38 protein-coding genes and 2 pseudogenes (2 of these 40 cut by a window edge) are annotated in these 57671 nt (G+C 64.8%); 17 read left to right on the top strand and 23 right to left on the bottom strand.

Annotation, left to right across the window (positions count from 1 at the left end; translation table 11 throughout):
• From BSIN_RS10475 to mqo, 3 genes are all read left to right on the top strand, one after another.
• Positions 1-817, top strand: partial view of a GMC family oxidoreductase gene (locus BSIN_RS10475; protein WP_089340437.1) — the 3' portion only. 797 nt of this gene lie to the left of the window's left edge; the window shows 817 of its 1614 coding nt (coding positions 798-1614); the start codon falls outside the window, past its left edge; the stop codon is at positions 815-817.
• 1 nt (position 818) lies between these two features.
• A complete protein-coding gene (locus BSIN_RS10470; protein WP_089340436.1) occupies positions 819-2165 on the top strand; it encodes a cytochrome c in 1347 nt (448 codons plus the stop codon).
• Positions 2166-2734: 569 nt separating this feature from the next.
• Complete coding sequence (mqo, locus tag BSIN_RS10460; RefSeq protein WP_089340434.1) at positions 2735-4381, top strand: malate dehydrogenase (quinone); 1647 nt, start codon at positions 2735-2737, stop codon at positions 4379-4381.
• A 280-nt stretch (positions 4382-4661) separates the two neighbouring features.
• Here mqo and BSIN_RS10450 read toward each other — a convergent pair whose 3' ends face one another.
• The 4 genes from BSIN_RS10450 to BSIN_RS10435 form a co-directional block, all read right to left on the bottom strand.
• A complete protein-coding gene (locus tag BSIN_RS10450; RefSeq protein ID WP_143757405.1) occupies positions 4662-5441 on the bottom strand; it encodes a hypothetical protein in 780 nt (259 codons plus the stop codon).
• A gap of 58 nt (positions 5442-5499) precedes the next feature.
• Complete coding sequence (locus BSIN_RS10445; protein WP_089340431.1) at positions 5500-6624, bottom strand: DUF1700 domain-containing protein; 1125 nt, start codon at positions 6622-6624, stop codon at positions 5500-5502.
• Positions 6621-6962: a PadR family transcriptional regulator gene (locus tag BSIN_RS10440; protein WP_069235781.1), complete on the bottom strand. Its 342-nt coding sequence runs from the start codon at positions 6960-6962 to the stop codon at positions 6621-6623. Before BSIN_RS10440 ends, BSIN_RS10445 begins: the two co-directional genes overlap by 4 nt.
• A gap of 210 nt (positions 6963-7172) precedes the next feature.
• A complete protein-coding gene (locus tag BSIN_RS10435; RefSeq protein WP_089340430.1) occupies positions 7173-8474 on the bottom strand; it encodes a UDP-N-acetylglucosamine 1-carboxyvinyltransferase in 1302 nt (433 codons plus the stop codon).
• Positions 8475-8696: 222 nt separating this feature from the next.
• Between BSIN_RS10435 and BSIN_RS26470 the strand changes: the two are divergent.
• Positions 8697-8813, top strand: a pseudogene (locus tag BSIN_RS26470) (GFA family protein); the annotation flags it as partial.
• A gap of 239 nt (positions 8814-9052) precedes the next feature.
• Here BSIN_RS26470 and BSIN_RS10425 read toward each other — a convergent pair.
• Positions 9053-9397 carry a hypothetical protein gene (locus BSIN_RS10425; protein ID WP_059514357.1) on the bottom strand — a complete coding sequence of 115 codons (345 nt, stop codon included), beginning with the start codon at positions 9395-9397 and terminating at the stop codon, positions 9053-9055.
• An 873-nt stretch (positions 9398-10270) separates the two neighbouring features.
• On the opposite strand from BSIN_RS10425, the gene BSIN_RS26195 reads away from it, so the two are divergent.
• Both BSIN_RS26195 and BSIN_RS10420 read left to right on the top strand, forming a co-directional pair.
• Positions 10271-10420: a hypothetical protein gene (locus tag BSIN_RS26195; protein ID WP_218192413.1), complete on the top strand. Its 150-nt coding sequence runs from the start codon at positions 10271-10273 to the stop codon at positions 10418-10420.
• A 473-nt stretch (positions 10421-10893) separates the two neighbouring features.
• The gene (locus BSIN_RS10420; RefSeq protein WP_089340428.1) at positions 10894-11871 is read left to right on the top strand and encodes a LysR family transcriptional regulator; all 978 of its coding nucleotides are present in this window, start codon (positions 10894-10896) and stop codon (positions 11869-11871) included.
• 96 nt (positions 11872-11967) lie between these two features.
• On the opposite strand, the gene BSIN_RS10415 is transcribed toward BSIN_RS10420, so the two are convergent.
• From BSIN_RS10415 to BSIN_RS10390, 5 genes and pseudogenes are all read right to left on the bottom strand, one after another.
• Positions 11968-13053, bottom strand: coding sequence for a calcium:cation antiporter (locus tag BSIN_RS10415; protein WP_089340427.1), 1086 nt, complete (start codon positions 13051-13053; stop codon positions 11968-11970).
• 451 nt (positions 13054-13504) lie between these two features.
• Positions 13505-14380 carry a hypothetical protein gene (locus tag BSIN_RS10405; protein WP_143757404.1) on the bottom strand — a complete coding sequence of 292 codons (876 nt, stop codon included), beginning with the start codon at positions 14378-14380 and terminating at the stop codon, positions 13505-13507.
• 129 nt (positions 14381-14509) lie between these two features.
• Positions 14510-15385 (bottom strand): CPBP family intramembrane glutamic endopeptidase, encoded by an 876-nt coding sequence (locus tag BSIN_RS10400; protein ID WP_089340424.1) that lies wholly within the window; start codon positions 15383-15385, stop codon positions 14510-14512.
• 164 nt (positions 15386-15549) lie between these two features.
• Positions 15550-16254, bottom strand: coding sequence for a fumarylacetoacetate hydrolase family protein (locus BSIN_RS10395; RefSeq protein ID WP_089340423.1), 705 nt, complete (start codon positions 16252-16254; stop codon positions 15550-15552).
• A 531-nt stretch (positions 16255-16785) separates the two neighbouring features.
• A pseudogene (locus BSIN_RS10390) lies at positions 16786-17650 on the bottom strand (helix-turn-helix transcriptional regulator); the annotation flags it as partial.
• 285 nt (positions 17651-17935) lie between these two features.
• Here BSIN_RS10390 and BSIN_RS10385 point away from each other — a divergent pair.
• Positions 17936-18445: a sigma-70 family RNA polymerase sigma factor gene (locus tag BSIN_RS10385; RefSeq protein WP_059514335.1), complete on the top strand. Its 510-nt coding sequence runs from the start codon at positions 17936-17938 to the stop codon at positions 18443-18445.
• Positions 18442-19440, top strand: a complete 999-nt coding sequence (locus BSIN_RS10380) for a FecR domain-containing protein (RefSeq protein ID WP_089340422.1) — start codon at positions 18442-18444, stop codon at positions 19438-19440. Before BSIN_RS10385 ends, BSIN_RS10380 begins: the two co-directional genes overlap by 4 nt.
• Positions 19441-19765: 325 nt before the next feature.
• Here BSIN_RS10380 and BSIN_RS25300 read toward each other — a convergent pair whose 3' ends face one another.
• Positions 19766-20302, bottom strand: coding sequence for a hypothetical protein (locus BSIN_RS25300; RefSeq protein WP_143757403.1), 537 nt, complete (start codon positions 20300-20302; stop codon positions 19766-19768).
• Positions 20303-21130: 828 nt separating this feature from the next.
• On the opposite strand from BSIN_RS25300, the gene BSIN_RS10375 reads away from it, so the two are divergent.
• Together BSIN_RS10375 and BSIN_RS10370 are read left to right on the top strand one after the other, a co-directional pair.
• Positions 21131-23749 carry a TonB-dependent siderophore receptor gene (locus tag BSIN_RS10375; RefSeq protein WP_143757401.1) on the top strand — a complete coding sequence of 873 codons (2619 nt, stop codon included), beginning with the start codon at positions 21131-21133 and terminating at the stop codon, positions 23747-23749.
• A gap of 97 nt (positions 23750-23846) precedes the next feature.
• Positions 23847-24638: a hypothetical protein gene (locus BSIN_RS10370; protein WP_089340464.1), complete on the top strand. Its 792-nt coding sequence runs from the start codon at positions 23847-23849 to the stop codon at positions 24636-24638.
• A 249-nt stretch (positions 24639-24887) separates the two neighbouring features.
• Here the strand turns inward: BSIN_RS10370 and BSIN_RS10360 are convergent, their stop codons facing one another.
• The 5 genes from BSIN_RS10360 to BSIN_RS10340 form a co-directional block, all read right to left on the bottom strand.
• A complete protein-coding gene (locus BSIN_RS10360) occupies positions 24888-25859 on the bottom strand; it encodes an ABC transporter permease (protein ID WP_089340420.1) in 972 nt (323 codons plus the stop codon).
• Positions 25852-26883 (bottom strand): ABC transporter permease, encoded by a 1032-nt coding sequence (locus BSIN_RS10355; protein ID WP_089340419.1) that lies wholly within the window; start codon positions 26881-26883, stop codon positions 25852-25854. The genes BSIN_RS10360 and BSIN_RS10355 overlap by 8 nt, the downstream gene beginning before the upstream one ends.
• A complete protein-coding gene (locus tag BSIN_RS10350) occupies positions 26880-28544 on the bottom strand; it encodes a sugar ABC transporter ATP-binding protein (protein WP_089340418.1) in 1665 nt (554 codons plus the stop codon). The genes BSIN_RS10355 and BSIN_RS10350 overlap by 4 nt, the downstream gene beginning before the upstream one ends.
• Positions 28541-29578 carry a sugar ABC transporter substrate-binding protein gene (locus tag BSIN_RS10345; RefSeq protein ID WP_089340417.1) on the bottom strand — a complete coding sequence of 346 codons (1038 nt, stop codon included), beginning with the start codon at positions 29576-29578 and terminating at the stop codon, positions 28541-28543. The genes BSIN_RS10350 and BSIN_RS10345 overlap by 4 nt, the downstream gene beginning before the upstream one ends.
• 286 nt (positions 29579-29864) lie before the next feature.
• The gene (locus BSIN_RS10340) at positions 29865-30062 is read right to left on the bottom strand and encodes a hypothetical protein (protein ID WP_059514314.1); all 198 of its coding nucleotides are present in this window, start codon (positions 30060-30062) and stop codon (positions 29865-29867) included.
• 476 nt (positions 30063-30538) lie between these two features.
• Between BSIN_RS10340 and BSIN_RS10335 the strand changes: the two genes are divergently transcribed.
• A complete protein-coding gene (locus tag BSIN_RS10335) occupies positions 30539-30814 on the top strand; it encodes a DUF4148 domain-containing protein (RefSeq protein WP_089340416.1) in 276 nt (91 codons plus the stop codon).
• Between the two features lie 120 nt (positions 30815-30934).
• Here BSIN_RS10335 and BSIN_RS10330 read toward each other — a convergent pair whose 3' ends face one another.
• The 6 genes from BSIN_RS10330 to BSIN_RS25815 form a co-directional block, all read right to left on the bottom strand.
• Positions 30935-32335: a heavy metal sensor histidine kinase gene (locus tag BSIN_RS10330; RefSeq protein WP_089340415.1), complete on the bottom strand. Its 1401-nt coding sequence runs from the start codon at positions 32333-32335 to the stop codon at positions 30935-30937.
• Positions 32332-33015, bottom strand: coding sequence for a heavy metal response regulator transcription factor IrlR (gene irlR / locus BSIN_RS10325; protein WP_059514306.1), 684 nt, complete (start codon positions 33013-33015; stop codon positions 32332-32334). The genes BSIN_RS10330 and irlR overlap by 4 nt, the downstream gene beginning before the upstream one ends.
• A 4-nt stretch (positions 33016-33019) precedes the next feature.
• A complete protein-coding gene (locus BSIN_RS10320; protein ID WP_089340414.1) occupies positions 33020-36277 on the bottom strand; it encodes an efflux RND transporter permease subunit in 3258 nt (1085 codons plus the stop codon).
• A gap of 53 nt (positions 36278-36330) precedes the next feature.
• On the bottom strand, positions 36331-37788 hold the full coding sequence (locus BSIN_RS10315) for an efflux RND transporter periplasmic adaptor subunit (protein ID WP_089340413.1): 1458 nt from the start codon (positions 37786-37788) through the stop codon (positions 36331-36333).
• A 10-nt stretch (positions 37789-37798) separates the two neighbouring features.
• Complete coding sequence (locus BSIN_RS10310; RefSeq protein WP_089340412.1) at positions 37799-39145, bottom strand: TolC family protein; 1347 nt, start codon at positions 39143-39145, stop codon at positions 37799-37801.
• 191 nt (positions 39146-39336) lie between these two features.
• Positions 39337-39543 carry a hypothetical protein gene (locus BSIN_RS25815; protein WP_089340411.1) on the bottom strand — a complete coding sequence of 69 codons (207 nt, stop codon included), beginning with the start codon at positions 39541-39543 and terminating at the stop codon, positions 39337-39339.
• A 321-nt stretch (positions 39544-39864) separates the two neighbouring features.
• On the opposite strand from BSIN_RS25815, the gene BSIN_RS10300 reads away from it, so the two are divergent.
• Both BSIN_RS10300 and BSIN_RS10295 read left to right on the top strand, forming a co-directional pair.
• Positions 39865-40350 carry an aminoacyl-tRNA deacylase gene (locus BSIN_RS10300; protein ID WP_059514291.1) on the top strand — a complete coding sequence of 162 codons (486 nt, stop codon included), beginning with the start codon at positions 39865-39867 and terminating at the stop codon, positions 40348-40350.
• A 380-nt stretch (positions 40351-40730) separates the two neighbouring features.
• A complete protein-coding gene (locus BSIN_RS10295; RefSeq protein WP_089340410.1) occupies positions 40731-42122 on the top strand; it encodes a sensor histidine kinase in 1392 nt (463 codons plus the stop codon).
• A gap of 74 nt (positions 42123-42196) precedes the next feature.
• Here BSIN_RS10295 and BSIN_RS10290 read toward each other — a convergent pair whose 3' ends face one another.
• Positions 42197-42691 (bottom strand): acyl-CoA thioesterase, encoded by a 495-nt coding sequence (locus BSIN_RS10290; protein ID WP_059514284.1) that lies wholly within the window; start codon positions 42689-42691, stop codon positions 42197-42199.
• Here BSIN_RS10290 and BSIN_RS10285 point away from each other — a divergent pair.
• From BSIN_RS10285 to BSIN_RS10270, 4 genes are all read left to right on the top strand, one after another.
• The gene (locus BSIN_RS10285; RefSeq protein WP_256583735.1) at positions 42673-44067 is read left to right on the top strand and encodes a response regulator; all 1395 of its coding nucleotides are present in this window, start codon (positions 42673-42675) and stop codon (positions 44065-44067) included. The genes BSIN_RS10290 and BSIN_RS10285 overlap by 19 nt on opposite strands.
• A gap of 702 nt (positions 44068-44769) precedes the next feature.
• Positions 44770-46224, top strand: a complete 1455-nt coding sequence (locus tag BSIN_RS10280) for a cytochrome P450 (protein ID WP_089340408.1) — start codon at positions 44770-44772, stop codon at positions 46222-46224.
• A gap of 60 nt (positions 46225-46284) precedes the next feature.
• The gene (locus BSIN_RS10275; RefSeq protein WP_143757399.1) at positions 46285-48024 is read left to right on the top strand and encodes a fatty acyl-AMP ligase; all 1740 of its coding nucleotides are present in this window, start codon (positions 46285-46287) and stop codon (positions 48022-48024) included.
• Between the two features lie 146 nt (positions 48025-48170).
• A protein-coding gene (locus BSIN_RS10270) for an SDR family NAD(P)-dependent oxidoreductase (protein WP_089340406.1) crosses the window boundary here: on the top strand, positions 48171-57671 show its 5' portion. It continues 1623 nt past the right edge of the window; only the first 9501 of its 11124 coding nucleotides appear in the window; it begins with the start codon at positions 48171-48173; its stop codon lies off the right edge, out of view.

Raw genomic sequence — 57671 nt, 5'->3', positions numbered from 1 at the left:
TCCGCAGGGTGTCGAGCACCGCGTCGAGGGCAAATACTTCGTGCTGGCGGCCAACGGGATCGAGACGCCGAAGCTGATGCTGATGTCGACGAGCCATGATTTCCCGAGCGGCGTGGGCAACAGCTCCGACATGGTGGGCCGCAATCTGATGGACCACCCCGGCACCGGCGTGTCGTTCTATGCGAGCGAGAAGCTGTGGCCGGGCCGTGGCCCGCAGGAAATGACCTCGCTGATCGGTTTTCGCGACGGCGCGTTCCGTGCGACGCAGGCAGGGAAGAAAATCCATTTGTCGAACCTGTCGCGGATCGATCAGGAAACGCAGAAGATTTTCAAGAGCGGCAAGCTGATCAAACCGGCCGAACTGGATGCGCAGATCCGCGACCGTTCGGCGCGCTACGTGCAGTTCGACTGCTTCCACGAGATCCTGCCGCAGCCGGAGAACCGGATCGTGCCGAGCAGGAGCGCGACGGATGCGATCGGCATCGCGCGCCCGGAGATCACTTACCGGATCGACGATTACGTGAAGCGCGGCGCCGTGCATACGCGCGAGGTATACGCGACGGCGGCCAAGGTGCTGGGCGGCACGGACGTGGTGTTCAACGACGAATTCTCGCCGAACAACCACATCACGGGCGCGACGATCATGGGCGCGGACCCTCGCGATTCGGTGGTCGACAAGGACTGCCGAACGTTTGATCACGCGAACCTGTTCATCTCGAGCAGCGCGACGATGCCGACGGTGGGCACGGTGAACGTGACGCTGACGATCGCGGCATTGGCGCTGCGGATTTCGGACCAGTTGAAGAAGGAAATCTGACGTGCTGAAACATACTCTTTCCTTCGTGCTGGCTGGCTGCTTCGCATGGCCGGGGTTGTCGAGCGCAGCGGGCGCGTCGTCGCCGGCGGCAGCCGCGCCGGCCGCTGCCGCAGTCGCGCCGGCGGCAGCCGCGTCGGGCGACGCGGCGCTCGTCGAGCGGGGCCGCTACCTGGCGGTCGCGGGCGACTGCATGGCTTGTCACACTGCAAAGGGCGGCAAGCCGTTTGCGGGCGGGCTGCCGATGCCGGTGCCGATGCTTGGCAAGATCTATACGAGCAACATCACGCCGGACGCGGACAACGGCATCGGCAAGTGGACGCTCGAGGATTTCGAGCGCGCGGTGCGTCATGGCGTGTCCAAGAACGGCGACAATCTGTATCCGGCAATGCCTTACGTGTCGTATGCGAAGGTCAGTGACGACGACGTGAAGGCGCTGTATGCGTATTTCATGCACGGCGTCGAGCCGGTCAAGCAGGCGCCGCCGAGCAACGAGATTCCGTGGCCGCTCAATATGCGCTGGCCGTTGAAGATCTGGAACGCGCTGTTCCTGAAGGACGGTCCGTATCAGCCCAAGCCGAATCAGAGTGTCGAGTGGAATCGCGGCGCGTACCTGGTGCAGGGGCTCGCGCATTGCGGGACGTGCCACACGGCGCGCGGCGTGACCATGCAGGAGAAGTCGCTGGACGAGACGGGCGGCAGTTTCCTGTCGGGCTCGGTGCTGGCCGGCTGGGAGGGCTACAACATCACGTCGGACCGGAACGCGGGGATCGGCGATTGGACGCAGCCGCAACTCGTCCAGTACCTGCGCACGGGCAGCGTGCCGGGTCTGGCACAGGCAGCGGGCCCGATGGCCGAGGCGATCGAGCACAGCTTCTCGCGAATGACGGACGCGGACCTCGGCGCGATCGCGACGTATATCCGCACGGTGCCGGCGGTGAGCGACGGCAGCAAGCAGTCGCGCTCGTCATGGGGCAAGCCGACGAACGACGGCGTGAAGTTACGCGGCGTCGCGCTGTCGTCGGCGGGTGTCGATCCGGCGCGGCTTTACCTGGGTAACTGCGCGACATGCCACCAGATGCGCGGCAAGGGCACGCCGGACGGTTACTATCCGCCGCTGTTCCACAATTCGGCGGTGGGCGCGTCGAATCCGACGAATCTGGTGCAGGTGATTCTGCACGGCGTGCAGCGCAAGGCGGGCAGCGAGGATGTCGGGATGCCTGCATTCGGCTACGAACTGTCGGATGCGCAGATCGCCGCGCTCACGAACTACGTGACCCAGCAGTTCGGCAATCCGGGCGCGAAGCAGGTGACCGATCAGGATGTCGCGAAGCTGCGCGCCGCGCGGTAACGTTCGCATTCGGCGCGCTGAACCAGCCGCGCGACGAGCCGCCGGGCGCCGGCCCGGCGGCTGGAAGAATCTGGGCAAGGGGGCACGCTTGCGCTGTCAGCGTCGCCGCCCGTGCGAACGGTCAACGTGCCCATGATTCCCCGTTTGCTGCAATGTGCCGCATAGGCCGGCGGTGCCGTCCGGACATATCCGTCGGCACTGGCCCGACTATTGTTGCGATCGCCGGCGGCACGGTAATGCCGATTGGCCGCGAGCCCTTTGCCGACCGGCAGACTCGTCGCGAGCGGCGGTAACGCAAGGTCGTGCGGGCCGTATCCATGCCGATGCCGCCGCATGGACACCGGGCTTCGCATGAGCGAAACCATCAGCGGTTAAACCGTCGGCAGTGGCGAACGACTGCGCGGGACCGCAAAGCCTGTTTTTCACGGGGTTATCGTTGATTTATTGAGTTTTTGACTCTATTCTTCGCCCCTTTCGTCCGGGTTGGGCAGGCGGGCGCGGATGTCGGCGTCTGTCGGCAGACGTGCGTCGGGCGGCGCGTGGTGTGCCATAGAGAAAAGTTTATCGAGATGTTCAGAACAATACGCTGGGTTGTAACGGGTTTGGTGGTTTCGTTGACTGCGCTGTCCGCGCAGGCGGCCGAGACGAAGAAGATGGATGTGCTGCTGGTGGGCGGCGGGATCATGAGTTCGACGCTCGGCGTGTGGTTGCATGAACTGCAGCCCGATTGGTCGATGATGATGGTCGAGCGGCTCGACGGTGTTGCGCAGGAGAGTTCGAACGGCTGGAACAATGCCGGCACCGGCCATTCCGCGCTGGCGGAACTCAACTACACGCCCGAAAAGCCGGACGGCTCGATTGATATTTCGAAGGCGGTCGAAATCAACGAGGCGTTCCAGGTATCGCGCCAGTTCTGGGCGTGGCAGGTGAAGAACGGCGTGCTGAAGAACCCGCGCTCGTTTATCAACTCGACGCCGCATATGAGCTTCGTCTGGGGCGACGACAATGTCCGCTATCTGAAGAAGCGCTACGAAGCATTGCAGGCGAGCCCGCTGTTCCGTGGCATGCAGTATTCCGAGGACTACGAACAGATCAAGAAGTGGGTGCCGCTGATGATGGAGGGTCGCGATCCGAAGCAGAAAATCGCGGCCACCTGGACTCCGATCGGTACCGACGTGAACTTTGGCGAGATCACGCGCCAGTTCGTCGCCTATTTGCAGAGCCAGCCGAATTTCGCGCTGTCGCTGTCGAGCGAGGTGCGCGAGATCAAGCGCAACGTCGACGGCACGTGGCATGTGGCTTACGTAGACACGAAGACGGGCGGCGACGGGCGGAGCGTCGATGCAAAGTTCGTATTCATTGGCGCGGGCGGTGGCGCGCTGCGGCTGCTGCAGGCGTCGGGCATTCCCGAGGCGAAGGATTATGGCGCGTTCCCGGTCGGCGGCTCGTTTCTCGTGACGGACAATCCCGATATCGTGCGCCGGCATCTCGCGAAGGCTTATGGCAAGGCGTCGGTCGGCTCGCCGCCGATGTCGGTGCCGCATCTCGACACGCGGATCATCGACGGTAGGAAAATCATCCTGTTCGGGCCGTTCGCGACATTCTCGACGAAATTTCTGAAGCAGGGCTCATATTTCGACCTGCTCAAGAGCGCCAATATGCACAACGTAATGCCGATGATGCATGTGGGCGTCGACGAGTTCGCGCTCGTCGAATATCTCGCGGGGCAGTTGATGTTATCCGATGACGACCGCTTCAACGCGCTGAAGGAGTATTTCCCGAATGCGAAGAAGGAAGACTGGCGCTTGTGGCAGGCTGGCCAGCGCGTGCAGATCATCAAGCGCGATAGCGGCAAGGGCGGCGTGCTGAAGCTCGGCACCGAGATCGTCAGTGCCAAGGACGGCAGCATCGCGGGTTTGCTCGGAGCATCGCCGGGCGCGTCGACCGCCGCGCCGATCATGCTGAGCCTGTTGCAAAAAGTGTTCAAGGACAGAGTCGCGACGCCGGCATGGCAGGACAAGCTTCGTCAAATCGTGCCCAGCTACGGGACGAAGCTCAACGACGATCCGGCCAAGGTCTACCGGGAGTGGGTCGAAACGAGCGAGGTGCTGCAACTCGTGCCGCCGCCGCAGATCGACTTGAGTGCGCCTTCGCCGCGCGCGGCCGTGCCGGTTGCGCCGCGCCCCGCGAAAGCGGCGCAGGATATGGCGCTGTAACCGCAACGGCGCTCGCGAAGCGCTCAGTTCCGGCCTGCTGGCGAGCGGAGCGTCTTCACCCCGGCACAGCGGCGATCCGGCGAGTTTGGCCGGCCGTGATGCCGGCCGATTGCAGGCGGCGGATGATTCGCGTTGACGCCATGCCGCGCAACGACGCTGAAGCTATGCATCGATCCAGGGGGGCGGTTCGGCGCGCATGCGCCCGCTATCCGGCCGGGCGCGCGCGGATTGCCGGGTGATGTTCGCGCCGCGCCGCCCGCGAGGCAGCGGCCGTTCAGCATCAACGACGTTCGACGAATATGTCGCGGTAGCTGCCGTAGATAGCCAGCAGCGGCAGTGCCGTGACGAGCGGCGTTGCAACGAGCGCGCGCAACATCGCGCTCATCGCCGGCAGCAGCGCGGCGGCGCAAACGAATGCAAGCACGCAGACTAGCGCGATCCGCCAATTGAGTGCGGCGGCCTTCAGGCTTGCCGCCATTGCTTCGAGTGGCGAGGCATCGTGCAATACCACGAGCGCGGGCGCGAACCCACTCGCGGCGAGCGCGATAATCAGCGCCGGCACGCCGGGCGCAATCCCGGTCATGCCGTGCGGTGCGTGCGCGAATGCGCGCACGTCGTTCGACGCGGCAATCGACTGCAAGATGTCTCGCATGCCGATGGCGAACACATAGGCTATCGCCCAGTACGCAAGCATCGCGAATGCCACGACGAGCAGCGCGTCGCGCCGCGCGAGCGCGATCGACTTGATTTCGCTGAACGTGGCGGTGCGCCCGGATTGCGCGCGATGCTGCGCGGCAATCAGGATGCCGACCGCATACGGCACCAGCAACAGTGCGAGCGGGCTCAGCAGCGGGGCGAGTTGCGCGAACGTTGCGATGTCCGCGCACAGCAGCATGACGCTCAGCCACAGCAGCGGTTGTGCGCAGGCGGCCTGCCAGCCGTGCGCAAGCCAGCCGCCGATGCGGGCGATGCGGACCATGCGACCGTCCGGATGCGACAGCGCAGCAAGCGGCGAGGGGCGGGCGTTCCGGTGAACGAGTCTTAAATATTCGGTGCTCATGTTGGTCTCCTTGCTTGAGGCGAAGCGAAGATAGGCTCAGGCTAGGCGCGCCGGCCGCTCAAGCCGATGCGTCGCGCCCCAGGCTGGCGGAAATCGCGCCGATCTGCCGCCTGACGTAGCGGGCGAGCGCGCGCCACGTGATACGGGTAAGCCATATGCAGAACAACAGGCCGGCGATACCGATCGGCAGCATCGCGAGCGACGCGCGCGACGAGTAGCCGGAAAGCGCGTTGATGTCCGACGCGACGATGTGCACATGCTGGTTCGCCGTGTCGATCGCAATCTGTCCGTTCTCGATCGCGACCGATGCCGGTCCGTCATGAACGGCCGCGCCGGTGGTTTTACCGTGCTCGTCCTCGGTGAAGCTCGCCGTCTTGCCGTCGTCGCCGGCAATGCTCCAAATGGTCGATGGATTGTCGCGGCCGGTGCGCGCAAGCGATACGCGGTCGCCGTCGTCGGTGTGAAGCTCGAGTGAGATGACGTCGCGGCGCGCGATCGTGAACGCGGTGTCGCCATCGGGCGTGAGCAGCTTGCGCGCGGCTTCGCTCGGCGTGTCGATCACGGGCTTGTCGTCCTGTACGCGCAGGACGATCGGGCCTGCGGATGTCACGATCGAGATGCGCGTGCCGTCGTCGAGCATTAGCCGGTAGCGATCGCCGACTACCTTCAGCGCGTCGATGTCGTCGAGCGTCAGCGTGCCGTGGCGGGCGTCGCGATGCTTGGCATCGCCGGCACTGCCGTCGAACAAATGAATGCTGAACGGTGCCGTCTCGGCCGGCTTGCCGAGCAGCGCGTGGCTGCCGAACAGCGCGAGCGCGACTAGCCCGGTAACCGTGAGCGCGCCCGAAGCGATATAGCCGGCCGTGAGCACCAGCATGTAGAGCATGAACGGCACGAGCAGCACCAGATGCAGCAGGCCGAGCCCGGCGATCGAGCCGACGACTCGCATCAAGTTGCCGAACGAGCGGCGTTTTTCCCAGCGCCGGTAATTCGCCTGTGCTTTCAGCTCGCGCGCGAGCCTGGCCGGATCGCCGAGCGCGGCGATCACGTCTTCTTCATTGCGCCCGGCCGCGATTGCATCGCCGATGTATTCCCGATAATCGGCGACGATCTCGTCGACCGCCTCTTTGGGCAGACTGCGCAGTTCGTGCCGCAATTGCTGAATGAACGCATCCTGTTTCATCTTGGCTCCTTATCGTCCGCTGTCGGGCCGGGCAAGCCCAATACGCCGTTGACTTCGTCGACGAAGCTGCGCCATTCGTCTTCCATCTCACGCAGCGCGCGCCGTCCTTCGGCCGTGACCGAGTAGTACTTTCGGGGCGGCCCCGAATTCGATTCGACGAGGTAGGTTGACACCCACGATTCGCCCTGCAAGCGCCGCATCAGCGGGTAGATCGTGCCTTCGCTAATTTCCATCGTGGCCGACAGCGTCGATACCAATTCATATGCATAGCTGTCGCCGCGTGCGAGCACCGCGAGAACGCACATGTCGAGCGTGCCTTTCTTCAGTTGGGTCTTCATGCCGATCGGTTTAACCTGCGTTGCAAGGTATTGTGTAAAGCATGATACTGCGTGACAGCACAGACCTTGGAAAACGTGGTTGCACTATAGCAGCCACTATTGTTCTATGCAAGGTACCGTTTTATACAAGCCTTTTCGATACGATGCGAGGCGACGAAGGGCGGGCCGGACGCATGCGCGGGGCCCGCCTGGGCGGCCGTCAGGCGGCCGTCATTCGCTGCTGGTCCATTCGACGTTTGCGCCGACGGAGCGCAGGTTCTCGACAAAATGCGGGTGCGCGCGGCGAATCGGCTGGGCGTTGAGGATTTCCGAGCGTCCGTCGATACTCGATGCGACCATCAGCAGCGCGATCGCGACGCGGATGATGTACGGGCTCTCGACTCGTGCCGGGCCGAGCGGCAGTCCGCCGAACGTGATCAGGCGGTGCGGATCGGACTGGAACACATGCGCGCCGAATTTCGACAGCTCCCCCGTCCAGCCCATCGCGCCGTCGTAGATCTTGTTCCAGAACATCACGCTGCCCTGCGCCTGTACGCCGAGTGCGACGAAGATCGGCAGCAGGTCGACGGGCAGGTACGGCCACGGCGCCGCTTCGACTTTCGTCAGAATGTTGCGGGTAAACGGTTGCTTGACCTTCAGCGGGCCGTCGCGCAGCGCATGCGACCAGCCGTTCTCGTGTTTGACTTGCACGCCGAACTTCGCGAAGGTCCGGTCGATTAGCGGAAACTGCTCGGGGGAGCCGTTGCGCACCGCGATGTCGCCGCCCGTGATCGCGCCGAGCGCAAGGAAGGTGGCGATTTCGTGGAAATCCTCGGCGAAGCGGTGCTCGCCGCCACTGAGCGGGCGGCCGCCCTGCACGCTGAGGTGCGATGTGCCGATGCCGTCGATCGGCACGCCGAGCATCGCGAGAAACCGGCAGAACTCCTGCACGTGCGGCTCAGAGGCGGCGTTGACGAGCGTCGACACGCCGCAGGCCGATGCCGCGCACAGCACGAAGTTCTCGGTGGTCGTCACGGAGGCGTAGTCGAGCCAGTGATGATTCGGCGTGAGCGGGCCGTCGGCGCGCACGATCAGCGAATCGGCGGTGCGCTCGATGCGCGCGCCGAAGCGCTCGAACACTTCGACGTGCGGATCGATTTCGCGCACGCCGAGCGTGCAGCCCTTGACGTCGTTTTCGAGCCGCGCGACGCCGAAGCGCGCGACGAGCGGCGGCACCAGCATGATCGACGAGCGCATCTCTTCGGGCAGCCGGTGCACGGTTGGATCGAACCGCGTTTCGCGATGGTGCAGATCGAGTACGCCCGTTGCATAGTCGATCGATACGTCGCTGCCCAGCGTGCGGAAGATCTCGAGAATCTTGCGGACGTCGGTGATGTCCGGCACGCCGACCAGCCTGAGCGGCTGATCGGTGAGGAGCGTCGCGCATAGGATGGGCAAAACGGCATTCTTGTTGGCGGACGGGGTGATTTCCCCACGAAGCGGGGCGCCGCCGTGGACGATCAGATTCGACATAACTGAGTGCAGGTGGGTAATGACGCGCAAGGTCGTTATCATGCCATCGTTCCGCCGGACTTTCGCGCTTTCGTTGCACGGCGAAGGCGAGGCCGCGTTCGCATCGCAAGCCTATCGCGCGCGTCACCGGGGCCGCGCGAAGCGGGACGATTATTGGCGCGCGCGGCCGCCGATCGTGCCCTTTCAAGCGAGGCGGCACATGTCAGCCGAAAAGCCCTCTTTTACGAAGGCGGCTGCACTTGCCGCGCGGTACGCTGCCCAATGGCCTGCGCGCGGCTCATCGTGCATGGTTGCCATTGCCGCTGGCGTCTGCAGGAGACGGGCGTGTGGTTCGCGCTGCGCGGGAGCGCGGGGCCGGCGCGCTCGTCATGGCCGGGCGATTTCCGGGCGTCGAGCGGCGCAAGCGCGTGTACGAGCAGGGGCGGCAATGGAAGGATGTGAGGGAGCGGCGTAGAGGCCGCTGCGGGAGAAAGCGCGCAATCCATCCGCGGCTTCCCGTCGGTCGACACGCCGGCGCGTGTTGCGGTACGCCCGCGCCGGCGCGTGGTCGATGCCGGCGTGAGCCGGCATCTCAAGCATTACAGACAGCTGTTGATGTCGCTTGTGGCTGCGCCGTCGGCCGAGCCGCTGCCGCTGCGAAAGCCAACCCAGGTCTTCGCGTTGCTGGCGAATGCCGGGCGCACAACGGCGGCTGCGCCATTCGGCGGTTGCTGACCCGGAACGTACACGTCCGTTGCCAGACCGTTCGCGAGTTCATACTGTGAGACGACCTGCTGCTGCGCCTTGTCGGCCCAGGTCTTCGCAATGCAGGTTGCGACTTCTTCGGCCGGCTTCTGGCTTTGTCCGACGTTTTGAACGTCGGCGGCCGGCGCAGCAATGGCGGAAGTTGCCGCAATCAACGCGATCAGCGGTAAGTATTTCATGTTATCTCCTTCTGGTCGTGATTCACGATTCGGTTCTTAACGGGTACTGCGATGAAATGGAGTGCGCAATCGCGCCAATGTTCCGTCGATTCGGAAACAAGTTGTTAAGGCGCTTGCCAAACGATGAAATTTGGCTCTGCGAAGCGAAGGAAACGAAGAGGAATCGGGAGGGCAGAAGGAATGAAAGATGCGATCGAAACCGTCAGCCTACGCCACGGCTCTGATGGCCGCTTGGCGTAGGGTTCGTGCTAACGGTGGCCCCGTCGCTGTTTGAGTTCATCATCGCAAAGTGACGGCGCAATGTCTGTTAAGCACTTTCAAATCGATCGTCCGAATTGTCATAGATTGTTCAGGGTGCCTTATTTGTTTGACGGTCGATGCAGGCTTCCTTACACTGACTAAACGTTCAGATCACGGGCTTACGTTTTGAACAGCGATAGTCGTATTCGCAAGGTTTTCCCGCCTGACATGCAGAACGCCTGCCGGTTTCCCGCTCCATCATTCCAGCCGCCGTTCCGCTAGTAGGCGAACGGCGCGCGTCGTGGCATTGCGCTACGCGTTTCAATGCTTCCGCGCTTCGTGTTGATTGGCCTGTGCGGCATCGGTCATGCCGATGCTGCGCGGACCTTGCCGCACCGCGCATGTTGCGACGGTGCGGGGTTGATGCATGCGCGAGCATGCGACGAAGGAGGATCAATGCCCGACGACAGTGACCCTTACCCTTTATGCCGACACCCCGACGCTTTTCATGGTCGGTTCGTGTGACAAACCGTTTCGCACGCCGCCTTCTCGGCCTGCCTGAGATACTGCGCTGCTTGTCCCGGTTCGTTGCACGAGCACTTCACTTCAACGCAATGAACCAGGACATACACCATGCATTTCGCACTTCTCGTTTCCGATTTGCCCCACCTGAATGAATCGCGGGCGTATTACGATGCGCTGCTTTCCCCCGATATCCGCGAGCCGAAAAAGCGGGGTTGGCTCGGCGCCTGCAAACGCTTGTTCGGCGCGCTGTTTCGATAACGCATTCGCCGCTGGGGGGCAGTTGAGTCGCCGGCGCCCGAATGGGGCGCCGGCGACTTTTTGGTTGACGGCGGCCGTGGCCGCCGCCGCTCGGGCGCTCACTGCGAATCGTTCGAAGGCCGTGACGAGCCTCGGATAATTCCAGTCCGGCGGCGGGCCAACGGAGCGCTCTGCCATATTGCGGGGCGAGGGCGGGCGCTTGGTCGTCATGTCCGTCAGGCTGACGAATCACGCGCTCGATAAGCGATCGGCAGCGCGCGCTCCGATGCATCGGCGTACAATGCGCCGCATCCGATTCTGACGAATTTAAAATAATTGCCGTCCGCGATGCCCGCCTTCAGCTTGCCCAATGGCCCGCGCATCCGTTCGGCCGATTATCGGTCAGCGTATCGACCCAGGGCCGCATTCAGCGGCATGCGCCAACCATTGTCGCCGCCGGCCACCGTTTCCCCGCTACTCGTCATACCCATCCAATGGACATGCTCGAAAACATGCGCCTGTTCGTGCGCGTCGTCGAAGCAGGCAGTTTCACCGCCGTCGCCCGCGAAATCGATGCGACTACGGCCCAGGTTTCGCGCGCCGTGTCGAATCTCGAAGCGCACGTACAAACGCGTTTGCTGCACCGGACGACCCGCCATCTCGGGCTGACCGAAAGCGGGCAGCGTTATTTCGAACGCACGAAATCGATTCTCGCCGAGATCGATCACGCGAACGCGGAGGCGCGCAACGCGCTGCTGCGACCGACCGGCAAGCTGCGGATTCACGCGATGACGGGGCTCGGACAAACCCACGTGGTGGCGTCGACCGTGCGTTATCAGGAGGACAATCCGGACGTGTCGGTCGAGCTGACGCTCGCGCAGCGGGTGCCGAATCTGATCGAGGAGGGGTACGACGTGTCGATCGTGTCGGCCGCTCATCTGCCCGATTCGGGCTATGTCGCGCAGACTTGCGGGGCGAGTTGCAGCGTGCTCGTCGCATCGCGCGAGTATCTTGAGCGGCGCGGCGCGCCCAAGACGCCCGACGAGCTTGCCAGGCACACCTGTCTGCGGCTCGATACGCCTGCGTCGCCGGGCGGTACGTGGCGCCTCGAAGGCGACGATGGCGAGGTGACGACCTACGATCTGCCGCCTGCGACGTTCCAGGTGAACGTGCCGGATGCAATGCGCGCGGTGCTGCGCGCGGGGCGCGGCATCGGCTCGATTTCACTGTACACCGCGCTCGATGATCTTCGCGACGGGCGGCTCGTGCGCGTGCTGCCGAACTATAGGCTCGATACGCTGAGCGTCTATGCGGTATACGCGACGCGCCGCTATCTCGACGCGAAAATCCGCACGTTCCTCGATCATCTGCGCACGACGCTCACGCCGATGCTCGAAAACGATCTGGCGGAACTCGACCGGATGAGCGCGGCGGCGAAGCGGGGCGCGCGGGTCAAGCGCGAAATCGTGTAGCGCGCGTTTCGGCGTGAGCGGTTGCGTCGCGCGCTGCAAGCCGGGCGAGCCCGCCGCCGCGCGGCGGCGGGTAGTGCGATGCGCGGCGCGGTTGCGTCAGTGCGTGATCGACAGGAACAGATACGCGGCAAACAGCGACAGGTGCACGACGCCATGCAGCATGGTCGTGCGCCCGGTGCTCAGCGTGAGTGTGCTGACGAGCAGCGTGAGCGACAGCAGCACGGTTTCCATCGCGCCAATGCCGAGCGTGAGCGGCGCGCCCGTCCAGATGAACACGGCGGCGACGGTCGGGATCGTGAGCCCGATGCTCGCGAGTGCCGAGCCGAGCGCAAGATTCATGCTGGTTTGCAGCCGGTTCGCGCGCGCGGCGCCGACGGCGGCAAGCCCTTCCGGCAGCAGCACGAGCGCGGCGATCACGATGCCGACTGCCGCTTCCGGCGCGCCGAGCCGCATCACTGTGCGCTCGACCGCCGGCGACAGCAGCTTCGCGAGCAGTACGACCGCGACGAGGCTCAACAACAGGAATACGATGCTGACGAGCGCGGTGCGGCCGGATGGCGGCACCGCGTGAACGGATTCGTCGGTGCTGTCGCTGATCAGAAAATAGTCGCGGTGGCGGACCGTCTGAACGAACACGAACATTCCGTAAAGCACCAGCGACGACACGCCCGCGAACGCGAGCTGCGACGTCGAGAAATGCGGGCCGGGCGCGGCGCTCAGATAGTTGGGCATCACGAGCGAGAGTACCGACAGCGACGCCAGCACCGCGAGCGCCTTGGCCGCGCCGCGCCCCTGGAAGTCCTGCTCGCCGTGCTTCCAGCCTCCGACGAGCAGGCACAGCCCGACGATCCCGTTGCTGACGATCATCACCGCGGCGTAGACCGTATCGCGCGCGAGCCCGGATTTTTCCGGGCCGCCCGACAGCATCACCGATACGATCAGCGCGACCTCGATCACCGTCACGGCGATCGCGAGCACGAGCGTGCCAAACGGCTCGCCGACCCGGTGCGCGACGACTTCGGCGTGATGGACTGCGGCGAACACGGCGCCCGCGAGCGCTGCGGCCACGAATGCAATGGCGAAACCCTCGGCGGGCATGACGCGCGACAGCGCGAGTACGAGCCAGGCGGCAAGCGGTGCGGCGAGTGTCCAGCGCGCGAGAGTGGGCGATGAAGCCGGCATATGATGTCCTCGATCGAAGCGGGAAGCGGGCGCAAGCGGGGCATTCTAGCAGGCGGGCCGGCACCGCCATATCGGAGCGCAACGATCGGCGTGCCGCGTCGCGCATGGGTCGGGCGGTCACCGTCGACGCGTTCCGCTGGCCGATCTGGTACGCCGCGCCGGGCCGAGTGGCAGGGGCGTGCCCGCGACGCGGCCGTGGATGACGCCTGCTTCGGCCGTGTCCGATCCGATGCGCGCGGCGCATCGGCATGATCCGGTCGGGCGTTGTGGCGGCCGACGTTGCCGCGCGCAGGGCAGCGATCTCATGCGCCGCCGCCTGCGGTTCGGCGACGTTCGACGCTTGGCGGGAGCATGGACGGCGCGCTGTGCCGAGATGCCCGGTATCCGTCGCGCGGGAGAGGGGCTTTATCGAATCGTTTGGTGAGCTCGGGCTCGCACAAGCCGGTTGGTGTCAGCGTGATTGCGCGAGCGCCGGGAATTGCGTGAATCCATCCGTCGGTACCGATGGGATGGTCGCGTCAAAGGGGGCGCACACTCGTTTCGGCAGACGGATAAACGCTGGGGCCGTTTTGCAGCGCGTGCCCATCGCGGCGGCGAACGTGCTGGCAGACCAACCGGCGGCGGTCTTGAGCATATGATCGGCCGAAGCCGCAGTATCTCCGCGTCCCGATGCGCTTTGGGCGGCGATCAGGTTGAGTCCCGCGAAGCCGTCGCATGCCGCGCTGACCAGCTGGCAGCCTCGGGAGAGCCAGGTTCGATTTTTATCGAACAGCGCGTGGATGCCTTTCGCAATCGCACTGAGTGCCCATAATCCGCCGCTGAGCCGGGACGTATCGTTCGCCGTATCCGGGCGCAGAGTCGATGCGGCCGACGCGGCGGCGGCCAGCGTGGCCAACCCGTCCGATGCGTGCGCGCTGTAATTGGCGAGCTTTTCCGTGGTGCGCCGGGGCGCGTGCGATGGCGTTTGCGCCAGCCGTTGGCCGAGGTTGATGGCCGAGCCCGCGGCCCAAGGCAGGTCGGAGCTGATCAGATTGACGCCGGCGGGCAAGCCGCTGCCCGTGGAATGATTTTTCACTGCGTTGATGGCGTGTGTCGTCGATGCCAACGCATCGAGCATGATCGGCGCGGCGCGGCGCAGTTGAGAGGACCAGCCGGACGTGGCGCTGCGCGGCGGTAGCCCGTCACGAAGCCCGGAAGAGGCGGGGGCAGGCGCCGCAACGCCTGTCGATGGCTTGCGGCTTTTCAGGTTTGAATGAGCATGGGGCTCGGCATTGGCCGCATGGAATGAAAACGAAGGCGTCAGTTCGTTTACGCTGGGGTTGACCATGATTTACCACCTGTCGAATTCGATGACCTAAAGTGGCCAATCTAGTGGAAATCAGCAGCGCGCCGGGCAATGGCGCCGAAATGGCCTGCACGACGGCGAAAGCCCGGCACGGCTCGGCCGCAGGCGGCGTCAAGCCGCCGCGGCGAGCATCGGATAGGTGAACAGTCCGAAATGAACGACGTTCAGGCCGATATGCGCAAGTATCGCGGCCCGCAGTCCACTCGCGCGATAGGCGAGCCCGTAGCCCACGCCTGCCGCAGCGGAGAGCACGATCCATTGCCAGCCGCCGGCGGCATGCGCCGCGCCGAACAGCAGCGCGGCGATCGCGAGCGCCCACACGTGGCCGCCGCGCACGCGATTCGCCAACAGCCGGCTCAGGCCGCCTTGCAGATAGCCGCGAAACAGCGCTTCCTCGGCGAAGCAGACGAGCAGCAGATTATTCGCGAACCATAGCCAGCCCGATGTCGGCCATTTCGGCGACCAGCCGACGAGGCCGACGCCGAGCGCAAACACGAGGCAGGCCGCGGACGTCGCGACCGCCGCGCCGATGCCGACGCGCCATGTGCGTGCGCAGCGTTCGTCTGATCTCAGCCACGGCAGCACCCACAGCAGCCAAAAGCCGACGAGCGGTTTGTCGAGATTCAGATACATCGAGAACGGCACGGCGTCCGGCGTGAAACGGACCGGATCGATGACGCGTGGATTATGGAAGCCGGGCAGCCAGTGCAGCATCAGCGCGACAGCGAGCACGGCGAACAGTGCGTGGCCTGCATAGCGCACCGGTAGACTGCGCTCGGGGGCGACCGCGTAGGCAGCGGCCATGAGTAACGCGATGGGCGCGAGCGCGACGGGTGCCAGCATACCGGTTGCGAGCGCGCCTGCATAAGCCAGTGCGCCGAGACCGATGCTGGCCGAGCGTAGCTTCGGCCCAAGCCAAACGGCCGCGAACGCGGCGGCAAACAGTGCGGCCCACACAGCCGCGAACCAGAAGGGGTTGCCAGTCATCAAGTGATCGTAAGTTTTATGAAAGGCCGCACATCATACCGTCTTCGCGCTTCGCGGGCTCATGCATGGGATTCGGCAGCAGTTCCGGCACCATGCGGTGCACGCGCGGACCCGCGGCTGGCGCAAGGCCGCGGGCCGCTTCGGTGCGCGGCCCGCTCGCGGCTCTAGATCGTGGGCTTTATCCCGATGACGAACTCGAACGACGCAACGCCGTCGACGCCTCCCGTCACGCGGTCGCCGGGTTGCAGCGCGCCGACGCCGGCCGGCGTGCCGCTGAAGATCAAATCGCCCGGCCGAAGTTCGACGGCGTGCGACGCATAGCTGACGATGTCGGCGACGGGCCAGATCATCTCGGCGAGATCGCCTTGCTGGCGCGTGTCGCCGTTGACGGCAAGCCAGATGCGGCCGCGCTGCGGATGGCCGATCGACGCGGCGGGATAGAGCGCCGATACGGGGCCCGACGCGTCGAAGCCCTTCGCCCAGTCCCACGGCCGCGCCAGCTTCTTGGCTTGTGCCTGCAAGTCGCGACGCGTCAGATCGACGCCTGCGCCGTAGCCCCACACATGCTCGAGCGCCGTATCCGCTGCAATCGCGCGGCCGGCCCGGCCGATCGCGATTACGAGCTCGATCTCATGATGCAAATCCGACGTGAGCGGCGGATAGGGAACCGTGCCGCTTGCCGCGACGATCGCGTCGGCTGGCTTCGCGAAAAAGAACGGCGGCTCGCGGGACGGATCGGCGCCCATCTCGCGGGCGTGGTCCGCGTAGTTGCGGCCGACGCAGAACACGCGGCGCACTGGAAAGCGGGCGTCGGTCCCGCCGATTTCGACGCAAGGGGTGGCAGGCGGCGTGAAAACGTATTCGGTCATGGTGGGGTTTCGCAAAGGGGCGATGAAAGTGACGATAAAAGGACGCATTACCGCTGGTGCTGCAGGCAGGCGATGTGTCGCATGTCGACGGTAGCAGCGCGAAGCGGGCGCGGATGCGACGGATGTATCGTCTTCATGGACAAAACTACGCGTGCGGTGTTGCGTTTTTCGATGTGTGTTGGATGAGCGGATCGCACGGGCGGTGGGTTGGCGCAGGCGAGGTGCTCGGGATGTCTGAACATATCGGAGTGTTTGACGCATTGGAATCGCCCGGATGATGCGACGTGTCTGACGGCGGCGACGCGTGTCGGCACTCCGGCGCACTGGGTGGGCACGCGTTGTCCGTGTGGTCCGACGCGTTTGAGCGGGGCGGTGTGCGCGAACGATGCGGCATGCCCGGCGCGGGCGACGGAGCCGAACGATTCGGGCTGCTCGATAATGACGATGTACGCGGCTGGTGCGATGCGCCGGACGCACGCGCATCGCCCGACATAGTCGCGGCAGCGTCAGCCGCGCACCGCGTGCTGTCCGTTGCATTCGCGTCCCGGTAAGCTTTCGGCGATATCCCGACGCATGCGCGAAAGCGCCTCGAAAAATAACCTTCGTCGCGAAACCCGACCGCATGCGCGATATCGGCGATCCGGCGCGTCGTGTGCGCGAGCAACGATTGCGCGAGCGCGATTCGCCGTTCGGTGACGAGATCGGTGAAGGTGCGCCCGGTTTCCTTGCGGATCAGGTGGGCGAGATAGTTCGGTGTCAGGAATGCCGCGCGCGCGGTGCCGGCGAGCGTGAGCCGATCGTCCGTCAGATGGGTGCGCACGTGCCGCAACGCCCGTGCCAGCGCATCGCGGCGGCCCGTGTGTGGCGCGTCCTCGTGCGTGAGTCTTAAGAGTGCGTCTGCATACTGCGCGCAGACGAGCCCGATCAGTTGCAGCAAATAGCCGCGCAACAGCGGCACCGAGCCGAACGTGCGCGTGCGATCGGCTTCCAGCATGCGGTGCGCGAGTTGGCGCGCATGGTCGAACGCGGTGCCCGTCAGAATGAAATCGATGAATTCCTGCAGCCGGAACGGCGCAAGCTCCGGCGTGTGTTGCAGGGGAAGGCTGTCGAGATCGAGCGGATCGATATCGAGATCGGCACGCAGGAAGGGCAGCGAAAAATTGATCACGACGAAATGCGCGCCCGGCGGATGCGCAATCAGATGCTCGCGATACGGCGGCACGAACGCAAGTGCGCCGCGTGGAAACGGCCGTGTGGCGTCGCCGATCCGGTGCTCGGTGTCGCCGCCGAGATTGAACTGGATTTGGAAATAGGCATGCCGATGCGGCTCGGCGATGGCCCGGCGGCCGGTTTCGTCGCGAATATAGAAATCGAGACGGTCGCTTCGCTCGGACATTCCATAGGTGCGCGGCTGGGTGATGGCGGGCATGGGCGCTCAGGCGATTGGACGAGGGGCAAGTCGGGTGGGCGGGGGCACGGATGCGTGCCGGGATCGTCGGATTGTCGCTAAAAATAGGCGGTTCCGGGGAAGGCGGCGCGTTGTTTTCCGCGTTTTCGGGCCGCCGGAAAAAAAAGCGTGCGGCGCAGGCACGGGCTGGTCTCGTGACATGATTGCGATTTCTTATATAATAATCATTCTCATTTACATTTAATATCCCGGCGCGACGCCGGCATCGTGTCCATGGCAGCCAACCCTTTGCAACTGCAGCATGAAATCGCCGCGCTCTACACCGGTCATCGCGGCTGGCTGCACGGCTGGCTGACGAAAAAGCTCGGCTGTAGCGAGCGGGCCGCCGATCTCGTCCACGATACGTTCATGCGCTTGCTCGCGCGCACGGAGCCGATTAATGCGCTCGAACCGCGTGCATTTTTGACGACGGTTGCGCAGCGCGTGCTGTTCAATTATTGGCGGCGCGAGCGGCTCGAGCGCGCGTATCTCGATGCACTTGCGCAATGGCCGCAGGACGTGGCGCCGTCGCCGCAGACGCGGGCGATCCTGTTCGAAACGCTCGTCGAGATCGACCGGATGCTTGACGCACTGCCCGCGGCCGTCCGGCAAGCGTTTCTGCTCGCACAACTCGACGGCATGACGCATGCACAGATCGCGGCCGAATTGAGCGTGTCGCTTGCGACGGTCAAGCGCTACCTCGTCAAGGCCGGTGCGCAGTGCTATTTCGCGGTTGCCGCATGAGCGGGCCGCCCGCCGTACCCGCGCATGTAGCGCGACGCGCGGTCGAATGGTGGGTCGAACTCGGCTCGGGCCGCGTGACCGATGCGATGCGCGCGGATTTTGCACGCTGGCGTGAGCAGGACCCTGTGCACGATGCCGCGTGGCGGCATATCGAGGCGGTCAATGGGCGGCTCGATCGCGTCGCCAGCGGATTGAATGCACAGGCCGTGCGTGCCGCGCTGCTGTCGCCGCCCGCGCAGGCGCGGCGCCGTAGAGCCGCGAAAACGCTGCTCGCGCTGTCGGTCGCGGGCGGTGCGGCTTGGATGGCCGACAGCTACGCGCCGTGGCGCGTGTGGGTGGCGGACGTGCGCACTGCCGTCGGCGAGCGGCGCACGCTTCGTCTTGCCGATGGCACGATCGTCGTCGTCAATACGGATAGCGCGATCGACATTCGTTTCGACGACGCGATGCGCCGCGTGCAACTGGTGCGCGGCGAGATCATGGTGACGAGCGGCCATGACGGCGCCGACGGCGTGCACCTTTCGCCGCGTCCGCTGGTGATTGCGACCGCGCACGGTGACGTGCGCCCGGTCGGCACGCGCTTCGCGGTGCGCGAGCGGGGCGCGACGACGCGCGTCGACGTATTCGAAGGTACGGTGCGAATCGCGCCGGCGCGATTCGCCGGCATGGGCCCGGTGATCGTCGCCGGCCAGCGTGCGGATTTCACGCGCGACGCGCTCGCACGCCCGGCTCAGCCGATCGGCCCGGATGCCGCCGCGTGGGTGAACGGTATGCTCGTCGCGTCGAATCTACGTCTTGCCGATTTGCTCGCCGAGATCGGTCGCTACTATCGCGGGCATGTGCGCTGCGACAGCGCGGTCGCGGAGCTGCGCGTGTCGGGCACGTATCCGCTCGATGATCCCGATCGCATCCTCGCGACGCTGCGTGCGACGTTGCCGATCGATCTCGATTATTTAACCCGCTATTGGGTGACGGTCGTGCCTGCTCGGGGTTAGGCGGCGAGATGCGTTGACCGACGCGCGCCGGAGATGGGCCAGATACAGGTAGGTGTCAGACCGTGCCCCATCAAAAGGAGCCGTTATCGTCGCGGTGAGACGTGGCGGCATCCCCGGTTACGTGTGCGGTTGTTAATGTTTGATATATCCCGGGGCTGAGAGGATCGGTAATATGCCCGCCGGATGTTTCAGGCGCGCGGCTGTCTTGCCCGTTTCACGCAAAGATTACCTGTATCCTTCCCGTATCATTTCCGTCTCGGTCGAGGCTGATTTCCACGATTTGCCTTGCCGCAACAGCATTTCTACCGCCGTTTGAAATGAAAATTCATTTTCCAAAATGAAAAATTTGATTGGTGGTGGCCACCGGCTCTGTGTAAATTTGAACAAGCTTTAGTGCGCCTGTTGATCCAGAGAGGCAATTTGATATACCGGTTTCTTTGGTGCCGCATATGACATGGATTTTCAGCGGAAGGAGATATTTATTTCCGGTGGATCTGGTGTCTACGGCTCTAACGGTAGCCTCGTTTCGGCGGTTATCGATCTGTTGGTATATGACATTGATGCTGGTTATTTTTCCTGATTCGAATGTGCGAGAAATTTTCCATTCGATTTTAAAGGCGCATGAAAGATCGTCTTGAGTAATATAAAAGATTTTTATGAGTCTTTTTGACAATTCGAATTCCATTGGTCCTGAATCGGAAGCGCATGCGGCACTAATGCGTTCGACGTGAACGGAAGCTGGAGAGGGGTTGTTCCAAATTACTTGATATTGATAGGGTGCGGCGTGGGCCGAATTTAGTGTTCCTGCCATCAACGCCGAAAGCATCCATTTGCTGACGTGCGGTGTGGAGATCTTATTCATGTTTTGACCTTGAATCTTGAAAATTGAAGGTGCCTGGCGATGGTTCTTGGTTTTCTCGCACCGCTTTCGCGATAATTTTCGAGTGCATTGGGCGGTTCGATAAATAAATCACAGTAAAAATTATTGCTGAGTGAGATTTGGGCCTATTTTGTTGTGAGTGAAATTGATTTTTTGATAAATGTGCAGTGTAGCTGACGGGGTGATTTTTTGCTTAAAATAAATGTCATTAATAAATTTATGAGCTGTGATAATAATTGTCCTTTGGGGTTGCCGTAATTTCAATGTCTCGATGTGGTTTGTTCAATAGTAAATTTGCTTCAATATTTTTCAAGCTTGTTTTTAGAGTAAGAGGTCTATTAATGCGTGTAATCGGATTTCTGAAATATATGGACTATATTTCTTTGGCTATAACAATGAAATATATGTGCGAAATATTGATGGATAGCTTGTTCTGCCTTATGGGTGTCTGTCGATCAAGTGCCGAGGCCGAAATGACATCATTGAGATTTTAATAAATGGATAATCTTCTCTGAAATTTCGGCTTCCAGTGTGACCCTGAACCGGAATTAGTCCCGATCGGAAGTGGAGATTTCCGGCCGAAAACAGGTATACGCGGCGGAGTGCAAAACGACGGCCGTAACGACGAGGACAAACGCGTGAGCGTGAGGGTTCTCGTTTCAGGGCTTGTATGAACAGACGCTGCGCAACTGAGGAGGCCGGCCGAAGGGTGCCGACACGAAGCCGGAGCAAGCGTGCCTTCGCGCTTGGTGCCGAAGACAAGCGGCTGCAGGCAGCGCCCGACTGAGCTGTTTTCGATTTTCGCGTGACATGGGAAGCGAAGGCTGCATTTCACTCATCGTCAACGAGTCATCGATCATGGATTCATTCTGCAATCGCAACCGGCGGCGCGGTGCCGAGCTCGCGAGCCTGTCACGCTCGCCGGCCGGCCGTGTCGCGCATGCTGGTACGCTTGACTGCCGTCGCGCGGCGCAGGTCGGCGCGGCGGCGCTTACGCCGCGCCGCGCTGTCGCGAATCTGGCTGCCGCCATGCTGTTCTCGGCGCTGGCCGCGTCCGCCGCGACCCATGCGGCCGCGGCGGAGCCGCCGGCCGAGTCGTCGCGCGTCTACGATATTCCGGCCGGCCCGCTCGAAGCGGCGCTGAACCGCTTCGGCAGTGAGGCGGGCATCCTGCTGTCGTTTCCCGGCGAGTTGGTTTCGGGGCTGCATAGCCCGGGCCTGCGCGGCCGCGCGAATACCTGGTCAGCGTTTGACCGGCTGCTGACGGGCACCGGCCTCGTTGCCGTGAAGCAGCCGGGCGGCGGCTACACGCTCGAAAAGCTGCCCGGCGCGGCGGCCTCGCCGTCGGCAGGGGGACTGGCGACCGACACAACGCTGCCGACCGTCTCGGTGCGCGGCAGCCAGCCGCATGCCGACAGCTACCGGCCGCCGCGCGAGGCGGCCGGGCTGCGCAGCGACGTGCCGCTCGCCGACGTGCCGCAGGCCGTCAATATCGTGCCGCAGCAGGTGCTGCGCGACCAGCGCCCGCGCAATCTCGACGATGCGCTCGCGAACGTCAGCGGCATCACGCAGGGCAATACGCTCGGCAGCACGCAGGACACGGTGATGAAGCGCGGTTTCGGCGACAACCGCGACGGCTCGGTGATGCGCAACGGGATGCCGATCGTTCAGGGCCGCTCGCTGAATGCGACGGCGGACAGCGTTGAGGTGCTGAAAGGCCCGGCATCGCTGCTGTACGGGATCATGGACCCCGGCGGCGTGATCAACGTCGTCACCAAGCAGCCGCAGCTCGCGCGCCGTCACGCAGTCTGGGCCGGCGGCTCGACATACGGGCACGGCAAAAACGGCGGCGAGATCGGGCTCGACTCGACCGGCGCACTCGGTGACTCGAAGCTTGCGTACCGGCTGATCGTCGATCAGACCGACGAGTTGTACTGGCGCAACTATGGCGAGCATCGCGAAACGCTCGTCGCGCCTTCGCTCGCCTGGTACGGGCGCGATACGCAGGTCGTGCTGTCATATGAGTACCGGAGATTTCTGATGCCGTTTGACCGCGGCACGGCGCTCGATCCGCGGACCAACGCGCCGCTGGCGATTTCCAGCCGCACCCGGCTAGACGAGCCGTTCAACGATATGCGCGGCGAATCGAATTTGGCGCAGCTCACGGTCGATCACCAGCTCGCCCCGGACTGGAACGCGCATTTCGGATACAGCTACAACCGGGAAGTCTATGACGCCAATCAGATCCGCGTGACCGGAGTGGACCCCGTCAAAGGCACGCTGACGCGCAGCAACGATGCGACGCACGGCGCGCGCAGCGTCGACAGCTATGCGATCGCGTATGTGGATGGGCATTTGACGCTCGCCGGTATGCGACACGACGTGCAGATCGGCGTCGATAGCGAATACCGGCGGATCTATCGCGCCGATCTGCTGCGCCAGCCGATCCAGACACCGTTCAATTACCGCGATCCGGTCTATGGGCGGATTTCGCCGTCGAGCCAGGTGTCCGCATCGGACAGCGATCAGACCGATACACTGCACGACCAGTCGCTGTTTTTTCAGGACAGCGTGCATCTGACCGACAAGTGGATCGTCGTCGTCGGCGCGCGTTTTTTGCGCTACAACCAGGTCGCGGGGCGCGGCCGGCCATTCAACGCGAACACCGACATTTCCGGCACGAAATGGCTGCCGCGGGCAGGCGTCGTCTATAAGTGGAGCGACGCGCTGTCGCTGTACGGCAGCTATACGCAATCGCTGAAGCCCACGTCGAAGATCGCGCCGATGGCGGGCGGCTATGTGATCGGCGCGTCGACGCCGCCTGAGCAGGGCACGTCGTGGGAGCTTGGCGCGAAGCTCGACATGAAGAACGGCATGGCCGGCACGCTGGCGCTATTCGACATCGACAAGAAGAACGTACTCGTTTCGCAATTCAACGACGCGACCGGGCAGACCGACTGGCGCGCGTCGGGCCGCGCGCGCTCGCGCGGCGTCGAGCTGGACGTGTCGGGGCAACTCGGCGCGCGCTGGAACGTGATGGCGAGCTACGCGTATCTCGATGCGAAGACGACGGAAGATCCTCTCTATGCCGGCAACCGGCTATGGAACGTCGCGCGGCATACCGCGTCGATTACGGCGGCCTACGACGTGGGCACGGTGTTCGGCGGGGACGATCTGCGTCTGGGCGCGTCCGGCCGCTACGTCGGCGCCCGGCCGGGCGATTCGGCCAACAGCTTCACGCTGCCCGCCTATGCGACCGCCGACGCGTTTGCGACCTACGACACGCGCATCGGCAAGCAGAAGCTCCAGCTCCAGCTCAACGTGAAGAATCTGTTCAACCGCACCTACTATCCGTCGAGCGTGAACCGATATTTCGTGTCGATCGGCGATGCACGGCAGGTGTCGCTGCTGACGACGTTGGAATTTTGAGCGCGGCTTCGTATCGCCGGCGGATTTATTTCGCGATCCCAATCGATCAATGGCGCGGCGGGTTACGAACGAGCCGCGCGCAGAACAGAGGCAATTCATGAAAAACCGATTCGATCCTCGGAAGAAGGCACGCCGCACGCTGCTGCGTGCGCTGTCGTGCGCGGTGCTTACATGCGCGGTTGCCGCGCCGGGCGGGGCGCGCGCAGCTTCGGCGGCCGCAACCGCGTTGGCTGGAGCGCATTGCGCCGCGCCGGGCGCGGGCAAGCGGGTGACGATGCTCGTGCAGCTCGCCGGGCCCAATCTCGCGACCGATCAGCGCGTGAAAACGCATCTGGAGGCGCGCGGCTATAACGTGCGCCTGGTGGACGAGGCGCAACCCGTCGACGCAGCCGCCGACGCCGATCTCGTGATCATCTCGTCGACGGTGTCGAGCAAACGGGTCGGCAGCGGCTGGCGCACGCTCGCCAAGCCGCTGCTGACGTGGGAAAACGACATGCTCGACAGCCTCGCGATGACGGGCAAGCGACACGATATCGATTTCGGCGCGACAGCCAACGAGCGTTATCTGTGGCTCGTCAACGCGCCGCATCCGATTGCGGCAGGGCTGCCCGCGGGCAAGATCAACGTCTACGGCAAGCGGATGCCGATGAGCTGGGGCAAGCCGGGGCTCGGCGCGACGATCATCGCGACGGTCTACGGCGAGCCGGGCAAGGCCGCGATTTTTGCATACGAGAAGGGCGCGACGATGGACTACGAGTCACTCGCTCCCGAGCGCCGCGTGATGTTTCTGCTGGATAACGACACGTTCGGCAATTTGTCGCCGGAGGGTGTCGCGCTGTTCGATGCCGCGCTCGATTGGGCGGCGAGCGCGCGCTGCTTGATGGAGTGATTCAGCGCTCGGCGGCGTTGGCGGCGATACGGAAAACAGTCGCGCACGCCACTCCGCTTATAAGGTTCGGCGCTTGGATTGAGCTTTCGCGAAATTTTGCGAAAGCGGCACGCAGGTCATCGCCGCGAAGCGGCGCCAGCTTCGTGGTTTGACCGGTACACGGCGCGATGCACGAGCGTTGTTCGACGTGCTTGCCTGCCAGCACGCGGCGCTTGCAGGCAGGCCAATTCCGCGCCGCTGCCGTCCCGGTCACGCCGCTTGCCGCACGTGCCGCCCGCGGCCGAATGCCGAACCCAACGCAAGCACCGCGAATACGAGCACACCGGTTGCGACCTGCTGCCAATAAAAATTCCAGCCGATCAGCAGCAGCCCATTTGCGACAAAGCTCATCAGCAGCACGCCGACCATCGTGCCAGCGACATTCGGCCGATGCGTCGCGGACAATGTCGCGCCGATGAAGCTCGCGCCGATCGCATTCAACAGATATGCATTGCCTGCCTGCGGTGCATACGATTTGACCGTCGACGACAACACGAGCCCCGCAGTCCCATAGATCAGTGCGCTCACGACGAATACGCCGGCCGTCAGGGCACCGATGCGCAATCCTGAATAGCGGGCGACGCCAGGGTGTGCGCCAAGCGTGCGCGCCTGGCGGCCGAACGTCGAGCGTTCGAGCACAAGATGGAGCGCGATCGCAAGCGCCGCGACGATCCACAGCGGCAGCGCGACGCCGGCGAACGCGCCGTGCGCGAGCGCGTCGAACGCGCTCGGCGGCGCGGCGCTCAACAGGTAGATCGGTTGCCCTCCGCCGGTCGCGAGCTGCTGAATCGTCTGGCCGATGAACAGCGTGCCGAGCGTGGCAAGAAACGGCGCGATGCCGAGGCGGGTGACGAGCAGCGCATTGAGCGTGCCGACGGCGAGCGCCGCACCCAGCCCGGCGAACGCGGCGCTCGTGAAACCGGCATGATGCGCGAGCGCCGATACGCACACGAGGCTTGCCACGTCGACCGCCGTGCCGAGCGATAGATCGATCGCGCCGATCGACAACGCGAGCGTCATGCCGAGCGCGGCGATCGCCAGCAATGCGAAATGATTGACGAGCACCCGCTCGACGTTCGCGAGTGTCGCGAATCCGGGCGCCGCGACTGCGAAGAAGACGAGCACCGCGGCGAGTGCGCCGACGGCGGCGAAGCGCTGCAGGCGATCGGCGAGGTCATGCATCGAATGGTCCCTCCGAATGGCGCCGACGCAGCAACGCGACGGCCGCGACGACGCAAAGAATCAGCGCGCCTTCGATGCCGCTGACCCAGTAACTCGAGACGTTGTTCAACTGAAAGCCGTTCGCGAGCATGCCGACGAACAGCACCGCGGCAAGCGTGCCGGGGATCGTCGGCACGAGCCGGCGCGAGAACACGACGCCGAGCAGTACCGCCGCGACGACCGGCAGCAGATTATCGCCTGCGCCGGGGGCGCTGCCGCTCAGCAGCGCGCACGATGCCAGCGCGGCGAATGCGGCCGACAAGCCGCTGGCCAGATAGCTCGATGCCACGTAGCGATCGACGTCGACACCCACGGCGAGTGCTGCCGTGCGGTGCGTGCCGACCGCATGGAGCGTCAATCCGTAACGCGTTCGATGGATGAGAACGGCGAGCGCCGCCGCGCCGGCCATCAGCACATATGCGAGCCACGGCAGGTCAAACGGACCGTTGCCGAGCAGCGCGGCCGCCAGCGGGCTCGTGCTTGGAACCGGCGTGTTTTCGGTCAGAACGAGTTCGAGGCCCGCGCAGATGTTCATGGTCGTCAGCGTCGCGAGCAGCGGCAGGATGCGTAACGATGTGACCGCCCAGGCGTTCAATGCGCCGATCGCCACGCCGGCCGCGCAGGTGGCGGCGAATGCGGCGGCGTCGCCGTAACCGTTGCGCGTGAGCACGGCGAATACGGCCGCGCACCAGCCGAAATTCGCGGCGATCGACAGATCCAGGCCGCCTTTGATCGCATCCGCGCCGCCGCCGATCATCACGATCGTCAGCCCAAATGCAAGCAATCCGGTCACGGCGCTTTGCTGCAACACATTGCCAAGGTTCGCGACGCTCAGGAACAACGGCGAGCTGGCGGTCAAGCCGGCGAAAACCAGTATGAGCGTCAGCCACGCGGCGCCTTGCAACGCGAAGCGGCGGCCCAGGCGGCGATGGCTACGGCGGGGCGCGGCGGCGCGGGACGAGCCGAGCTTGAATGCGCCGCTCATGCCGTTGCACCGCTGGCTGGGGGCGCGGCATCCGAGTGCTGCACCGCTTGCGCCGCCGTTTGCGCGGCTTCATCCGGCCTGCTGCCGGCATCGCGGCGCTCGCCTCGCGCCAGCGTTGCCCATCCGAGTATGTCCTGCGTGGTCGTTTGTAACGACGCGCGCTCGGCAACGATCTGGCCGCGCGCCATCACATAAACGCGATCGGTTACGTCGAGCAACTCGGTCAGATCGGTCGTGAACAGCAGCACCGCCGCGCCCGCACGAGCGAGTTCGTCGATCAGCCGGTAGATCTGCGCTTTCGCGCCGACGTCCACGCCAAGCGTCGGCTCGTCGAGCAGATAGACCGACGAGGCGCGGCCGAGCCATTTCGCGAGCGCGACTTTTTGCTGGTTGCCGCCGGACAGAAAGCGGGCCGGCCAATCGGCGCGAGCCGGACGGATGTCGAGCCGGCGGATCAACGTCTGCGCTACCTGGGCGGCGCGGCGCTCGCGCACGAAGCCGAAACGCGACACGCGCGGCAGGCTGGCGAGCACGATGTTTTCGCGAACCGGCAGCGTGCCCGCGACACCGTGCGCGATGCGGTTCTCCGGCACGAGCGCGATGCCGTGCGCGAGCGCGTCGTGCGGCCGGCGCAGCTTCGCGGGCCGGCCGTCGACCGCGAGTTCGCCGCGCACGCCGCGCTCGAGGCCGAACAGCGCGCGGATCACTTCCTTGCCGCCGGAGCCCAGCACGCCGGTCAGCCCGACGACTTCGCCGCGATGCACGGTGAAAGACAGGGGGCCGAAGCGACCGGGCAGCGTCAGCCCGCGTGCGTCGAGCGCGAGCCCGCTCGGCACGCGCGGCGCGATTGGCTTGCTGGCTGCATCGTGGCGTCGAACGGGGGCTGCCGATGGTGTGCCGAGCATCGCGGCGACAAGTGCGTCGTGCGAGATGGCGCGTGCGTCGAGATGCGCGACGTCGACCCCGTCGCGCAATACGCTCACGTGATCGCAAATGCGGGGGATCTCGTTGAGATAATGCGACACGTAAAGAATCGTGAGGCCGTCGTCGCGCAGCCGCTCGATTGTTTTCAGCAGCCGGTCGATTTCGCCCGATACGAGCGCGGCAGTGGGTTCGTCGAACACGAGAATCTCGCTGCGCCGCAACAGTGCATTCGTGATCTGCACGATTTGCTGCTCGGCGACAGACAGCTCGCCGATCAGGCGATCGGGCGGCAGATCGATGCCGAACTGCTCATGTAATACCGCGCGGCTCTCGCGGCGCATTCTGCGCATGTCGAGCGGCAGCAGCCGGCTAAGCCGCGATCGGCCGCTCAGCATCGTCGGCGGGTGCGGGAAGAACAGTGCCTCGGCGACCGTGAACGTCGCGGGCAGCAACCGTTCCTGATGAATGAAACCGATGCTCGCCGCCTGCGCATGCGCACGCGCGCCACGGCGGGCCGCAAGCGGCGCGCCGCCGACGAGAATGCTGCCTTGGTCCGGCGCGTGAAGGCCGGCGAGGATTTTGATGAGCGTGGATTTGCCCGCGCCGTTCTGGCCGATCAACCCATGCACGGTGCCGCGCCGCACCGCGAGCGATACGCCGCGCAGCGCGGCTACGCCGCCGAAGCTTTTGCTGACGCGCGATACGTCGAGCGCGAGCGGAGCCGATGCCGACGTCATCGCCGGGCAGCCTCGGCGCTGGCCGGCGCCTGCCCGGACGTGCGTTGCACGGCGTTCGCATTGTCCTTGGTCACGAGCACCGACGGCACGAACGTATATGCGGGCAACGACCGGTCACCGGCAAGATAACGCGCGACGTTGCGCACGGCGGTCCGGCCGATCAGCGCCGGCTGCTGCGCGACGACGGCCGCCGCGCTCGATTTCGGATTCCTGACGAGCGTGATCGCATCGGGGCTGCCGTCGACACCATACGTGCGGATTTCATGGCGGCCTGCGGCGTCGACGGCCTGCGTCGCGCCAATCTGCGGAATGTCCCACGCGGCCCAGATCGCCGCGACCGAGCCCTTCGGATATTTCTGCAGCAACTGGCTGATCTGCGCATAGGCGTTTTGCGCGGTATTCGGGATCACGTCGCGCAACTCGGGCTCGATGATCTTCACCTTCGGATACCACTTGAGCACGGCCTTCAATTGATCGTAGCGGATCGCGCATACCGGGACGCCGTAAAAGCCGTTGAAGACGAGAATATTGCCTTCGCCGCGAATGTCGTTGACGAGTTGCAGTGCGAGCTGCGAGCCGATCACGAAGTTATCCGACGTGACGACATTCAAGCTGGACGGCGATGCAGTGTCGATCGTAAAGAGCGGAATGCCGGCCTGCCGGATTTTTTTCAGCCACGGCTCGAGCACCGAGACGGTGCCGAGCTGTTCGATGATCGCATCGGGTTTTTGCGCGATCAACGTTTGAATCTGGGCGATCTGGCGGCTGTCGTTGCGTCCCGCGTCGAGCGCGACGGGCGTGCCGCCGAGACGTTTTACCTCGTCGACCGCGCCTTGATACGCTTGCAGATCCCAATAGTGATCGGTGCCGGCGGCTGTGATGCCGATCCGTTTGCCCGCGAGCGTCAGGCGTGCGGTATCGGGGCTGTCTGGCGCGGCCGCCTGGGCAAAACTGGCGACCAGGCCGGCCGCAAGCGCGGCGGTACGCAGCAACGCGGGCAGCAGGCGGGCGAACGGCGAGGGCGGTTTGGCCATGTTTCGACGAAAATCCGGTAACAGACGTTGAGACGAGCTAAGCATTTTGTGCAAGCGTCTCGCCGAATGGAACGATGGATTCGTGCTTTCTTTATCGATTATCGGCAATTGCGCGGGCGATCCGTTCTTCGCGGATGCGGGCGCGGCCGCTGCGATTGAGTGGCTTGGCCGCTTGTATGCGCGTGTATCGGTTTCTGAATGAGCCGCTGTATCGCCGTGTAGTGGCGTATTGCCGCGCTGCGCGGCGGGTGCCCGGCAGCCGCGCGTGCGATGCGTGCACGTGCCGTCAGCGCCGCTCGCGCGGAAAAATGCACGGCTGCATTTTCACGTACATATTCTGATTGACGCACGCGCGGCCCGCATAGTCGACGGTGACGGGCGTCGACGTGCCGGAGAGCATCGTGCCGTCCCGATGCTTGCCGGAGAGCGGGGCGCAGGCCGTCAACGCGATGCTTGCCGCGATGACGATGATCGACGTTTTCATCGTGGTCTCTTGCTCTGTTTGGATCGATGCGTCGATATTGCGGGCAGGCTCTCTACGCGAGCATGAGCGCAACATGACAAAATTGTCGGCGAGCGGTGATATGCAACGCCGGGATCCAACGTCTGCCTCACATGGCATGCCCGCCATTGCACGACCAGTCAAAAAAAATGCCGGACAGCGTGAAGCTGTCCGGCACAGACGGCGTGCGGCATTTGGGGGAATGCCGCACGCCTCGCGTGTTCCGGGAGAACACAATGACTCGCTTGAATCTCCTCGTCGTCGTGTGTGGTATGGATGGGTAGGACGAATCATAGCGAGCAAACGAAGCGTGAAGCTGACGCGAACATGAAATTTCTGTCACGCATGCCGAATGCTTCATGACGAAATTCTCATCCGGCTTTCATCTTGGCGTGCTGACTGATCTTCATAGTGGAGGCGCTGTCACTTGACAGTTTCTACTCGATGGAGAACGAACGATGAAGACGAAAACGATTGTGGCGGGAAGCGTGGCGATTGCGCTGTCGATGCTGGTGTCCACGCAGGCCGCATGGGCGCAGGGCAAGACGCGGGCCGAGGTCAAACAGGAACTGGTCCAGGCGCAACACGAGGGCATCGTGCCGGCAGGCAAGAACGATTACCCGCCGAGCAAGGCGCTCATCAAGCGAAACCAGGCGACGCATGCGGTTTCCGTTCATGGCGGCAAGTCGAGTGCGACGCTTGATGAGCACGACAAGCAAGCCGCCGCACGCTGAGTCCGGCGCGCCGCTCGTTTGCCTGCGGCTAGCCGGCGCGCGACGCGCGTGTTCCGGATTCGCGGTTGCGATACCGAAGCGCGCGTACCGCGCCGATCTCGCGGCCGGATCGCGCACCGCTCATGCTGAGCGCGGATTGGCCGGAAATTTCAACCAGAAGGTCGTGCGCACGTGCGGTTCGCTGTCGACACCGCACGTGCCGCCGTGGTCCTGCATGATCGAACGGACGATCGCGAGCCCGAGCCCCGTGCCGGAAGCCGAATTGTGCCGGGCGGGATCGACGCGATAGAAGCGCTCGAAGATATGTTCGCGATGCTGCGGTTCGATGCCGCGGCCGGTGTCCGAGACGCTGATCGTCGTGAAGTCGTCCGTCTGCTGGCATTCGATGGTGATCGTCGTGCCATGCGGCGCGTGATTCAGCGCGTTGCTGAGCAGATTGCTGAGCGCGCGGTGATAGAGCAGCGGGTCCGCCTGCACGTGCGCCTGTCCGCGCACCACGATGCTGACCATCGCATCCTCCGCGACCGCCTCGTAATACCCGGCAACGCGCTCGGCCTCCTCGGCCGCATCGAGCGTGCGGATGGCCAGATTGCTTTCGGCATTGTCCGAGCGCGCGAGAAAAAGCATGTCCTCGATCATCCTCGACAGACGGCGATACTCGTCGATGCTCGATTCGATCACGCTGCGGTATTCATCCGCCGTGCGCGGCTTGGACAGCGCGACTTGCGCTTCGGCGAGCAGATTCGTCAGCGGCGTGCGCATGTCGTGCGCGAGGTTCGATGAAAATTGGCTCAGGCGTGCGAACGAATCGTTAAGACGCGCGATCATTTCATTGAACGCGTGCTCCATTTCCTTCAATTCGCCGGACGTATCGAGCGCCGGCAACGGCTGCGCGAGGCGGCTCGTCGACATCTGCTCGGCGCGCGCGGCGAGCTGGCGCAGCGGGCTCAGTCCGAGCATCGCGATGCCGTAGGCGAGCGCGGCGGTCAGCATGACGCCGAGCACTTCGATCAGCACGATGGTATACGCATACGCGCGCAGCAGCGCGCGATCGTTTTTGCCGTCGTATTGGACGACGACGCTGACCGCGCGGTTGTCGGCATGGCGTAGCGGCACACTGGCGCCGAGATAGTGCAACGTCAGGCTGGGCGACGACGATTCGCTCGTCGCCGGCGATGACGGCCAGGCCGTGCGCGGCGAAGCGGCAACGAAGCCGCGCGTGCTGAACAGCTTGCGGCCGTCGGCGTCGATGATCGCCATGTCCAGGTTCTGATGCCCGTGCAATTGATCGGTCCACAGGCCCGCGTTGAGCGCGATGTCGTTGATGTCGCCGATGTCGGCAAGATGCGTGCGAATGGCATCGAGCGTCGCGGCCATCTCATGCGACGACGTGCTTTCGATGCGGTTGCGCAGCGCGCCATACAGGGCGATACCGCTCAGCGCGAGCGTTGCCGATGTCGCGAGGATGATCAGCGCCGTCATCCGGGCGCGCAGCGTGCGAGGCAGGATGCGTCTGATCATCGGCTCGCGGCGCTCCTGTCCTCGAGCACGTAGCCCATTCCGCGCACCGTATGAATCAGCTTGGGTTCGTATGCATCGTCGATTTTCGCGCGCAGCCGGCGGATGGCCGCATCGACGACATTCGTATCGCTGTTGAAATTCATGTCCCAAACCTGCGACGCGATGGTCGCGCGCGGCAGGATTTCGCCTTGGCGCCGCATCAGCAGCCACAGCAGTGCGAATTCCTTCGCCGTCAGCAGTACGACATCGCCCTGGCGGGTTGCTTTGCGCCGCGTAAGGTCGAGTTCGAGATCGGCGATCTTCATGATCGTCGATTCGCGTCCCTGGCCGCGGCGCAGGATCGAGCGCACGCGCGCGACCAGCTCGACGAAATCGAACGGCTTGACGAGATAATCGTCCGCGCCGAGTTCGAGGCCTTTTACGCGGTCGCCGACATCGTCGCGCGCGGTCAGGAACAGCACCGGCGTCGAGCGCTCGCGGCGCAGTTTCTCCAGCACGGTCCAGCCGTCCTGGCCGGGCAGCATCACGTCGAGAATGATGAGATCGTAGTCTTCAGTCTGCGCTTGATGCAGCCCGGTTACGCCGTCGTCTACCCAATCGGCGACGAACCCTGCCTCCGTCAGCCCTTTGCTTAGATAGATGCCGGTTTTCGGCTCGTCTTCGACGATCAGTATTCGCATGATTTCACCTCGATGATTCGCGTTGACGGCGCGGCGACATGGCGGCCGTCAGCCGCCCGGCACGCCCGCCGAGCACCGTGCGCAGCGATAGGGTATGCGCTACGCGATAGAGTACCGGTAAAACGAGCAGCGTTAGCGCGGTCGATGACAAAATACCGCCGATCACGACTGTCGCGAGCGGGCGCTGGACTTCGGCGCCCGTGCCGGTCGCGAACGCCATCGGCAGGAATCCCAACGATGCGACGAGCGCCGTCATCAGCACGGGGCGCAGGCGGGTCAGCGCGCCTTCGCGCACGGCCGCGTCGAGCGGCATGCCTTGTTCGCGCAAATTGCGGATGAACGCGATCATGACGAGCCCGTTGAGCACCGCGACGCCCGACAGAGCGATGAAACCGACGGCCGCCGTGATCGACAGCGGAATGCCGCGCAGCCACAGCGACATGACGCCGCCCGTCAGCGCGAACGGAATGCCGGTGAACACCAGCAACCCGTCCTTGACGTTGTTGAACATCGCGAACAGCAGCACGAACACCATCAGCAGCGCCACTGGCACGACGATCTTCAGCCGCTCGCTCGCGCTTTGCAACTGTTCGAACTGGCCGCCCCACGTCATCCAATAGCCAGACGGAATCGGCACCTCGGTGCGCAGCTTGGCCTGTGCGTCGGCGACGAACGAGCCGACATCGCGGCCTCGCACGTTCGCGCTGACGACGATCCGCCGCTTGCCGTCTTCGCGGCTGATTTGGTTTGGGCCCGGCGCGAGCGTGATCGTCGCGATTTCCGACAGCGGCACGAACCCGGCGCCGGGCGGCGTGTTGGCGGCTGTCGGGCCGCTTGCCTGCGTGAGCGGGAATGCGGTGGGTGCGGCGGCTGCCGCCGGCAGCGCGATCGGCAGCCGCTGGATCGCGTCCAGGTCCGAACGCAGCTCTTCGGGCAGGCGCACGACGATGTCGAAGCGCCGGTCGCCCTGGAACAGCGTGCTCGCGGCCTTGCCGCCGATCGCGGCCGAGATCGTGGCCTGCGCGTCGGCAATGTTGATGCCGTAGCGCGCGAGCTTGCCGCGATCAAGCTGGATCGTCAGCACCGGCAGGCCGGTGGTCTGCTCGACCTTGACCTCGGTCGCGCCTGGCACTTGCTGCAGGGCGTCAGCGATGCGCTTCGCGTTCGCGTCGAGTACGGCCATATCGTCGCCGAACAGCTTTACCGCGACGTCGCTGCGTACGCCGGAGATCAGCTCGTTGAAGCGAAGCTGGATCGGCTGCGAGAATTCGTACACATTGCCTGGAATCTTGTCGAGTTCGGCCTCGATTTGTGCGCGCAGCACGTCACGCGGCTTGGCCGGATCGGGCCAAGCCTGCGTGGGCTTGAGCATGATGTATGCATCGGACTGGTTCGGCGGCATCAAATCGGTCGCGACCTCGGCGGTGCCGGTGCGTGCGAAGATGCGTTCGATTTCGGGGATACGCGCCTTCAGCGTGGCCTCGATCTGCCGCTGCATGTCGAGCGACTGCGTGAGGCTCGTGCCGGGAATGCGCAGCGCGGACACCGAGAAATCCCCTTCGTTCAGGCTTGGAATGAATTCGCTGCCGAGCCTCGAGGCCACCAGCGCGGTTGCGACCACCACGACGCCGGTGCCGATCAGCACGCGCCGGGTATATCGCAGGCAAGAGTCGAGCACGGGGCCATACAGCCGGCGCGCCCAGCTCATCAGCCGGTTTTCCTTTTCCTCGACCTTCTCGCCGATGAACACGGCGACCGCGGCTGGAATGAACGTGACGGTCAGCACCATCGCGGCGGCGAGCGCGAGCACGACGGTCGTCGCCATCGGATGGAACATCTTCCCCTCGACACCCGAGAGCGCGAAGATCGGCAAATAGACGACCATGATGATGATCTGCCCGAAGATGAGCGCGCGGCGCGCTTCCTGCGACGCCGCATAGACCTCGGTGAAACGCTCGTCGCGCGTGAGCGGCCTGCCGAGCGCGGCTTGCGCATGGGACAGGCGCCGCACGCAGTTCTCGACGATCACGACCGCGCCGTCGATGATGATCCCGAAATCGAGCGCGCCCAGGCTCATCAGGTTCGCGCTGACCTTGGCGTTGACCATGCCGGTAAATGTCATCAGCATCGCGAGCGGAATAACGAGCGCGGTGATCAACGCCGCTCGCAGGTTGCCGAGAAACAGAAACAGGATCGCGATCACGAACAGCGCGCCTTCGAGCAGGTTCTTCTTGACGGTCGCGACGGCCTTGTCGACGAGCACCGTGCGGTCGTACACGGCGATCGCGCGCACGCCGGGCGGCAGCGACCGGTTTACGTCCTCCATTCTTTTCGACACCGCTTTCGCCACCGTCCGGCTGTTTTCGCCGATCAGCATGAACACGGTGCCGAGCACGACTTCGCGGCCGTTTTCGGTGGCCGCGCCCGTGCGCAGTTCGCGGCCGATCTCGACGCGCCCGACATCCTGCATGCGCACCGGCACGCCGCCCACATTGGTCAGCACGATGTTCGCGAGATCGTCGAGCGAGCGTGCCTGGCCCGGCACGCGCACCAGGTACTGCTCGCCGCGCTTTTCGATATAACCGGCGCCGACGTTGTCGTTGTTCGCCTGCACCGCACGCATCACGTCCGATAGCGACAATCCATACGACATCAGCTTGGCCGGATCGGGGGCGATCTGATATTCCTTCACGTAGCCGCCGATCGAGTTCACCTCGGTCACGCCGGGCACGTTGCGCAGCTGCATCCGGACCACCCAGTCCTGCAATTCTCGCAGATCGGTCGGCGTATAGCGGGTTCCGTCGGGCTTGCGCGCATTCGCGTCGGCCTCGATCGTCCACATATAGATCTCGCCGAGCCCGGTCGACGTCGGGCCCATGGTCGGCGCGACGCCTTCCGGCAAGCGGTCCTTCGCCTGCTGCAATCGTTCATTGACGAGCTGGCGCGCGAAATAGATGTCGGTGCCGTCCTTGAAGATCACGGTGATCTGCGAGATGCCGTAGCGCGAGATCGAACGCGTTTGCTCGAGATGCGGCAGGCCCGCCATGGCCGTCTCGAGCGGGTAGGTGACGCGTTGCTCGACTTCGAGCGGCGAATAGCCGGCGGCAGGCGTGTTGATTTGCACCTGAACGTTGGTGATGTCGGGCACGGCGTCGATCGGCAGCCGCTGGTAACTGTATGCGCCGAGCGCGGCGAGACCGAGCACCGCCAGCAGAACGAGCCAGCGGTGCGCGATGGAAAAGCGAATCAGGCGTTCGAACATGAGGGGAAATCCAATGCGATGAATTCACGGACGGCCGTGCGGGCGCGCGCGGCTCAGTCGTCGGCCGCGCTTTTTTCGAGATCGGCTTTCAGCACGAAACTGTTCGCCGCCGCGTAACGTTGGCCCGCGGCCAGGCCGCGCACGATTTCGGTGCGTTTGCCGTCGCGGCGGCCGATTTCGACGGGCTGCGCGACGAAGCCGCGCTTCGATTCGACGAATACGGTTGGCTGGCCGTCGACGGTTTGCAGCGCGTCGGTCTCGACCGCGACACTCACCGTTTGCGCGCCCGCATCGACGGTCACGTTGACGAACATGCCGGGACGCCACGCGCTGCCCGGATTCGGCAGCACGACGCGCGCGGGGGCGGTGCGGGTCTGCGCGCCGAGCAGGGCGCCCACGTATGCAATCTGACCACGCGCCTGCGATTCGAACGCGGCTGCACTCACAGTCGCCTGCTTGCCGACGCGCACGTCGCCAAGCCGCTGCGGCGGCACGGCCATCTCGGCCCAAACCGTTGACAGATCGGCCAGCACGAACAGATTGGCGTCGGCGCTCACCGCTTCGCCGGGCGCGACGTGCTTCTCGACGATCGTGCCGGCAAACGGCGCGCGCAATTCATAGCGATTGAGCGCGCCGGACGCCGGCGCATTGATCGCCGACAACTTCTGCTGGGCGTTCTGCACGGCGATTTCCGCCTCGCGCAGCTGTACCTGGGCGGCTTGATAATCCTGTTCGGCCGAGATGCGCTCCTCCCACAGTTTCTTTTCTCGCTCGTAGACCTGCCGTGCGCCGGTCAGACGCTTTTGCGCGGTGAGCAACTCGCTGCGCCGGTCCGACAAATCGGTGCTCGCGATCACCGCCAGCACCTGGCCCTTCGATACCTGCTCGCCGACCGACACCCCGACTCGCTCGACAACGCCCGCCACGCGCGGCACGATATGCGCGGTGCGGTCTTCGTTGAACTTGATTTCTCCGGGAAGCTGGAAACTGTCGACGATCTGCGCGGGACCGGCTTGCGCGACGCCGATCCGGGCCGCGCCGATTTGTTCGCCGGTCAGCGCGATCGCGCCATCGGTTCGTGAGAACGCAAACGTCGCAGCCATGTTTTCGGCTTTCACCTCGATCGCAGCGTCGAAGACGTGCGGTTTGGCGATCGCCGGCTCGGACGTGAAGCGCGCGGCGGACTGCGTGAAGCGCAGCGCGATGCGGCTGCCGTCGTAGCGCGTCAACGTGCCGGAAACGGCGGCGCCTTTTGCGACAGGCTTGCCGTCGACGAGAGGGACGACAATCAGGCGCGCGTCGCCCGGTTTTTCCGACAACTGAATGTTGGCCGCCAGCCGGCCCTGCGTGAGCACCACCCCGCCATCCTGGCCGGGCTGTGCGCCGCGCGCGTCGGGTGCCGTGCCCGGGCCGGGCGCGGCCGGTTGGGACGGAATGCGTGCGATTGCCACGGCGATGGCGAGCGCACAAGCGGCGAGCGCGGCGGAGAGAATCAGGTTCTTGCGTCGCATGGCGAAAGTTTCAAGGAAGTTGGGCGAGAGGGCGGGACGGGGCCGGCTGCGCTGCGCCGACCAGCCGGTCGAGATCCGTGCGGGCTTGTTGAGCGTCGGCGAGCGCCTTCACGTAGCGCGACTGCTCGGCGAACAGTGTGCGCTGGGCGTCGAGCACGTCGAGGAAGCCGAACTTGCCGAGTTGATAGCCGCGCGACATCGCGTCGAGCGCTTGCCGCGCGGCGGGCAATACGTCGTCTTTCAAACGCCGGGCCTGTGCTGTCGCGCGTTCGTAATCCGCATACGCCTGCGTCAGTTCGAGCCGCAGCCGCGCGCGCGCGCTGTCGAAATCGGCATCGGCTTTCTTGGCCAGATGCACTGCTTCGAGCAGCGCGCCCCGGTTGGTGTCGAACAGCGGCAGCGGAATCGACACGCCGACGACGGCCTGGTTATACGGCGAACCGGCCGCGACGACGCGCTTGAACCCCGCGCTGACGGTAATGTCCGGAATGCGCTTGGCCTGCTCGATCGCGATGCGCGCGTTGCTGCGCTGCATGTCGGCTTTTGCCGCGCGCGTGAGGGGCGCGTCGTCGAGCCGGGCGAGCAGCTCGCTCAGCGGCTCGACGTCGGGCACGGCTTCGAGATCGCCGGTTGCGGTGCGGCCGCGCACGTCCGCGCTGCCGGTTACGTTGACGAGCCGGGCAAGCGCTGCTGCCGTTTGCGTTTGTGCGCTCATCAGCTCGATCTGCGCTCCCGCCTGTGCGACGCGCGCCTTGGTTGCCTCGACCGGCGACACCTTGCCCGCGCGGGCGCGCTTGTCGGCCAGCTCGGCGGAGCGGGCGGCGATCGTCGCGGATTCCTCCGCGACTTGCTGTTGCCGCTGCGCCGCCAGGAGTCCGTAGAACGCGCTCGTCACGTCGGCCCGCAGCGCCGCCGTGCGGACGTCGAGCGACGCGAGTGCGAATTCGCGGCCGTATGACGCGGCGTCGAGCCGGGAGCGGCGCTTGCCGCCAAGCTCGATCGTCTGGTTGATCATGCCGGTGGTGGTGCGCTCCCGCGCGCTGAAACCTTCCTGCAGCACCGATACGCTAGGATTCGGCCGGGCGCCGGCCTGGATCAGCGTGCCCACCGATGCATCTGCTTCGGCGCGCGCGCTGCGCAGCAGCGGATTGTTCGCGGCGGCGAGACTGAGTGCGTCGTCAAGCGACAGCGCACGGGGCGCGGCGGCCGATGCGGAGGTGGGCGGCCCTTCGTCGGATGGCGCGGCGGTGGCGGGCAAGACGGGCGCGACCTGGAGCGAAACGGGTTGGGCGAATGCCCGGGCCGTCGGCGCCGCGATCGCGACCGACAAGGCCGCGGCGAGAATACGCTTGAGCATGATCGATCGTGTCCTGGAGAAACGCGATCGATGCTACGGACGTGGTGCGATGCAAACATGAGATGAACATGATATTTCCGTCATGTTTGCCGGAGGCGGGGCGCGCCGTCCATACGAAAAAGGCGGCCGCACGGGCCGCCGTTTGCAAGGCGATGTAGCGACGATACAGGCGCGATCGGTCGATTTGCCGATCAATCCGCTTGCTGCCCGGGCGCATCGTCGGCTGCCTGGCAGCTTGGCGCTTCGCAGTTGGAGGAGGGGGCGTCGCGGCTCGGCGCCGGTTTTTCGCTGCGAACCGATTTGTGCTCCTTGAACACGCGCTCGGGCATGCCGTGCGCAAACGCGGAACCCGATGCTGCCGCGAGCATGGCCGCGGCGGCGAAGGCAAGAGGTTTCATGAGTGTGTCGCTCCTTGGTGACCCTGGTTCAGGGAATGGCCTCAGTTTGGCGCGCGCGCGAAGCGTGGCGATGACCGCAACATGAAAATTTGGACACGAACTGCGCGTGGGGGCACCCAAGCATCCACGAGGCCCGTGCCGGTGTGCGGGCGGGGGAGCCGTTCATCCGCGCACGCGGCCGGCGACCGAAAAAGGGATCGGAGCCGGGTTGATGCCGGCAACGTTGCCGTTATTCATGTTGGCGAATGCGACCTATGCTGGAAATATCGCGTGTATGAGGCCGCCACAAGATGCGGCGCTTTTTTTCAGACGAGGTGTGCGATGTCAATGTCGACCAGGTTGCAGGACTGCTTGCGCGAAAAAGCTTCGCGCTACGAAATCATTTATCACCCGTACAGCTATTCGAATATGGAGGCGGCGTCGGCCGCGCATATTCCCGGCGAGCGTCTCGCGAAGACAGTCCTGCTGGAGGACGAGGACGGCTATGTCGCCGCGGTGCTGCCGGCAACGCATGCGATACGGCTGTCCGAGCTTTGGACCCGCACCGGGCGTCATCTGGTGCTCGCGAAGGAAAGCGAGTTGCGAGTGCTTTTCAACGATTGCGATTGGGGTGCGGTGCCGCCCGTGTGCATGGCATACGGCATGCAGACTTTCCTCGACGAAAGCCTTGCGCGGCAGCCTGATATTTATTTCGAAGCCGGCGATCATCGGGAATTGATCCATATGGAGCGCGACGAATTTCTCGCGTTAATGGACCGGGCCGAGCGTGCGAGCTTCGCGCATAGAATCCGGCACGTGTCGGGATGAGCGTCGCATTCGCGGCGTCAGGCGCTTCGTCATCCGAATGCAATGGCGCGCGCACGGGCCGTCCACGCAGGCGGTTGCGGCAGGTGGCCGTGCCGTGGCACGCCGCGCCTGCGCGTGGTCCGATGCACATCGGTGCCGTCGGGCGTCGAATCCGGATCAGCGAACCGGACGGCGCGGTAATCGCCCAAGCGCGGCCTGTCATATACTCGATCCGATTTGAAATTCGTTTCGGCGCCGGCGCCGCCAACGTTCGCCCGTCAGAGGCTTGTGATCACGCAGGTCAGCGGGGCATGACGGCGTGCATGAGCGCCCAAGGCATCTTTTTGGCCGGATGCGTTTCGACCCACGACGAAAAACCAGCAAAAACGGAGCCGAGCTGCATGTATTCGATCCTGCCAGCGTTTGTGTCTGCGCTCTTTCTCGGATTTGGCGCCTATGTGTGGCTGACCGACGGCATGACACGGCGATCGATACCGTTCGTGCTGATGTGCATGGCGACGTTCGCATGGCAGGGAACCTGGTCGTTTTTGTTCCAGACCACCCAGCCGGCCATTGCCGCCGTGCTGGTGAAGATCGGCTACGTTTTCATTCTGTTTTTGCCGACGACGTTCTATCACTTCATGACGGAAGTGGTCGGCAGGCGCGATGAACGTCCGTTGCTGCTCGCTTCGTATGGCTTGTGCGTGATGCTGGCAGTGTTGCTGCTGACGGGCGACGAAGTCGTCGACGGCTTTCGCCGCTATGCTTTCGGCGATTATCCGAAAGCCGGGCGTTTGCATCCCGTCCATGTCTTGCAAACGATGGCGCTTGCCCTGCGCAGTGCATGGCTGCTGATCGGCGCGCGGCGCGCGGCGCGCACGCGCGACCAGCGCAGGCTCTTCAACCTTTGCTTGCTCAGCTTGAGCCTGTATTCGCTCGCCGCGATCGACTATGCCGTCAACTACGGTTATCCGTTCTATCCGCCGGGCGTCATTTTCATCGCGATCAGCCTCGGCATACTTGCGGTAACGATCGTGCGTTACCGCCTGATGCGTCCGTTTCTGGTGGCGGCAACCGTCGCGCACGAGGTCGCGACGCCGCTTGCGGCGATCGGCATGTACGGCGAGGAACTGGGCAGTGCGCTGCCGGCGTTGCTCAGCGGATATCAGCTTGCGGTGAAGCACCGGCTCGTCGACGGCGATTTCGAACCGGGGCAGCTCGAGCGTCTTCCTTCGCTGGTTGCCGCGATTCGCCGGCAGGTCGACAGCACGCACGCGATGGTGGAAATGTCTCTTGCGATGTTTACGATCAACCGCGTGGACCGTCGCACCTTCGCTTCGCATTCGATCCGACAATGCATCGATACGGCGCTGGCCAGCTACCCGTTTTCCTCCGGCGAGCGCGAGCGCATCCATGTGATGCCGATCGACCCGCAACTGCGCTTCTTCGGCTCGGATTCGTTGATGCTGTTCGTCGTATTCAATCTGCTGAAGAACGCATTGCACGCAACGACGGGCACAAAGGGCAGCCGCGTCGAGATCAGCGCCGAGCGCGCGGGCGGATATTGCGCATTGCGCATCTGCGATACGGGGCCCGGCATCGCGGCCGACGTGCTGCCGCACATCTTCGATCCGTTTTTCTCCACTAAATCGCACGGCCGTGGCGCCGGGCTCGGATTGGCGTTTTGCCGCCGTGTATGCGAAGTGTTCGGCGGCAATATTTCATGCGAATCGATCCCGGGATCGCCGACCACCTTCACGCTCAAATTGCCGGAACCGCAGACGGCTGCATGATCGGGGTCGGTGCGATCCCGCATCGGCATGCCCGGCGCGAGAGCGCCGGGCTGGACGATGCCAGCCGGGGCCGGTTAGTTATCGAATGACGGCAGGCTCAATTCATATTCCTTGACTCGCTCGAGCACGCCCGCCGGGAAGCGCCGAATGCGCTTGTCCGGTCCCGCGAACAGGATCTGCTGGTAGCCGAGCGAAACGGGACGCCCATCCACGTAGAAACGGAACAGCAGGTACGCCGAGCATTGCCTGATTTGAAAGGTATTCAGATAGCAGTCGACGCGCTGAAACGGAAACGTCTCCTGCACGTATTCCTGGTGCGCGCGCTTCGTGATGAATGTGCCGCCGGCGGCCAGCAGATTGCCGTCGACGCATTCGTGAAACCAGCGCTCACGGCATATGCCTTGCCATTCGAAATATCGGGAGAAGTAGGTGTTCATGAACGCATTGGAATCCTTTAGATAAATATCGATAACGTGATGAAACGTCTTGCGCGTCGTCGTTTGGATTTCCGACGACAGCAGCGCGGTGTGACGAAACAGGGCTTGAGGGATTGCGTCTTTGGACAGCATGGAATGCTCCTGAGGAACAGCTGCTTGCGGCAGCGGCGCACGCCTTCGAGATGAGGGCATGTCTTATTTTGGATTCGCGGCACGCAGAGGGGGGCCAGGCCTTTACAGCCGTTGCGGGATTTCGAAGCGCCATATCTGGAGCAATCATGCTGCGCGGTTGGCCTGGACCGTGCTGGCTGGTCGGCGCGTCGGCATTTACCCGGCGCTGTGGCATTGATCCGCTCGTCAGGCGCGCCGCGAACCGCGGCAGATGGCGCGGTTCGGACGTATCCGTGCGCGGGAAGGGGGCGCGTAGTTGCCGGCGGTCGTCGAGATGTTCGATAATTTGCTTTCAGAAAGAGGGTTCTTGCGCGGAATCGCCGCCTGATGACGACATGGGCCTTGTTCTATTCACGTTCTTCGGGCCCGCTATGAGCCGCTTTGCCAAGCAACCGGTGTTCTACCCCGTGTCGGTGGTTTTTCTTGACGACAATCCCGATTTTCTCGACGCGCTGCGCGGAATCCTCCGCAACGAACACCTGCACCATTTTTTTAACGCGCCGGACGAAGCGTTGAATTTCATGTTGAAGCATGGCCGTCGTGTGACGCCACAGCGTTTATCGGGCGCCGAATATTCGGAGTTCGAAAAGAAAGGCCTCAATGCGTTCGGCCAAGATCCGCTGACCGACGCCGCCCGATTCGACGAAGTGGCGGCAATCGTCGTCGATTATCAAATGGGCGAGATCAATGGCGTCGAATTCCTTGCTTCTCTCAGCGACGTTGCCTGCGCGAAAATCCTGCTTACCAGTGTGGCGAGCGAGCGTGAAGCCGTCGATGCATTCAACGACGGGTTGATCGATTTGTATCTGAAGAAATCCGCGCCGGACATGACCCGCAAGCTGACTGCTGCGCTTGCCGACGCAAAGGTGCGGCACTGCGCCGAACGAGGGCACATCGGCGTGCACGGCATTGGATCGGCGTATTGCGACGCCAGGGCGATCGCGGCGATGCGCACGATTGTCGAGCGCGAGCGCATCGTCGAGTATTACTGGCGTCCTGAACAAAATGTCGTTTTGATGTTCGATGCTCATGGCCAACCGAGCGTTTTTCTTGCGTGGGACGACGACGAATGGGCGTTCCAGTGCGACGTTCTGACCGATGAGGGCGGAGATGCCGATATGCGGCGCGAGATGGAGGCGCGCCGTGTGATGCCGCTGTTCTGGCCATTTCAGGCTTACCGCTCCGGAATGATGTCGATTCGATCGACCTCGCCGATCGCCATCCCCGGCTGGGATGGCGCTTTTTATGGCTGGAGCCCGGTGGATGCGCCGGTGCTCGACGTCGACACGTGGACGTTTGCCCGCTGGCGCGCAGCGCATGCCGGGCAACGGCGCTGATCGGGAGTTCGATCGCAGTGTTGCCGGTACGCACGTTGCCGCGACGCTCTGAGAGCGGTTGATAAGAGAAACGCGCCACACCGGCTCTGCGTCGTTGCAATCGCATCGGTTCAACGCGCTTTATTCGGTTTCGTCGACCAGGCATGCATCGGCGTGCTTGTCTCAGGCGCGCCGGAATTTGCCTGATGCCAGACGTGACGTAACACACTGCGGTTTTTTGCCGCTGGCGCTGCTCACATCGCACCCATAGCCGGTGCGGAGCGCCCCTCCTCCCCGGATCCCGTCAGACCCTTTCGAAGATTCGCGACATACGTATAGCCTCGCGGCGATTTTTGAAAATATAAATTTCATAAAAAGAAAAAATCGTGCGCATGGTACATTTTATTAATAAGTAACGGAACACATTCGATAAATTTTGTTTGCGTGTGAAAAAGATAAACTTGGCCATGTCGTTGGTTGTGAAAGTAAAATAGTAAAGGGAATTTAATTTCAATTTTGTTTGAATAATTTTCAAAATTGTACTGATAGCATCGCTTCGAAGGATTTTGGGTGATTGATTGGTAATTAACGGATTTATAATTGAAATGATTGTTGATGAATCGTCGGGGTAAATCGAATGAACGTGCTGGCGAGTTGATGCGTGCGATTCATTGCCTTTTTGCATCTTGTCCCTGGAGTGTCAAGACGTGCGAATGACGAGGCATGCTCGCGGTTGCGTCCGCTGATTTTCGGGTGCAAGTTATAGCTAAGAAGGCTGGTAGTGCAATGAAGACGCTAAAAATACCGGACGGTCCGAGAGATCGATGGCTGGGCGTGCCGCACATTTACGCAATGAGGCGGAATTTCCTGAAATTTTTCTCGAATTTACATCGACGCTACGGTGATGCCGTTCATCTACGAATACTGGGGCGTCGATATTTCAGTTTTTTTCATCCAGATCTGATCCGCGAAGTACTTGTCGACAACGACGATGCATTCATTCGCTGGAAAACCGGAATCCGCATTTTCACCAAGACCCACGGACATGGCGTATTGACGTCGGAAGGCGATGTATGGCGCCGCCAGCGGCGTTTTTTGCAGCCGGTGTTCTCTACGCGGGCGCTGGCTGAATTCGCGAAGCAGGTCGCCGGCGCGGCCGATACCGCGCTGGAAAAGCTGCCTGTCGACGTGCCGTTTCGCTATGGTGCCGCGATGGGCGAGCTGGCCGTCGACGTGATTCTCGGCAGCATGTTTCGCAATGCGGCGCAATTTTCCGGCGGTGATGTCGACCGCGCAGTGACGTCGCTTGCCGAAGCCGCGTATCGCGATATGTTCATGCCGGTTCAGTGGCCCGATTGGCTGCCGTTTCCGACCGAGCGCAGCCGGCATCTTGCGATGCTGCAACGGCTGATCGGTCAATGCATGGCCGACCGCAGGCACCATCCCGGCGGCTATCACGATTGGGTTTCGCTGTTGCTCGAAGGACAGGGCACGCAGGGCGGGCGGCCCGACGAACAGGAAATCTTCGATCAGGCGATCACGCTGTTCCTCACGCGTCACGAAACGACCGTCGCCACGCTCGAATGGATCGGCTGGGTGCTTGCGTCCCGCCCCGAACTCGCCGCGCGTGCGGTGGCCGAGGTTGATGCGGTGTTGGAAGGCCGTATGCCGGGCTACGACGACATCGCGAAACTGCCGATGCTCGGCCAGACGATTCGCGAAACGATGCGTCTTTATCCCGTCGCGCCCGCGCTCTTCATGCGCCAGGCGGTGCGCGACGTCGAAATCGGCGGCTGGGACGTGCCTAAAGGCTCGTTCGTCGCACTGCAAAACTTCGAGGTTCATCGGGATCCGCGCTGGCATCCCGATCCCAATCGATTCGACATCGATCGTTTCGCGCCCGAAAACACGAAGCGCATCGCCCGCGGCGCGTATTTCCCGTTCGGCATGGGGCCGAGAGCTTGCGTCGGGATGAACTTCGCGCTGATGGAACTCACGATTGTCTACGCGATGCTGCTGCAACGCTTCGAATTGCGGCTCGAGCATGCTCAGGCGGACCCCGGCTGGGCGTTCACGGTCGCGTTACGGCCCGAACAGCCGGTGGAAATCGTTCTCACGCGCCGCATCGACGCGCTCAATGTACCAAGGGTCTTCGCCTGCGCGGCGAACGATTCTTAGGACGACCAATGACCGACGGGCGTGATCGCTCCCGCCGGCGGAAACCAAAAGGATTATCAGATGCAACTGATCATCGATACTTTGTGCGCGAGATCCGCGGCGACGCCCGAACAAACGGCGTTCGAATTTCTGTCGACGACGGGTGCGCCGCTCTCGGCGCTGAGCTATCGCGCACTGGAGCGCGCGGCGGCGGGCGTGGCGGCAATGTTGCGCGCGCGCGGCGTGCCAGCGGGCGCGCGCGTGCTGTTGCTGTGTCAGCCGGGGCCGGATTACGTCGCTGCGTTCTTCGGTTGCCTGCATGCCGGCGCGGTCGCGGTGCCGCTTTACCCGCCGAGAAACCGTCTTCACGTCGCTCGGATCGTCAGCGTGCTGCATGACGCGGGCGCGAGCGTCGTATTGTCCAGCCGACAGAGCATCGAGCGGTGCGGCGCGTTCTTTGCCGAGCAAGGCGTATCCGAATCGATGCTCGTCGCCGTCGACGGCGATGCGCTTCGCGATGCCGAGCCAGGCACCCCGGCCGCGCAGCGCGCCGACGCGCTCGCGTTCCTGCAGTACACGTCCGGTACGACAGGCGATCCGAAAGGCGTGATGATCTCGAACGGCAATCTCGCCCATCATCTTGAGATGCTCAACGCGTGGCTGGGCGGCGAGCCCGGCGGCACAATGGTGAGCTGGCTGCCACCGTATCACGACATGGGGCTCATCAGCGGCCTGCTCGCGCCGGTGGCGGGCGGCTATCCGTGCGTGCTGATGCCGCCCGAATCGTTCGCGCAGAATCCGTTCGTGTGGCTCGATGCGGTGAGCCGCCATCGCGCGACGATCAGCGGCGGCCCGAACTTCGCATACGGGATGTGCTGCAAGCGCTTGACCGACGAGCAAATCGCGACGCTCGACCTGAGCCGCTGGCGGCTCGCGTTCAACGGCGCGGAGCCTGTGCGGCAAAAGACGATCGACGCGTTCGCTCAGCGTTTCGCGGCCGCGGGCTTCGAGCCTTTGGCGATGGCGCCGTGCTACGGGCTGGCCGAGGCCACGCTGCTGGTCGCCGGGCATGAGCCGAACACATTGGCGCATGGGCTGGACGTCGATCGGCAAATTCTGCAGGATGAACGCCGCGCGGCGCCCGCGCGTGACGCATCGCCGATGGCGCGCGACGACGCGGCGCGCTGGCGCTCGATTGCATGCATCGGCCGCGTAACGGGCGGCCAGCACGTGTTGATCGTCGATCCGGAGTCGGGCGAGCCTTGCGCGGACGGCCGGGTCGGCGAGATCTGCGTCGCCGGACCGAGCGTCGCGCAGGGCTACTGGCGGCGTCCCGGGCTGAGCGAGGCGGTGTTCCGCACAGTGCGCGACGGCGTTGCCGGCCGCGCCTACATGCGCTCGGGCGATCTCGGCTTTCTGCTGGACGGCGAACTGTACGTGACGGGGCGTCTGAAGGACATGATCGTGATCTCGGGACGGAACTACTACTCGGAAGATCTCGAGCAGACGGTCACGGCGACCCAGGAGAAGGTGGTTCCGAACGGCTGCGCGGCGTTCGTCGCGGACCACGACGAGCGCGAGAACCTCGTCATCGTCGCCGAGATCGAGCGTGTCGAGCGTCACGGCAATCTGAACGATGTCGTGACGGACATCCAAAAAGAAATCTGGCTCAAACACGAAGTCAATCCGCATTCGGTATTCCTCGTCTCGCCGGGGCAATTGCCGAAGACGTCGAGCGGCAAGGTGCGCCGCAAGGCGTGCCGTCGGGCGCTCGAAGCGGGCGAACTCAAGGTGCTCGCCTACTGGAACGGCGCGGGCTGACGCCCGGCGCCGCACGCGCTTTCCCACACGGGCCTTCCTTTTCGCGATTTCGTTTGACTTTGCGCGCCGCCGCGCTCCGGGGCTTACGGCGCGCGGCTGTCGCTGCGTCGTCGCGCAACACCTCTTCCGGACTACTGGTGGACATCATGAACAAGCCGACTCTTCTTCCCGCGATCGACACGATCGATGCAGCGCGGGCGGCCGATCGCGCGCGGCGTGACATCGCGGTCATCGGCCTCGCGGGACGCTACCCGATGGCCGAGCATCTCGACGCCTTTTGGCGCAATCTGGTCGACGGACGCGACTGCGTGTCGCCGCTGCCGCCCGGCCGCTGGTTGGCGGACCACCCGCAACTGAGCGGTTTCGGCGATGTCTGGGGCGGGTTTCTCGACGACGTCGACAGCTTCGATGCGCTGTTCTTCGGCATTACGCCGCGCGAAGCGGCGAAGCTCGACCCGCAGGAGCGCCTGTTCCTGCAATGCGCGTATGCGGCGATCGAGGACGCCGGATACACCTGCGCGACGCTCGGACTGGGCGAGCCCGGCGGCGCGCACGAGCATAACCGTGTCGGCGTGTTCGCCGGCGCGATGTATCAGGAATATCAGCTCTATGGCGTGGAGGCGTCCTTCGCGAGCGAGCCGACGGCCGCGACCGGCATCGCCGCGTCGATCGCGAACCGGGTCAGCTACTTCGGCGGTTTCCAAGGGCCGAGCCTCACGCTCGACACGATGTGCTCGTCGTCGATCACGGCGATCCATCTCGCGTGCCGCAGCCTGATGTTCGACGAATGCGAGGCGGCGCTCGCGGGCGGCGTCAACGTGTCGATCCACCCGAACAAATATCGGCTGCTAAAGGAGAACAAATTTCTCGCCGCGACCGGCCGCTGCCGCAGCTTCGCGGCGGACGGCGACGGTTACGTGCCGGGCGAGGGTGTCGGCATCGTCGTGCTGAAGCGGCTCGACAAGGCGCTGCGCGACGGCGACCGGATTCACGCGGTGATCAAGGCGAGCGCGATCAATCACGGCGGGCACTCGAAGGGCTATTACGTGCCGAATGCGCGGCAGCAGGCGGCACTGATTCACGAAGCGATCGAGCTGGCGGGCGTGGACCCGCGCCACATCCAATACGTCGAGGCGCACGGCACGGGCACGCCTGTCGGCGATCCGGTCGAACTGCAAGGGCTGACCGACGCGTTTTCCGCGTATACGTCCGATAAGCAGTTCTGCGCGCTCGGCTCGGTGAAATCGAACATCGGGCATTCGGAAAGCGCGGCGGGCATCGCCGCGCTGACGAAAGTGATCCTCCAAATGAAAAACGGCATGCTCGTGCCGTCGCTGCATGCGCAGCAGATCAACCCGGCGCTCGATTTCGCCGCGTCGCCGTTCTACTTGCAGCGCTCGCTCGCGCAATGGCCGCGCGCCGTCGACGCGGCGGGCAGGGAATTGCCGCGGCTCGCGAGTCTGTCATCCTACGGCGCGGGCGGCTCCAATGCGCACCTGATCGTTGCCGAGCATGTGCCGCAAACGGCGCATGCGGCATTCCGGACAGCGGCGGCGCTGCCGCCGATTATCGTGTTGTCCGCGCCGAATCCGGCCGCGTTGCGCGCGCGAGCGCAGCAGTTGCTGACGTTTTTGCGCGAAGGGCGCGCGGCCGGCGACGGCGCGCTGCACGATTGCGCCTACACGTTGCAGGTCGGGCGCGACGCGTTTTTGCATCGTGTCGCGTTTGTCGCGCATGACGTTGCACATGCGCAGTCCTGTCTTGACGCATACGTCGCCGGGGACGCGCTGCCGCAGCATGTGCATGCCGGCAAAGCCCGTGCGGAAACGGCTGCGGTGCCCGCCGCCGAGCGGGATGCGCAGCGGATCGCGCGCGCGTGGGTTGACGGTGCGCAGGTCGACTGGGCCGATTTGCATCGCGACGCGCGGCCGCGCCGGATCAGCTTGCCGACTTATCCGTTTGCAAGCGGCAAGATCTGGATGAAGACGGATACGCGTTTGCCGGCCGCCGGGCTTGCACCATCGTCGAGCGAGGCGCGTGACGACGGTCATCCGCTGCTGCATCGGCGCGAGCAGGCCGGCGACGCGTTTGCCTCGCATTTCAGCGTCAGCGAGCCGTTTCTTGCGGATCATCAGGTCGACGGTCGGCCGATGTTGCCCGCCGTCGCCTATCTGGAAATGGCGCGCGCGGCGTTCGCCGCGCGAATGAACGTCGGGCCGGCCGCGCGCGTCGCCGACGTGACGTGGATGCGCCCCGCGCGCGCCGACGGTGCGGCGCTCGCGATGCGCATCGCATTTTCCGCGCAACACGGCGAACGCGGTGCATTCGTCGTCGAACGCATCGGCGACGGCACGCCGTCCGTTTGTGCGACGGGCCGTGTCGACGCGTTGACGCAAGCGGCACCCGAGCGCATCGACGTGAACGCATTCATCGTGCGCCATTGCGACAAAACCTACGACGCCGATGCCTGCTACCGCCGCTTCGCCGCCGTGGGCCTGCAATACGGCCCCGCGCACCAGATCATCGCCGGGCTGCATGCAGGGCCGCGACACGTCGTCGCGCGCTTGTCGCGGCCGCAGACGGACGACAACTACTGGCTGCATCCGTCGATCGGCGACGGCGCGCTGCAGTCGATCATCGGTTTTTATCTCGACGATGCGCGCGACTGGGTGCCAGTGCCTTTCTCGCTCGCGCGCGCCGATCTGCATCGGCGTTGCGGCACCGATATGTGGTGCATCGCGTCGCGCGCGGAAGGCGACGATACGTTCGACATCGCGCTGCTCGACGCGCAAGGCGAGCTGTGCGCGCGCTTCGATACGTTGAAGATCCGGAATTTCGCGCGGGTGCGCGCGGCCGATGCGCCGTCCGGCGCCGCCGACGGCACCGCCGTTCGCGGCGAGCTTAACGTGCCGCTCGCAATGCGCTGGGTGCGCGCCGCATGGCAACCGCAGACGGGCGCGCGTCCGGCCCTCGTCTGGCAGATCGGCGGCGACGACGCGGCGGATCGCGAGCTGGCGCAATACGGAGCGCGTCGGGTGCGCGCCGGGCACGACGCGCTCGGCAGCATCGACGCATGCGCGGCACTGCTCGAGCGCGAAGGGCCTGTCGACGAGATCGTATGGATTGCGCCGTCCGCAGGCGCAAGCGAGGACATCGCACGGATGCAGCAGCACGGCGTAGGCGTGCTGTTCCGGCTCGCGAAGGCGTTGATCGCACAGGGTTATCTCACCAAGCCGCTCGCGTTCACGATCGTCACCCATGGCGCGCAGGCGGTGCTCGATGACGAGCCGCTCGAGCCGACGCATGCGTCGGTGCATGGTTTCGTCGGCGTGCTCGCGAAGGAGATGCGCGCGTGGCGGTTCCGTCTCGTCGATCTCGATCTCTCCGAGCCGCGGCCGATGCACGAGATTCTATCGATGCCGTTCGATCGGGACGGCGAGGCGTGGAGCCGGCGCGCGGGGACGTGGTATCGGCAGCAGCTTCTGCCATGTTGCGAGACGCTGCGTGACGAAGCGCCGTCGAACGCGCCGGTGTTTCGCCAACGCGGCGTGTACGTGATCGTCGGTGGGGCGGGCGGCATCGGCAAGGTGTTGAGCCGCTATCTGATCGACCGTTACGACGCGCAGGTGGTGTGGCTGGGCCGGCGCGGCCTCGCGCAGGGTGTCGAAGCGGATCTCGCCGGGTTCGCGGCCGCGCGCCGCCAGCCCGCCTATTGGCAGGTCGACGCGACCGACGCGCACGCGCTCGCTCGCGTTCGCGACGAGATCGTCGCGCGCTTCGGCGCGGTGCATGGCGTGATCAATTCGGCCATCGTGCTGCGCGACCAGGGCATCATGACGATGGACGAGGCGCAGTTCTCGCAGGTGCTCGACGTGAAGGTGGCGACGAGCGTCAACGTGGCGAGCGCGTTCGGCGGCGATGCACTCGATTTCATGCTGTTTTTCTCGTCGCTTGCCGGTTATCTGAAGATGCCGGGGCAGAGCAACTACGCGGCCGGTTCGGTGTTCCAGGATACGGTCGCGCACTATCTGGGCCGCGCCGGCCGGTTCCCGGTCAAGGTGATGAACTGGGGCTATTGGAGCGAGTTCGGCGCGGGTGCTTCCGAACATTACCGCAGGCGCATGGCGGCGATCGGCGTGGCGTCGGTGCGGATCGCGGACAGCATGGCGGCGCTCGAGCAGCTGCTGCGCGGCTCGCTGCCGCAGATGGGTTTTATCCGGATGTTCGAGCTGGCGCGTGTCGCGATCATTCCGTCGGCACGGCTCGATGAGGCCGTCGAAATCGTGGACGGGCGCGCGCATTCGCGCCGTGACGTCGCGCGTGTGCTGGACGACGCGCAGCGGCAACTCGCGGCGCTGCGCGTCGACGATGGCGGCGTTGCGCGCGCGTTTGGCGAGCGTGGCGTCGCGCTTGCCGCCGTGCAGAACGCGTCGCACGCGCGGGCGCCGCTGCCGGCCGCCGCCGCGCCGTTGGCGAACGCGTCCCCGCCGGCGCGCGGCCCGGCTTCAACCGCGTCTGGCGGCGGCGAGCGTCGCGGCGCCGCGCTCGCGTATATGAAGGCGCTCGTGAGCCGCGCGCTCGAGGTGCCGCTCGACGCGCTGGACGAGAGCACGCCGCTCGTGCGCTATGGCGTCGATTCGATTTCCGCCGTTCACGTCACGAGCGCGCTGAACGAACGGTTCGGCGACGTCGACAGCACGCTGCTGTTCGACCTGCAAACGATCGAGGATCTCGCCGATCATTTTCTTACGACGCATCCGGATGCGTTCCCCGCGCATGAGGCGGCCGAACCCGCGGCGCAATCCGCCGACCCGGCGGCGCTCTCTGCCGTGGACGCCTTCGCGGTACGAAGCAACGAAATTGGCCCGCATGCGCATGTCACCGGTCACGTAGCGGACGCGCCGCGCGCCGCGATGATCGCCTACATGAAGACGCTGGTGGCGAACGCGCTCGAAGTGCCGTTCGACGCGCTGGACGAAAGCACGCCGCTCGTGCACTACGGTGTCGATTCGATTTCCGGCGTTCACATCACGAATGCGCTCGGCGCGGTGTTCGACGGCGTCGACAGCACGCTGTTGTTCGATCTGCAAACCATCGAGGAATTGGCGGATCACTTCCTCGAGCGCGACGCGGCGCGTTGCGCGGTGCTATGCGCCGGCGCCCAGGCCGGTAGCGAAACTGAAGCTCGACGCGATGCGAGGTCCGGGCCGCCGGAAGCTGTGGCCGTCGGCGGCGATTCATCGCCGCCGCTGCTGCCGACGGCAACCCCGGCGCCTTCCCGCCAGGACGCGGCGCCGCCGCTCCTCGCACTCGAGCGCGACGACGACATCGCGATCGTCGGCATGTCCGGGCGTTATCCGGAGGCCTCGGATCTGCGCGCCTTCTGGGCGAATCTGCGCGACGGCGTGCATTGCATTCGCGAGATTCCCGCTAGCCGCTGGGATTGGCGCGCACTACATACGGACGATCCGGAGACAGTCGGCCGTTCCTATTCGCGCTGGGGCGGCTTTATCGACGGGCACGACGAATTCGATCCCGACTTTTTCCATATCGCGCCCGCCGAAGCCGAGCTGATCGACCCGCAGGAACGTCTGTTCCTGCAATACGCGTATGCATGCATCGAGGATGCGGGCCATACGCCCGAGAGCCTCAACGCGGCGGGCGAGGTGGGCGTGTTCGCGGGCGCGATGAACAGCGACTATCCGCTCGCGCCGCGCGCGTGGTCGATCGCGAATCGCGTGTCTTATGTGTTCGACTTCCAAGGGCCGAGCATGACGATCGACACGGCGTGCTCGTCGTCGCTGACGGCGCTGCATCTCGCGACGGAGGCGTTGCACGCCGGCACGTGCGCGAGCGCGCTCGTCGGCGGCGTCAATCTGATTACCGATCCGGCGCATCTGGCCAGCCTGTCGTACATGCAGATGCTGTCGCGCGGCGATGCATGCCGCGCGTTCGGTGACGGCGCGGACGGCTTCGTCGCCAGCGAGGGCGTCGGCGTCGTGCTTCTGAAGCCGCTGCGCGCGGCCAAGCGCGACGGCGATCACGTCTACGGCGTCGTCAAGGGGACGATGGTCGCCGCCGGCGGGCGCACGTCGGGGTATACGGTGCCGAGCCCGCGCGCGCAGAGCGCGGTGATCGAGCGCGCGCTGGCGCGCGCGGGCGTCGACGCGGACAGCATCAGCTACGTCGAGGCGCATGGCACCGGCACCGCGCTGGGCGATCCGATCGAGGTCAAGGGGCTCACCGGTATCTACGGCGGCGTGCGGCGGGACGGTTCGACCTGCGCGCTCGGCTCCGTGAAATCGAACATCGGCCATGCCGAGAGCGCGGCGGGTCTCGCCGGACTGACCAAGATTCTGCTGCAAATGAAGCATGGAACGCTCGTGCCGACGCTGCACGCGCAGCCGGTCAATCCGCGCATCGACTTCGCGCGCACGCCGTTTCGCCTGCCGCTGAACGCGCAGCCGTGGGCGCGGCCGACCGTCGAGCGTGACGGCCGCGCATGGACGCTGCCGAGGATCGCGGGGCTGTCGTCGTTCGGCGCGGGCGGCGCGAACGCGCACGCCGTCATCGCGGAGGCGAATTTGCCGGACGACGCGTCATTGGCGGCGCCCGGTCCTCAGGCGATCGTATTGTCCGCGCAGAGCCGCGAGCAGGTGCGCGAGCGCGCGAGCGCGCTGCTCGCGCAAATTCGCGACGAGGCGCTCGGTGACGACAGGCTGCATGCGATCGCGTTCACGCTGCAAGTCGGCCGGGAGATGCGCGATGTGAGGCTCGGCTTCGTCGTCGACTCGATCGGCGCGCTGGCCACATGGCTCGCGCGCATCGTCGACACCGATTGGGCGACGCTCGATGGGCTCGCGTTCGGCAGCGGGCGGCCGCGCGATCGCGCGTCGACGCAAGCGCGCGTCGTCGCGCCCGGCGATGCGCGCTCGCTGAATGGGCTCGTCGCCGACTGGGCGGCCGGGGAGCGCGTCGACTGGAACGCATGGCATATCCGCCAGCCGCGCCGGATCAGCTTGCCGACCTATCCGTTCAAGCGGGAACGCTATTGGCTCGCGCCGAGCCACGATATCCGCCGCTTGACGGCGCAGGCGCTGGCGCAGGCCGATGGGCCGCGCGATCGCGTCGCGCCGCCGCAGGCAAGCCTGCCGTGCGCCGCGCCGCCGGCCGATGCCGCGCCGGTGTACCTGTACCGGGAAACCTGGCGGCCGCAAGCGCCCGGCGCCGCGTTAGCCGACGCCGCGCGGCGCGTGCTGTGCATCGTCGATACGTCCGCGGCGGCGGATGCGCTGGCGCCCGTCGTCGCGCAAGGGCATCCCGGCGCCGACGTGCTGTTCATCGTCTGCGCGGATGCCGCCGCCGCAAGCCCGGACCGGATCGCGCTGCGCGGCGAGGCCGCCGGCGATTACCGCGACGCATTCGCCGCGGTGCGCGAGCGCTGGCCGGCCGTCGACGTCTGCTATCACGCGCTCGCCGCGTGCGATGTCTACTACTGCGAACGCGATCACGCGCTGCTGTACACGATCCAGGGGATGATCGCGGCCGGCCTGCCCGTTGCGCGTTTGCTGCTGCTCGCGCGCTGCAAGCAGACGCGTCTGCAACCCCAGGTGGACAGTTGGATCGGCCTCTGCCGGTCGCTGCCGATGGTGTTGCCGCAAACCGATGCGGCGCTGCTTGCGTGTCACGATACGGCGGCGTCGGGCGGGGCGCCGTTTGCCGACTGGTTCGCGCGACGCGCGATCGCCGAGGCGCGCGCGCAGAAGATGCAAAGCGTGCTGTACCGGGATGGCGTGCGTCATGTCGCCGACGTCGAGCCGCTCGCGCTGCCCGATGCGCCGTCCGGGCCGCATGCGGGGCGCGCCGGACAGACCTGGCTCGTCACGGGCGGCATGGGTGCGCTCGCCACGCTGCTGTGGCATCACTTGCATGCACAGGGCGCGAACGTCGTGCTGACCGGCCGCTCCGCGCTGGACGCGGAACAGAATCGCAAGCTCGATGCTTGCGATCGCGGTGAAGGGCGCGTGCTGTATGTGCAGGCGGACGCAGGCGACGAAGTGGCGATGCGGGCCGCCATCCAATTGGCGAAGACGCGGTTCGGCCGGATCGACGGCGTGATTCACGCGGCCGGCATCGCGCCGACAACGACGATCGAATCGATCGATTTCGACGACTACCGGCGCGTGCTCGCGCCGAAGGTCCACGGCGCGCGCGTGCTGACGCGGCTTGCCGAGCGCGAAGGCTGGCGCTGGCTCGTGCAGTTTTCGTCGTCGTCCGCCGTGCTCGGCGATTTCGGCTCGTGCAGCTACGCGGTCGCCAACCGCTTCCAGACCGCGCATGCGCTCGCGCAGCCGGACGGTCCCACCCGGCATATCGCGATCAATTGGCCGCTGTGGCGCGACGGTTCGATGGGGCTGGGCGGCGAACGTCGCGAGCGGGTCTATCTCGCGAGCAGCGGCCAGGATTATCTTGAGACGCACGCGGGGCTGGCATGTTTCGAGCGCATCCTCGCCGCGTCGCCGCGCCAGGCGATCGTGCTCGTCGGCGACGGCAATCCGTTGCGCCGCCGCGCGGGCATGCTGAACGAAGCGGCAGCGTTGACCGAAGCGGCCGCGGCTGGAGCGGATGCGCCGCCCGCGTCGCCGGTACCAGCTACCGCGATGAACGCCGACGAGGCGACGCTGCGCGCGATTGTCCTCGACGCCATCGAAACCCAACTCAAGTTGCCCGCCGAGCGCGTGCGCACCGGGCTCAACTGGGTCGAACTCGGTTTCGACTCCATCCGCCTCGCGGCGCTCGGCAAGCGGCTGGGCGAAACGCTCGGGGTGCGCGTGACGCCCGCGACGTTCTTCGCCAACCCGAGCGTCGACGATCTCATTGGCCATCTCGCGCAGGCATGCGTCTCGGCCCGCTCGGCGCAGCCGCCGGGGGCGGCAGCCGCCGAGCGGGCGCATCCCGATGCACGCCGCGATGCGCCGGCGCCGGCGGATGCGACGCCGGATTCGCCGGTGCGCGATGACGCATCCGCGATGCCGGATGTGGCGCCGGATGTGGCGGCACGCGACGCTCCCCGCGCCGCGCCGCGCTACGAGCCGATCGCGGTGATCGGCATGAGCGGCCGCTTTCCGGGGGCCGAATCGATCGATGCGCTGTGGCGCAACTGGGCGGACGGCGTGTCGGGGATTCGCGCCGCCTCGACGCTCGAAGGCCCGCGTGCGTCGAGCCTGGGTGTCGCCGCGCGCGAGCGGCTGTATGGCGGCTTTCTCGACGACGTCGAGATGTTCGATCCGCTGTTCTTCGAGCTGTCGCCGAACGAGGCGGCTGAGATCGATCCGCAGCAGCGCCTGTTCCTGCAAACGGCCTGGCACGCGTTCGAGGATGCGGGCTATGTCGGGGATGCGATCCGGGGCAGCGATTGCGGCGTGTTCGTCGGCGCGGAAGAAAGCTTGTATGGCGAGCAGCTCGCGCGCCGGGAATACATCACCGCGAACCGCAATGCGACGCTGCCGGCGCGGATCGCCTATGCGCTCGATCTGAAAGGGCCGAATTGCAGCGTCACCGCATCGTGTTCGTCGGGCCTCGTCGCGGTGCATCAGGCGTGCCGCGCGCTGCAGAGCGGCGAATGCTCGGTCGCGCTGGCGGGCGCA

This window comes from Burkholderia singularis (genome assembly GCF_900176645.1).
Taxonomy (GTDB): Bacteria; Pseudomonadota; Gammaproteobacteria; order Burkholderiales; family Burkholderiaceae; genus Burkholderia; species Burkholderia singularis.
This window is presented reverse-complemented; position numbering and strand designations above follow the sequence as displayed.

What these genes read in the sequence shown, in the direction of transcription:
- BSIN_RS10385 (WP_059514335.1), top strand. Translation starts at nt 17,936, where the DNA reads ATGGCAGCCAACCCTTTGCAACTGCAGCATGAAATCGCCGCGCTCTAC.
- BSIN_RS10395 (WP_089340423.1), bottom strand. Translation starts at nt 16,254, where the DNA reads ATGACCGAATACGTTTTCACGCCGCCTGCCACCCCTTGCGTCGAAATC.
- BSIN_RS26195 (WP_218192413.1), top strand. Translation starts at nt 10,271, where the DNA reads ATGCATTTCGCACTTCTCGTTTCCGATTTGCCCCACCTGAATGAATCG.
- BSIN_RS10420 (WP_089340428.1), top strand. Translation starts at nt 10,894, where the DNA reads ATGGACATGCTCGAAAACATGCGCCTGTTCGTGCGCGTCGTCGAAGCA.
- BSIN_RS10360 (WP_089340420.1), bottom strand. Translation starts at nt 25,859, where the DNA reads ATGCATGACCTCGCCGATCGCCTGCAGCGCTTCGCCGCCGTCGGCGCA.
- BSIN_RS10275 (WP_143757399.1), top strand. Translation starts at nt 46,285, where the DNA reads ATGCAACTGATCATCGATACTTTGTGCGCGAGATCCGCGGCGACGCCC.
- BSIN_RS25300 (WP_143757403.1), bottom strand. Translation starts at nt 20,302, where the DNA reads ATGAATAAGATCTCCACACCGCACGTCAGCAAATGGATGCTTTCGGCG.
- BSIN_RS10340 (WP_059514314.1), bottom strand. Translation starts at nt 30,062, where the DNA reads ATGAAAACGTCGATCATCGTCATCGCGGCAAGCATCGCGTTGACGGCC.
- BSIN_RS10330 (WP_089340415.1), bottom strand. Translation starts at nt 32,335, where the DNA reads ATGATCAGACGCATCCTGCCTCGCACGCTGCGCGCCCGGATGACGGCG.
- BSIN_RS10300 (WP_059514291.1), top strand. Translation starts at nt 39,865, where the DNA reads ATGTCAATGTCGACCAGGTTGCAGGACTGCTTGCGCGAAAAAGCTTCG.
- BSIN_RS10295 (WP_089340410.1), top strand. Translation starts at nt 40,731, where the DNA reads ATGTATTCGATCCTGCCAGCGTTTGTGTCTGCGCTCTTTCTCGGATTT.
- BSIN_RS10450 (WP_143757405.1), bottom strand. Translation starts at nt 5,441, where the DNA reads ATGAGCACCGAATATTTAAGACTCGTTCACCGGAACGCCCGCCCCTCG.
- BSIN_RS10315 (WP_089340413.1), bottom strand. Translation starts at nt 37,788, where the DNA reads ATGCGACGCAAGAACCTGATTCTCTCCGCCGCGCTCGCCGCTTGTGCG.
- BSIN_RS10435 (WP_089340430.1), bottom strand. Translation starts at nt 8,474, where the DNA reads ATGTCGAATCTGATCGTCCACGGCGGCGCCCCGCTTCGTGGGGAAATC.
- BSIN_RS10310 (WP_089340412.1), bottom strand. Translation starts at nt 39,145, where the DNA reads ATGCTCAAGCGTATTCTCGCCGCGGCCTTGTCGGTCGCGATCGCGGCG.
- mqo (WP_089340434.1), top strand. Translation starts at nt 2,735, where the DNA reads ATGTTCAGAACAATACGCTGGGTTGTAACGGGTTTGGTGGTTTCGTTG.
- BSIN_RS10405 (WP_143757404.1), bottom strand. Translation starts at nt 14,380, where the DNA reads ATGGTCAACCCCAGCGTAAACGAACTGACGCCTTCGTTTTCATTCCAT.
- BSIN_RS10440 (WP_069235781.1), bottom strand. Translation starts at nt 6,962, where the DNA reads ATGAAGACCCAACTGAAGAAAGGCACGCTCGACATGTGCGTTCTCGCG.
- BSIN_RS10380 (WP_089340422.1), top strand. Translation starts at nt 18,442, where the DNA reads ATGAGCGGGCCGCCCGCCGTACCCGCGCATGTAGCGCGACGCGCGGTC.
- BSIN_RS10335 (WP_089340416.1), top strand. Translation starts at nt 30,539, where the DNA reads ATGAAGACGAAAACGATTGTGGCGGGAAGCGTGGCGATTGCGCTGTCG.
- BSIN_RS25815 (WP_089340411.1), bottom strand. Translation starts at nt 39,543, where the DNA reads ATGAAACCTCTTGCCTTCGCCGCCGCGGCCATGCTCGCGGCAGCATCG.
- BSIN_RS10290 (WP_059514284.1), bottom strand. Translation starts at nt 42,691, where the DNA reads ATGCTGTCCAAAGACGCAATCCCTCAAGCCCTGTTTCGTCACACCGCG.
- BSIN_RS10320 (WP_089340414.1), bottom strand. Translation starts at nt 36,277, where the DNA reads ATGTTCGAACGCCTGATTCGCTTTTCCATCGCGCACCGCTGGCTCGTT.
- BSIN_RS10415 (WP_089340427.1), bottom strand. Translation starts at nt 13,053, where the DNA reads ATGCCGGCTTCATCGCCCACTCTCGCGCGCTGGACACTCGCCGCACCG.
- BSIN_RS10425 (WP_059514357.1), bottom strand. Translation starts at nt 9,397, where the DNA reads ATGAAATACTTACCGCTGATCGCGTTGATTGCGGCAACTTCCGCCATT.
- BSIN_RS10375 (WP_143757401.1), top strand. Translation starts at nt 21,131, where the DNA reads ATGGGAAGCGAAGGCTGCATTTCACTCATCGTCAACGAGTCATCGATC.
- irlR (WP_059514306.1), bottom strand. Translation starts at nt 33,015, where the DNA reads ATGCGAATACTGATCGTCGAAGACGAGCCGAAAACCGGCATCTATCTA.
- BSIN_RS10355 (WP_089340419.1), bottom strand. Translation starts at nt 26,883, where the DNA reads ATGAGCGGCGCATTCAAGCTCGGCTCGTCCCGCGCCGCCGCGCCCCGC.
- BSIN_RS10370 (WP_089340464.1), top strand. Translation starts at nt 23,847, where the DNA reads ATGAAAAACCGATTCGATCCTCGGAAGAAGGCACGCCGCACGCTGCTG.
- BSIN_RS10280 (WP_089340408.1), top strand. Translation starts at nt 44,770, where the DNA reads ATGCTCGCGGTTGCGTCCGCTGATTTTCGGGTGCAAGTTATAGCTAAG.
- BSIN_RS10445 (WP_089340431.1), bottom strand. Translation starts at nt 6,624, where the DNA reads ATGAAACAGGATGCGTTCATTCAGCAATTGCGGCACGAACTGCGCAGT.
- BSIN_RS10345 (WP_089340417.1), bottom strand. Translation starts at nt 29,578, where the DNA reads ATGGCCAAACCGCCCTCGCCGTTCGCCCGCCTGCTGCCCGCGTTGCTG.
- BSIN_RS10400 (WP_089340424.1), bottom strand. Translation starts at nt 15,385, where the DNA reads ATGACTGGCAACCCCTTCTGGTTCGCGGCTGTGTGGGCCGCACTGTTT.
- BSIN_RS10350 (WP_089340418.1), bottom strand. Translation starts at nt 28,544, where the DNA reads ATGACGTCGGCATCGGCTCCGCTCGCGCTCGACGTATCGCGCGTCAGC.